This is a genomic window from Cyanobacterium sp., from assembly GCF_054166785.1.
The window spans coordinates 57672-99063 of sequence record NZ_JBSZCP010000031.1 but is presented as its reverse complement, the minus strand read 5'-3'; the positions used below and the strand labels follow the sequence as shown (position 1 = coordinate 99063).

General features: G+C 39.9%; 36 protein-coding genes (1 of these 36 running past the window's edge). 24 read left to right on the top strand and 12 right to left on the bottom strand.

What is annotated here, in order from left to right; genetic code table 11:
• A partial coding sequence (locus ACXITR_RS05695) for an RNA-guided endonuclease InsQ/TnpB family protein (protein WP_457996261.1) occupies positions 1–477 on the bottom strand: 477 nt, incomplete at its 3' end.
• Between the two features lie 283 nt (positions 478–760).
• Between ACXITR_RS05695 and hslO the strand changes: the two genes are divergently transcribed.
• A complete protein-coding gene (gene hslO / locus ACXITR_RS05690; protein ID WP_457996260.1) occupies positions 761–1654 on the top strand; it encodes an Hsp33 family molecular chaperone HslO in 894 nt (297 codons plus the stop codon).
• An 82-nt stretch (positions 1655–1736) separates the two neighbouring features.
• On the opposite strand, the gene ACXITR_RS05685 is transcribed toward hslO, so the two are convergent.
• Complete coding sequence (locus tag ACXITR_RS05685; protein WP_457996259.1) at positions 1737–2192, bottom strand: peroxiredoxin; 456 nt, start codon at positions 2190–2192, stop codon at positions 1737–1739.
• A gap of 205 nt (positions 2193–2397) precedes the next feature.
• On the opposite strand from ACXITR_RS05685, the gene ACXITR_RS05680 reads away from it, so the two are divergent.
• From ACXITR_RS05680 to ACXITR_RS05665, 4 genes are all read left to right on the top strand, one after another.
• The gene (locus ACXITR_RS05680; protein ID WP_457996258.1) at positions 2398–2910 is read left to right on the top strand and encodes a carboxypeptidase regulatory-like domain-containing protein; all 513 of its coding nucleotides are present in this window, start codon (positions 2398–2400) and stop codon (positions 2908–2910) included.
• 38 nt (positions 2911–2948) lie between these two features.
• The gene (gene cbiM, locus ACXITR_RS05675) at positions 2949–3587 is read left to right on the top strand and encodes a cobalt transporter CbiM (protein WP_457996257.1); all 639 of its coding nucleotides are present in this window, start codon (positions 2949–2951) and stop codon (positions 3585–3587) included.
• Between the two features lie 100 nt (positions 3588–3687).
• Positions 3688–4455, top strand: a complete 768-nt coding sequence (cbiQ, locus tag ACXITR_RS05670; protein WP_457996256.1) for a cobalt ECF transporter T component CbiQ — start codon at positions 3688–3690, stop codon at positions 4453–4455.
• A 69-nt stretch (positions 4456–4524) separates the two neighbouring features.
• On the top strand, positions 4525–5652 hold the full coding sequence (locus ACXITR_RS05665) for a PepSY-associated TM helix domain-containing protein (RefSeq protein ID WP_457996255.1): 1128 nt from the start codon (positions 4525–4527) through the stop codon (positions 5650–5652).
• A gap of 34 nt (positions 5653–5686) precedes the next feature.
• On the opposite strand, the gene ACXITR_RS05660 is transcribed toward ACXITR_RS05665, so the two are convergent.
• Together ACXITR_RS05660 and ACXITR_RS05655 are read right to left on the bottom strand one after the other, a co-directional pair.
• Positions 5687–6439 carry an SDR family NAD(P)-dependent oxidoreductase gene (locus ACXITR_RS05660; protein WP_457996254.1) on the bottom strand — a complete coding sequence of 251 codons (753 nt, stop codon included), beginning with the start codon at positions 6437–6439 and terminating at the stop codon, positions 5687–5689.
• Between the two features lie 198 nt (positions 6440–6637).
• Entirely contained in the window at positions 6638–7081 is a 444-nt protein-coding gene (locus tag ACXITR_RS05655; RefSeq protein ID WP_457996253.1) for an Hsp20/alpha crystallin family protein, read from the bottom strand.
• Between the two features lie 420 nt (positions 7082–7501).
• On the opposite strand from ACXITR_RS05655, the gene ctpC reads away from it, so the two are divergent.
• On the top strand, positions 7502–8776 hold the full coding sequence (gene ctpC, locus ACXITR_RS05650) for a carboxyl-terminal processing protease CtpC (protein WP_457996252.1): 1275 nt from the start codon (positions 7502–7504) through the stop codon (positions 8774–8776).
• Positions 8777–8880: 104 nt separating this feature from the next.
• Here ctpC and pstB read toward each other — a convergent pair whose 3' ends face one another.
• The 4 genes from pstB to pstS form a co-directional block, all read right to left on the bottom strand.
• The gene (gene pstB, locus ACXITR_RS05645) at positions 8881–9687 is read right to left on the bottom strand and encodes a phosphate ABC transporter ATP-binding protein PstB (RefSeq protein WP_457996266.1); all 807 of its coding nucleotides are present in this window, start codon (positions 9685–9687) and stop codon (positions 8881–8883) included.
• Between the two features lie 222 nt (positions 9688–9909).
• Positions 9910–10800, bottom strand: coding sequence for a phosphate ABC transporter permease PstA (pstA, locus tag ACXITR_RS05640; protein ID WP_457996251.1), 891 nt, complete (start codon positions 10798–10800; stop codon positions 9910–9912).
• A gap of 76 nt (positions 10801–10876) precedes the next feature.
• Complete coding sequence (gene pstC, locus ACXITR_RS05635) at positions 10877–11839, bottom strand: phosphate ABC transporter permease subunit PstC (RefSeq protein ID WP_457996250.1); 963 nt, start codon at positions 11837–11839, stop codon at positions 10877–10879.
• 95 nt (positions 11840–11934) lie between these two features.
• Entirely contained in the window at positions 11935–13089 is a 1155-nt protein-coding gene (gene pstS / locus ACXITR_RS05630; protein ID WP_457996249.1) for a phosphate ABC transporter substrate-binding protein PstS, read from the bottom strand.
• Between the two features lie 289 nt (positions 13090–13378).
• Here pstS and ACXITR_RS05625 point away from each other — a divergent pair, with 289 nt between their 5' ends.
• Both ACXITR_RS05625 and ccsB read left to right on the top strand, forming a co-directional pair.
• Complete coding sequence (locus tag ACXITR_RS05625) at positions 13379–14419, top strand: PstS family phosphate ABC transporter substrate-binding protein (RefSeq protein WP_457996248.1); 1041 nt, start codon at positions 13379–13381, stop codon at positions 14417–14419.
• A 113-nt stretch (positions 14420–14532) separates the two neighbouring features.
• Entirely contained in the window at positions 14533–15525 is a 993-nt protein-coding gene (gene ccsB / locus ACXITR_RS05620) for a c-type cytochrome biogenesis protein CcsB (protein WP_457996247.1), read from the top strand.
• A 158-nt stretch (positions 15526–15683) separates the two neighbouring features.
• On the opposite strand, the gene ACXITR_RS05615 is transcribed toward ccsB, so the two are convergent.
• A complete protein-coding gene (locus ACXITR_RS05615; protein ID WP_457996246.1) occupies positions 15684–16142 on the bottom strand; it encodes a GatB/YqeY domain-containing protein in 459 nt (152 codons plus the stop codon).
• A 116-nt stretch (positions 16143–16258) separates the two neighbouring features.
• On the opposite strand from ACXITR_RS05615, the gene ACXITR_RS05610 reads away from it, so the two are divergent.
• Positions 16259–17536, top strand: coding sequence for a dihydrolipoamide acetyltransferase family protein (locus ACXITR_RS05610; RefSeq protein ID WP_457996245.1), 1278 nt, complete (start codon positions 16259–16261; stop codon positions 17534–17536).
• 18 nt (positions 17537–17554) lie between these two features.
• Here the strand turns inward: ACXITR_RS05610 and queG are convergent, their stop codons facing one another.
• Entirely contained in the window at positions 17555–18499 is a 945-nt protein-coding gene (queG, locus tag ACXITR_RS05605; protein WP_457996244.1) for a tRNA epoxyqueuosine(34) reductase QueG, read from the bottom strand.
• 93 nt (positions 18500–18592) lie between these two features.
• On the opposite strand from queG, the gene ACXITR_RS05600 reads away from it, so the two are divergent.
• The 9 genes from ACXITR_RS05600 (at position 18593) to ACXITR_RS05560 (ending at position 32386) form a co-directional block, all read left to right on the top strand.
• Positions 18593–19579 (top strand): methyltransferase domain-containing protein, encoded by a 987-nt coding sequence (locus ACXITR_RS05600; protein ID WP_457996243.1) that lies wholly within the window; start codon positions 18593–18595, stop codon positions 19577–19579.
• Between the two features lie 139 nt (positions 19580–19718).
• Positions 19719–20918 (top strand): FAD-dependent monooxygenase, encoded by a 1200-nt coding sequence (locus tag ACXITR_RS05595; RefSeq protein WP_457996242.1) that lies wholly within the window; start codon positions 19719–19721, stop codon positions 20916–20918.
• A 35-nt stretch (positions 20919–20953) separates the two neighbouring features.
• Positions 20954–21841 (top strand): alpha/beta fold hydrolase, encoded by an 888-nt coding sequence (locus ACXITR_RS05590; RefSeq protein ID WP_446683430.1) that lies wholly within the window; start codon positions 20954–20956, stop codon positions 21839–21841.
• A gap of 174 nt (positions 21842–22015) precedes the next feature.
• Positions 22016–23713: a biosynthetic-type acetolactate synthase large subunit gene (gene ilvB / locus ACXITR_RS05585; protein WP_457996265.1), complete on the top strand. Its 1698-nt coding sequence runs from the start codon at positions 22016–22018 to the stop codon at positions 23711–23713.
• 1597 nt (positions 23714–25310) lie between these two features.
• Positions 25311–29666 (top strand): Hpt domain-containing protein, encoded by a 4356-nt coding sequence (locus ACXITR_RS05580; RefSeq protein WP_457996264.1) that lies wholly within the window; start codon positions 25311–25313, stop codon positions 29664–29666.
• Positions 29667–29777: 111 nt separating this feature from the next.
• On the top strand, positions 29778–30605 hold the full coding sequence (locus ACXITR_RS05575) for a HEAT repeat domain-containing protein (RefSeq protein WP_457996241.1): 828 nt from the start codon (positions 29778–29780) through the stop codon (positions 30603–30605).
• 147 nt (positions 30606–30752) lie between these two features.
• Positions 30753–31730: an ATP-binding cassette domain-containing protein gene (locus ACXITR_RS05570; protein ID WP_457996240.1), complete on the top strand. Its 978-nt coding sequence runs from the start codon at positions 30753–30755 to the stop codon at positions 31728–31730.
• Positions 31731–31777: 47 nt separating this feature from the next.
• A complete protein-coding gene (locus tag ACXITR_RS05565; protein WP_457996239.1) occupies positions 31778–32125 on the top strand; it encodes a DUF6883 domain-containing protein in 348 nt (115 codons plus the stop codon).
• A 12-nt stretch (positions 32126–32137) separates the two neighbouring features.
• Entirely contained in the window at positions 32138–32386 is a 249-nt protein-coding gene (locus ACXITR_RS05560) for a DUF4926 domain-containing protein (RefSeq protein ID WP_457996238.1), read from the top strand.
• A 76-nt stretch (positions 32387–32462) separates the two neighbouring features.
• Here the strand turns inward: ACXITR_RS05560 and pyk are convergent, their stop codons facing one another.
• Positions 32463–34244 (bottom strand): pyruvate kinase, encoded by a 1782-nt coding sequence (pyk, locus tag ACXITR_RS05555; protein WP_457996237.1) that lies wholly within the window; start codon positions 34242–34244, stop codon positions 32463–32465.
• A gap of 197 nt (positions 34245–34441) precedes the next feature.
• On the opposite strand from pyk, the gene ACXITR_RS05550 reads away from it, so the two are divergent.
• Entirely contained in the window at positions 34442–35146 is a 705-nt protein-coding gene (locus ACXITR_RS05550; protein WP_457996236.1) for a Mo-dependent nitrogenase C-terminal domain-containing protein, read from the top strand.
• A 12-nt stretch (positions 35147–35158) separates the two neighbouring features.
• Positions 35159–36382 (top strand): NAD(P)/FAD-dependent oxidoreductase, encoded by a 1224-nt coding sequence (locus ACXITR_RS05545; protein ID WP_457996235.1) that lies wholly within the window; start codon positions 35159–35161, stop codon positions 36380–36382.
• A 216-nt stretch (positions 36383–36598) separates the two neighbouring features.
• On the opposite strand, the gene uvrB is transcribed toward ACXITR_RS05545, so the two are convergent.
• On the bottom strand, positions 36599–38590 hold the full coding sequence (gene uvrB / locus ACXITR_RS05540) for an excinuclease ABC subunit UvrB (RefSeq protein ID WP_457996234.1): 1992 nt from the start codon (positions 38588–38590) through the stop codon (positions 36599–36601).
• A 641-nt stretch (positions 38591–39231) separates the two neighbouring features.
• Between uvrB and ACXITR_RS05535 the strand changes: the two genes are divergently transcribed.
• The 4 genes in view from ACXITR_RS05535 to ACXITR_RS05520 are tightly spaced (at most 53 nt apart) and all read left to right on the top strand, a layout consistent with a single transcriptional unit that may run on beyond the window.
• Positions 39232–40008 (top strand): RNA polymerase sigma factor SigF, encoded by a 777-nt coding sequence (locus ACXITR_RS05535; RefSeq protein WP_457996233.1) that lies wholly within the window; start codon positions 39232–39234, stop codon positions 40006–40008.
• 53 nt (positions 40009–40061) lie between these two features.
• On the top strand, positions 40062–40925 hold the full coding sequence (locus ACXITR_RS05530) for a hypothetical protein (RefSeq protein WP_457996232.1): 864 nt from the start codon (positions 40062–40064) through the stop codon (positions 40923–40925).
• Positions 40926–40967: 42 nt separating this feature from the next.
• Entirely contained in the window at positions 40968–41231 is a 264-nt protein-coding gene (locus ACXITR_RS05525; RefSeq protein WP_457996231.1) for a hypothetical protein, read from the top strand.
• A 3-nt stretch (positions 41232–41234) separates the two neighbouring features.
• A protein-coding gene (locus tag ACXITR_RS05520; protein ID WP_457996230.1) for an ABC transporter ATP-binding protein crosses the window boundary here: on the top strand, positions 41235–41392 show its start. The gene runs 577 nt beyond the window's last position; 158 of the gene's 735 nt are visible here — the first part of the coding sequence; the start codon lies at positions 41235–41237; its stop codon lies beyond the right edge, outside the window.

Sequence of the window (41392 nt, the reverse complement as noted above, 5' to 3'; positions counted from 1 at the left end):
TATTTTGTCACCTTCTACTTTCACTTGATTGGGTGGGTAGCTAAAGCTCTTAAACTGATGCCTTTTTTTAAACTTAGGATAGCCCCTGCCACCAAAAAAGTTTTGGAAAGCTCGGTCTAATCTTCTTAAATTTTGTTGTAGTACCGTGGAGTGAATGGACTTGTACCACGGACGAAGTTTCTTGAGTGAGGGTAATTCTGAGGATTGTTGCTCATAGGCGTTCCGTTTTTTGCCTGTCTTTTTGTAGGGTTCTCCTAAGCCAGATTGCTTGGAAACTGAGCAGGTGAGAGGGTAGCAGTGAGCTTTTGTTTTTACATCACAATACTCGCCCATCTTTGGGTATTTGACCTGCTCGTATGCCTCTATCCTGTCTCGGAGACAGAAGTTATAGTGACTCCTAAGCATATTTATCCAATCCTTAATCACTTGCTGTTGTGAACTGGAGGGCTTTATTTTATACTTGTACGTTACGATCATATTTAATTGTTGTTCTGGTTAACTAGAACATTTTTTGATATTTTTCATTGTAGTAGTGGTTTAACTCAAACCGCTATTATTTTTATAGATGCCCTATCGGGCGTTCCGTTAGTCTGGTCGCCATTCATCCCTTACCTTTAGAAGGAGGGGTATTCTGACGACTATTTAGATAAATCAAAAATTACCATCTTCCAACATATCTGCCCTCTGCCTAAGATTTTTTTGGCGATTTTCCCAGCAATAATCGATAATAAAATGAGTAAATGTTGAGAAATGTAAACAAATGGCAGACCAATTAATTCGAGCAACGGCCGCCGATGGTGGTATTCGTGCAGTGGGAGTAATCACCACCAAAAGTGTGCAAGTAGCCAAAGATAGACATAATTTATCCTATGTTGCCACCGCAGCACTGGGTAGGGCAATGTCTTCAGGGTTGTTACTCGCTTCTAATATGAAACAGGAAGGCTCAAGGGTAAATATTAAAATTAAAGGAAATGGCCCTCTGGGGGGAATTTTAGTAGATGCAGGATTAGATGGCACTGTGAGGGGTTATGTAGCTAATCCCTCCGTAGAGTTACCCCCTAATGCCATGGGAAAATTAGATGTGGGCAAGGCTGTGGGTAAGGACGGTTTTTTATATGTTATCAAGGATGTGGGCTATGGCTACCCTTACTCTAGTACCGTTGAATTAGTTTCTGGGGAAGTAGGGGAAGATATTGCTAATTATTTGGTAAATTCTGAGCAAACTGCATCGGCTTTATTGGTGGGGGTATTTGTAGGTAAGGATGGAGTAACAGCTTCTGGGGGAATGTTATTGCAGGTATTACCCAAGGCTTCCCATGATGAGGCTTTAATTGCGACTTTAGAGGAGAGGGTAGGGCAATTAAAAGGCTTTACTCCTTTGTTGCGGCAGGGTAAAAGTTTGACGGATATTTTTAACGATTTGTTGGGAGATTTTGGTTTACATATTTTCCCAGAGGTACAGATGGTTAGGTTTAATTGTAATTGTTCTTTTGACCGTATGTTAGGGGCTTTGAGAATGTTGGGGGTGGATGAATTGGAGGATATGATTGTTACTGATGGTGGTGCTGAAGCTACTTGTCATTTTTGTAATGAGGTTTATCATGCCAGCCCTGAACATTTACGGGAAGTAATTGAAAACATTAAGGCTCAGTAGATTAGGTGTTAGGTGGTAGAGAAGTACTGTATTAATAATTTATAAGGTTTTTTGGCAAGGGGTTTAAACCCCTTGTTTGCTGTTATATTGATTTGATGGTTTTGATGGCTTCGTCAACGTGGGCTTTGAAGTCTAGCATGGAGTCAAAAATATGTTTAACGATACCTTCTTTGTCGATGATGTAGGTTACTCTACCGGGGAGAATAAAAAGGGTGGAGGGTACACCGAATAATTTTCTAACTTTGTTTCCTTGATCGCTTAGTAAGATAAAGGGAAGATTATATTTTTGGGCAAACTGTTGATGGGATTGGGGGCTATCTCCACTAATGCCGATTACTTCTGCCCCTGCATCGGTAAATACTTCGTAGCTGTCTCTAAATGCACAGGATTCGGCGGTACATCCGGGGGTGTCGTCTTTGGGGTAAAAGTAGATAACGAGGGATTTTTGACCAATAAAGTCTTCTATTTTGATATTTTCTCCTGTAGCGGAGGGTAAGGTAAAGTTAGGAATGCGATCGCCTATTTTCAGTGCAGACATAATTAAGAATTTAATAAATCAGTATTGTACAATATTATCACCATTGCCTATTGCCTATTGCCCATTGCCTACTACCCACTTAAATGATAAATCATATCTAAAGTCAGTAACCTCAAAAATTGATGCCCTAGAGGGGTATTGAAAAAATAAAGAAAGTATTAAACCATATAAACAAGTATATTATTGCCCTACATTATAATTTTCTATGTTTAAAAAACTATTGTGGTTTAGCTCTACTATCATTCTCTCTGGAATGATTAACCCCCTTGAAACCTTTGCCCATGGAGTGGTTTTAGAATATGAAAAGGTAAGGGCGATCGCCATTGTCGCGCAATATGATACAGGAGAACCCATGAGCAACGCCCAAGTAATTGTACACGCCCCCAATAATCCCGATGAACCCTATTTACGGGGAGTAGCAGACGAAAACGGCAATTTTTCATTTACCCCAGACCAAAATATTGCGGGAAATTGGAGCGTAACAGTAAGAACTGCTGGTCATGGTAGTATTATTAACATTCCCGTGGAATCCACCACCGAAACAGTAGCATCCGACAATACCCAAACTAATGGCGATGAAAGTAGCAACTCCAACCAAAACCCCCGTCAAACCCATAGACAATCATCCCCTAATACAGCCCAAAGATTATTAATGGCAGTATCTGGAGTATGGGGATTTGTGGGTACTGCATTATTTTTCTCCCGCCCCAAAACATAAATATTTAATCCTATTTTAGATACAAATTATCAGTTACAATGCACATTCCCGACGGTTTATTACCCCCCGCTGTATCCATCTCTGGCTATGCCATCACAGGGGGATTAACATGGTTTTCACTCAGAGAAATTAATAAAATTAGTAACTATCAAGAGCAAATACCCAAAGCATCTCTATTAACGGCGGCTTTTTTTGTTTCATCCCTAATTCATATTCCTGTACCTCCTTTTAATATTCACTTGATTTTAAATGGATTGATGGGCATTGTTTTAGGTTATTTTTCATTTACTGGTATTTTAATTGGCTTATTTTTTCAAGCAGTTTTTTTTCAACATGGAGGATTATCTACCCTCGGAATAAATGCTGTAATTATGGGTTTACCTGCTTTAATTAGTTATTATTTATGGCATTTTAGAAAAATAAAAGTGTTTCAGGCAGGGGCGGGTAAAAATTTCTTAATTTTTCTTTGCGGTAGCTTAGGTGTTTTTATTTCTGCATTATTATTTGTTGCGGTAATTCTTAATACTATCTCCCCTGATTTAGATATTGACTTAGAAAGGGCTGCAATTTTGACTTCTTTAGTTACTTATGGTGTTCAGTCGATGCTTGAAGGAATAATTACCATAATGATTATTTCTTTTTTTGAAAAAGTTAAACCAGAAATAATAAATGGTTAGGTTTTAATGGAGTTGTAAAAGTAGTTAAAAGACTTTTTGAGTTTGTGTTTTCTAACCATGGGCTTAGGTTCATTATCTTAATATAGAATATCAATAATTAATGAGATTATTTTTAGATAAATATGCAACAGTAAACTCCCCCATTCATCGCTGGGAACAAAAGCCTAAATTTATTGCTCTTGTTAGCCTAATTTTTGCGTTTGCTTTTACTGAAAAACTATTTTTATTACCTATTTTAATTATTATTACTGCTGTTTTTTTCTTTTTATCTAACTTACCTCTTAATTTTTTAATCTCTAGGCTTCGTTATCCCGGAATATTTATCTTAGGAGTCGTAATTATTTTACCTTTTCTAGCAGGGGAAACCGTAATATTTAGTTGGGGATTTTTAAGTTTAAAACTAGAGGGAATTTTAACTGTAATTTTAATTGTAGTTCGCTTTTTATGTATCCTTACCATTAGTTTAATTCTTTTTGGCAGCGCACCTTTTACCACTACTTTAAAAACTTTTCAATCTTTTGGTATATCTCCCATCATTAACGATATGATGTTGTTAACTTATCGTTATTTAGAGCAAATGGGCGATCGCCTTTTAACCATGGAAAGGGCATTGCAACTAAAAGGATTTAACCCTAAAAAATTAAACCGCAGAAACTTAAAAATAATTGCCAATCTAATTGCTAACTTATTAATCAGAAGTTATGAGGACTCCAAATTAGTATATCAAGCAATGATTTTGAGAGGGTATGGAGCAAAAATTGACCATAAAAATTCTCTCACCAATAATATTAATTATCTTCATTGGTTAAGTTGTTGCGGAGTCGTCATTATTAGTCTTAGTTTAATGGTCATACAATATTTAGCATAAAAATACTAATCAATCTACTTAATCAGACTTTTGTAACCCCATAATTTGATATATAACTAACCATTGATTATGAAAAATTTTGTTTTAACGACCCATAAAATACTAGGTATTACCATTGCTTTTTTAATAATTATCATTGCCATAACAGGCAGTTATTTAGTATGGGAAAGGGAAATAAATCCTGCTATTCGCCAAAATATTCATCAAGTAGAATTTTCCACAAATCCTAATTTAATAGAAAATACCATTAATTTTGTCGCTACTAATTATCCCAATGATAGTTTAAATAAAATTGTTCTACCTTCTAATAATAATGATTCTTACCGTTTAATTTTATCATCTCCTAAAGACATTAGAACAGAAATTTATTTCGATCCTTATCAAAAAAAACTTTTAAAAGAGTATCAACGTAACAAAACCTTTGACCCTATTCTTAGTAAATTACATACCGAATTATTATCAGGAAATATTGGTAAAATTATTTTAGGTTTATCAGGAATAAGTCTATTTATTTTAGGAATTACGGGATTATATTTATGGAAAGGATGGAAAAAATTAAAATTAGGGTTTAAAGTGCGCTGGAAATCTAAGCCTAGAATTTTGAACTATGATTTACACCAATTCATAGGTATTTTTTCTTTCCTCTTAGTAATAAATATGGCTTTCACTGGTTCAGTTTTGGCATTAGATAAGCCTATCCGACAGTTTTTTATTCAACCGCAAGTTAACCAACCCAACTTATTAACTAATAACTTTCTAATCAAAACAAATAATCCTTTATTGGTAACTCCAGCATCTAATTCTATATCATTAGATTTACTACTAAACAAAGCAAAAAATATGGTTGCAGAGGCAAGATTTACAGAGATAAAATTTTTTCAAGGAAAAGACATAGTCGAATTAAGATTCAAATTCCCCCATGAAATTACTCCACGGGGAAAAAGTTATATTACCTTGAACAGTATTAATGGCGAAGTATTAAGTTTAAATAAAATATCAGAGCAATCAGTTTATAAAAGAGTAAAAACTTGGTCTGAAGCACTCCACTATGGTGCTTTTTGGGGTTTAAGTAGTATGGTGATTTATCTTATTTTTGGGGTTATTTTAGTGAGTTTATCTCTCAGTGGTTTCCTTATCTGGTGGCTAAAATACATTACCATCTCTAAGCCTAAACAAAAGTTAGTCAAAAGTGATTAAGTCTTATATCTTAATCCATTAACCATCTCATTTTCTACCATGGCAAAATAGAGCCATCCCACGAGAAAAATTTACCATGATCTTCTTTTGTTAAATCATTCATTATAGATAGTAGTTGAGAAGTACAACGCTCAATGGAAAATAACTTTTCCGGGGGTACATTTCCTTGAAATGGTTTAGATAATTTGGTGTCAGTGGTGCCGGGATGGAGGGCGACTACGATGGTTTTTTTGCTGACTCTATTGTATTCGATGGCAATATTTTTGAGGAACATATTGAGGGCAGATTTGGAAGCACGATAACCATACCAACCCCCTAAATTATTGTCTTCTATGCTACCTACTTTGGCTGATATGGTGGTAAAAATGCTAGTTTCTGAATGTTTTAATAAAGGAAGCAAATGTTTGGCTAATAAGACAGTGGGAATGGCATTTACCTGAAAATAATGCAGTAAATTATCATTGTTGATATGTTTTAAACTTTTTTCGGGTTCTATTTCCCCTTCGTGTAGAATGCCTACGCAGTTTATCACTAGGTGTAGTTTATTGGTTTCTAATTTTATTTTTTCTACTATATTAATAATATCTTGTTCTAGGGTAATATCTCCTTGTAGCGATGTAATATTATTCGGGTATTGGTTTTCTAAATTCAATAATTGTTCTGCTGTATTTATGTTTCTATATACTGTGTATATTTTTTGATATTTTTCTTCTTTTATTAATTGTTTTACAAACCCTAACCCTATACCTTGACTTGCTCCTAGTACCAAACAATATTTATTTAACATTAGATTGTTATTACATTTTTATAGCTATAATAACATTTTTAAGTTTTTTATTTATTATTTTTCACCATGGAAAAACGAAGTAAGGGACGAATCGGATCAAATAAATTGCTCAGATTGCCCCTCATAAGCTATTTAGAATAAATTTAACAGCATAGAAAAAATCTACCTATCACAAATTAAACTACTATTTATTTATCCTTACGATGCAGGATTCAAGCTAATTTTTACTACTTTATTTTTTACCTCTTCAACTTTTGGTAAAGTTAACATTAAAATACCATCATTATATTCAGCTACGACTTCGGTATTTTTAATAGCTACGGGTAAATTAATGGTTCTTTCAAACTTACCATAATTGAATTCAGAAATATAATAATTATTCTCTTTTTCTTTTAGGTTTTGACGATATTCTCCAGCAATTTTCAAGGTTTGACGACTTACGCTAATGTCCAAGTCATCTTTATTAATACCTGGGATAATAGCTTTCAAAACTAAGTTATCACCCTTATCAAATAATTCTAAGGGAATATTCCCAATGGTTGGTAGTTGCTCCCAACTATTACTTAACTCATCAAATAAACGATTCATTTGACGGTGTAAACCATTCACATCAGATAGGGGATAAAAACGAACTAAAGACATATATTTAACCCTCCATAAACTGTTATTGGTTAGCTGTTATTTACTTTATATGTTGCCAAAAAATATATTGTAATAGAGTAGGGAAAACCGATACCCTACAAGGAGAGTTCACCGAATATTTATGGTTAACTAAAGGAACGGAAGTAGTTGGGCAAAAAATTATAATCAATAAAGTTTTTCAGATAAAAATTCTATGGGCAGGAATATTGTTATGGACTTTTTAGGGGGCATGGTGTTATCGATACTCAAGAGTCGTAACTGTTATAAACCCCAGAGGATGTTAACGAGGAAAAAATAAATTATGCTAACATCATAGTATTAAAAACCTGTTTACTGAAGATAAAAAACCATTAAGTAACTTATCTTTAAAGAGAAAGGCTAAAAACAAAAAACTAATTTTCATAACACGAATTCGACACTATGAACATCACTAAAAACGGACTCATTTTAGGGGCAACGGCCTTAACTGCTGGTAGTGTAGCAATAACAGGCTTTGGTCTCCACTATTCGCAAACTCAGGCTTTTGTCCAACAAAGTCCTAAGGAAATAGTCGATGAGGTATGGCAAGTAATTAATAGCCGTTATGTCGATGCAACTTTTAACGGTCAAGATTGGCGCAGTATTAGAAATGAGTTCTTGGAAAGGGAATATGCTAGTGCTGAGGATGCTTATGAGGCTGTGAGGGAAATGTTGAAGACGTTGGATGATCCCTATACTCGCTTTATGAACCCTGAGGAGTTTAGAAGTATGCAGATAGATACTTCTGGGGAGTTGACTGGGGTGGGGATTCAGATTACGAAGGAGGAGGAGACAAATAACATTGTGGTGGTTGCACCCATCGAGGATACTCCAGCATCGGAGGCTGGGGTGATGGCAAAGGATATTATTACCAAAATTGATGGTCAAAGTACGGAGGGTATGGAGTTAAATGATGCGGTTAACCTGATTAGAGGTGTACCGGGTAGTAATGTTGTGTTGACCATTGAGAGAAATAATCGTGAAATAAATTTTGAGCTTACCCGTGCCAAGATTGAAATTAAGCCTGTTAGAAGTAGGATTGATGAAGATCCTAATATTGGTAGAGTGGCTTATATTCGGTTAGTTCAATTTAGTAGTAATGCTTCTGCTGATATGCGAGAGGCGATCGCACAGGCGGAATCAGAAAACGTTAATGGTTATATTTTAGACCTACGCTCTAATCCGGGGGGTTTGTTATACTCCAGTGTAGAAATTTCTCGGATGTTCATTAACAGGGGCGGGATTGTCACCACCGTGGACAGGGTAGGAGAAGTGGATAGTCACCAAGCCAATGGTCGGGCATTGACGGATAAACCCATGGTCGTTTTGGTGGACGGAGGCTCCGCTAGTGCCAGTGAAATTGTTTCGGGTGCATTGCAGGATAACGGTAGGGCAACCATTGTGGGTACTCAAACCTTTGGTAAGGGTTTGGTGCAGTCGGTGCGTGGTTTGAGTGATGGTTCTGGATTGGCGGTCACTATTTCTAAGTATCTTACCCCCGATGGTCGAGATATTAACAAAGAAGGTATTACCCCCGACATTGTTTATGAACTTAACGAGGAAGAAAGGGAACTTTTAGCGGGCGATCGCCAAAAAGTTGGAACCTTAGCAGATGGACAATTCAGAAAAGCCTTTGAAGTCCTCAGCAATAAAATTACTGACACCGCTCAAAATTAGGAAACACCAACAACAAGGGGTTTTAACCCCTTGCCAAACTTACTGGTATTAATCCAACCTCCTGCCAAATCTACTTCTGAAGAAAAAGAAATACAATATTTGGTCTAACCAAACTTACCCGTAACATAATCTCTAGTTAACTCCTCGGCTGGATCATTAAAAATCTTATCGGTATTATCAAACTCCACCAAATAGCCAACCTTATTACCCTTATTACCCACCGCCTCAGCATTAAAAAAAGCAGTCTTATCCGCTACCCTTGTGGCCTGTTGCATATTATGGGTAACAATCACAATGGTGTAATTTTGTTTTAACTCGTGCATCAACTCCTCAATTTTGAGGGTGGAAATAGGATCAAGGGCAGAACAAGGTTCATCCATTAACAACACCTCAGGTTGAGCCGCAATGGTACGGGCAATACATAACCTCTGTTGCTGTCCCCCAGACAAAGAAAAACCACTTTCTTGTAACTTATCCTTTACCTCATCCCATAGCACCGCACGGCGTAAACAGTTTTCCACCAATTCATCCAAATCTCCTTTATAACCATTGATTCTTGCCCCATAGGCAACATTATCATAAATAGTCTTGGGGAAAGGGTTAGGGCGTTGAAACACCATGCCGATATATTTACGCAGTTTTACAGGGTCAACATCCTTGGCGTATAAATTTTGTCCGTGGTAAGTAACCCTACCTGTTAAGCGGAAAATTTTGATCAAATCATTTAGTCGATTTAATGATCTTAGAATGGTACTTTTACCGCACCCAGAAGGACCGATAAAAGCGGTAATCTTGTTTTGCTCAATATCTAAATTTACTCCCCTAACGGCTTTGAAACCACCGTAATAAATATCAACGTTCTCTAATGCCATGACTCTTGAGCCACCGCTGTTGATGTTTGGAGAGTCCATGTAACTGTTGTCGGAGTACATTGTTTTATTTTAGTTAATGATAAATAATAAATAATAGATTTAGCTTTGAAATCGAAGTATTAGATCCTTTTCGACCTATTTAGGCACTTTATGGCAAATCTTGATCAACCCAAGGAGTAAAAAAACTGTTATACCTGTAACAATTTTAAGGTTAAAAGTATTAATTTATTCTTAAATTTTTCCTTGAGTAGATCATTCTTTTTAATAAACCTTTCTACGGGTAGCAAAACGAGTAAGAACACTGGTTAGTAGTACCAACGCTACTAAAATTAAAGCTCCAGCCCATGCCAATTCGTTTTGGGCAGGAAAAGGTACGATCGCAAAGTTATACACCAATACCGCAAGGGTTGCCACAGGTCGGAATAAACCTTGTACAGATACGTCTGGCCAGAAGTTGGAATATAAAGCTGTAAATAACAACGGTGCCGTTTCCCCCGCCGCCCGTGCGATCGCCAAAGTGACCCCCGTAACGATACCGGGTAAAGCCGCAGGTAAGACAATTTTTAATACCGTTTGATAGTTGTAAGCACCAACTCCCAGAGCCGCCCAGCGAACATCTTGGGGAATAATCTTAAGAGCCTCATCGGTAGTACGAATAATAGTAGGTAACATCAACACCGCCAAGGCAACACCCCCTGCGATGGAAGAAAAACCCACAATACCACTCGATACCAACAAACCATAGGCAAATACCCCCGCAATAATCGAAGGTACACCACTCAAAACGTTGGTAGCAAAACGAATAATTAAAGCCGTTTTACCATTTTTACTAAATTCCGAGAGATAAATGGCGGCCATAACCCCAAAAGGCACAGAAATCAGAGTGGCAATACCCACCACCACCAAAGTTCCGATAATAGCATTAGCCAAACCTCCATCGGTTAAGCCAGGAGGAGGAGGTAATTTAGTGAATAAATCCACATTCAAACGACCAAAACCCTGTACCACCACAAAAAATACTACTGCCACCAGAGGAATCATCGTGATAGCCACACATAGGACAGAAATTGCCGTCATGACATTTCCTAAAATAGTCCTTGGGCTGTTATTTTCTTTCTTTAAATTTAAACTCTTAACGGTTGGAGAAGTCATAATAAAACTAAGATAAAAATGTATTGAAATTAATGATTAAAGCGACCAAATCACAAGTAAAAAACAGACAACTAACTTAGTCATATTTTGCCTTAATCTTATTAACAATAATTTCTGCAAAAATGTTAACAATAAGAGTTAAAATCATTAACACCAAACCAGCATACATTAGGGCAGAAACCTGTAAACCACTGGCTTCAGCAAACTGATTTGCAATCAAAGACGCAATGGTATTAGCAGGAGCCAAGATAGAAATGTTGAGACGGTTAGAGTTACCAATGATCATTGTTGCCGCCATAGTTTCTCCCATGGCACGACCCAAAGCCAACATCACACCCCCCACAATCCCAGAAATAGCACCCGGAATTAAAACACGGAAAATAGTTTCCCAACGGGTAGCCCCCAAACCTAAAGAAGCCTGACGTAAATCAGGGGGTAAGGATGCCAAAGAATCACGAGAAATGGCAATGATAATGGGCAAAATCATGATCGCCAAAATAATCCCTGCAGGTAACATCCCAGGGCCAGATGGCTCAGTGCTAAAAATGGGAATCCAGCCAAAGTTAGCATTCAACCAAATACCAAGGGTTCTAGTCAAAGGAATCAATACAAAAATCCCCCACAGTCCGTAAACTACACTGGGGATAGCGGCCAAAATTTCTACCAGAAATACTAAGGTGGTGCGAATTTCTTCGGGAATAAAATCTTCACTCAAGAAAATAGCTGCCCCCACTCCTAAAGGAATGGCAATCAATAAAGCAATCAGGGAACTAACCAACGTTCCGTAAATTACCATCAAAGTTCCATAGTTATTGACCACAGGGTTCCAGTTACTACTGCCAAAGAAACTGAAATTAATTTCTACAATGGCAGGCCAAGCACCGATGATGATGATCAGAGCAATACTAATCAAGATTAAACCAATGCCAATGGCAAAGGCATAGGTAAGCCAGCGAAAGCCTGTATCAAGATTTTTTTCAACAACGGATCTAGAATCAGTTACGGCACCAGATCTGCCAGAATAGCCAGAAACACTCATTTTTAATACCAAATTAGATAAACTGCAAGTATAAACCAGTTTGTATCATTTTCCCGGGATGATTGTCGAGAAAATGATAACGCTTAAATCAATTATTAATCAACGGTGATGGTAAATTCATCCGTTAGTCGATCCGCAGCTTCAGCAACTCTGGCTACTACGTTAGGAGGTAGGGCAATATAGCCTAATTCTTCGGCTACGTTTTGACCTTCTGTTAAGGCATATTGAATCATAGCTTCAATGGCGATCGCAAGTTGAGGATCATCATACTGTTCATAAACCATAATCCAACTGTAAGTAACAATAGGATAAGAATTAGCACCCTCAGGATCGGTAATAAAAGCTCTGAGGTTATCTGGTAACTCTACGTTAGCTAAGGTAGCAGAAGTAGTTTCATTATTAGGGAAAACAAATTCTCCAGAAGCATTTTCCAAAGAAGCCATGGGAATATTGTTATTAGTTGCGTAACCATACTCTACATAACCAATCGCTCCTTCCGTTTGCATTACGGTAGCAGTAACCCCTTCATTACCTCTACTACCAATGAAACTACCTCCAGCAGTTCCCCATTCTACGGTAGTACCTTGACCCACTTCATTAGCCCACTCTTCACTAATGTCAGCTAAGTGCATAGTTAATACCCCAGTAGTACCACTACCGTCGGAACGGTGTACAAAGGTAATACCACGATCTGGTAAATCTACATCTGGATTATCCTCGGCAATACGAGGATCATTCCATCTAGTAATTCGACCCAAAGCAATGTCCACATAAACTTCTCTACTTAAGTTTAGTTCATCAACACCTGGTAGGTTGAAAGCGAACACGATACCCCCAGCGGTTACGGGTAGAAGTATTACTCCTCGGTCGATAGCCTCCATTTGTTCATCACTCATCGCCACATCACTGGCACCAAAATCTACGGTCTGGGCAGTAAACTGCTCAATCCCAGCACCACTACCCACAGACTGATAGTTAACCTGTAATTGAGGTACTTGTTGATTTAAGCTTACAAACCAGTTTTGAAAAATAGCAGCGGGAAAACTAGCCCCTGCTCCAGTGACATTAACACTATTATCAAAAGGAAGCTCAATACTTGCGGTTTGACCCGTAGTTTCTCCTCCTTCCCCTCCTCCTGTGGTTGTAGTGTCTCCTCCTCCACAAGCTGCTAAGACAAGAGCGAGAGTAAGGCTAGAAAATCCACCTAACACTTTGTTTTTTAAAGTTTTACTGTTTAATTTGGTCAACATATTATTGATAATAAAAGTTTAATTTGCTGTTCAGGTTCTAATGATAGAACAGTGATGGTTATTTGTTGGTAAAGGTTAGGTTAAGAAATTTATTTTTTATCTCAACTTTTTTTTAACCTGATTTTAAGCACTATTTTTATTGACAAAACGAACCAATTAGCCCTAGTTTTTTTACTTTTTTTACTTAATTTATCTTTTTTGTTACAAAACATACAAACCAAATTTTCTTGAAATAAAATCTAAAGTAATATGTCTCTATTCCTTTTCTCAGAAGGCTAATTGTATGAAGATGCAAGACAATCGTAAATTAATTCAAACTATTTTGTTATGTATAGGGTTGGGAATTTCAGCTCAGGCTTGTGGAAACTCCGTTGCCCAAGAAAGTCAATCAATATCCATTGATGGTTCTAGTACGGTATTTCCCATAACTGATTTGATTACCAGAAATTTTAATGCAGAAAATGAAAGCGAAATCAGTGTAAATGTCGGTTTTTCTGGATCTGTGGGGGGGTTTCGTAAGTTTTGTAATGGAGAAACGGATATAAATAACGCTTCTGTGCCCATTCCCAAACAAGCCATGGAAGAATGTAAAAAAAATGGAGTTGCTTACATTGAATTACCTGTTGCTTTTGATGCCCTCACAGTGGTAGTAAATCCTAACAACAATTGGCTGGAATCAATTACAGTAGAGGAGTTAAAAACCATGTGGCAGCCTAGGGCTGAAAATCAAGTTGTTCGCTGGAATCAAGTTAATTCGAGTTGGCCAGAGAATACACTAAATTTATTTGGTCCTGGGCGAGATTCTGGTACTTTTGAGTATTTTACAGGGGCTATCATGGGGGAAACCAAAGCTAGTCGTAATGATTATGTATTTAGTGAAGATGATGATGCCTTAGTCAATGGGGTGGCACAGGATGGTAATGCCCTTGGTTATTTTGGCTATGCTTATTACGAACAAAATCAGGATAAGTTAAAGGCTTTAGCCATCGATAGTGGAGAGGGGGCTGTTTTTCCTTCCGATGAAACTATTATCAATAATACCTATCGCCCTCTTACTCGTCCTCTATTTATCTACGTTAATGCCAAGAGCGCCCAAGATAATCCCGCTCTAAAAACTTTTGTAGAATATTATCTGGAATCTGCTTCTAGGATTGTCAGGGAAGTAGGTTATCTGCCTTTACCTGATTCTGCCTATGATGTGGGGTTAATTCATTTCAATACCCATCAGGTGGGTACTGTTTTTAATGGCGAGGCGGTGTTTAATGTGAGTATCAACGAGTTGTTAACGAAAACCTATGCCCAAGATGGGGAGGATGGTTACGTTTTTTAAATAAGGTCGTCAAATGACGGTTGGTCTTTTTATCTAGGGTCGATGGGGGTTTAGAATAGAGATAGATAAATTTTTTGTTTATGACTTTATTTTAATTTAAATAAATTTAACCTATGGATTTAGTTGCTTTACAAAGTACCTTAGATAATGTTTCTTTTGCTGTATTGTTCATCACAATGCTTTTATATTGGATCGGTACAGCTTTTCCTTCTTTTACTTGGTTGCCCAAATTAGGTACCACGGGTATGATTATCGCTAACTTGGCGATCGCCACTTTATTGGGTGCAAGGTGGATTGAGGGAGGTTATTTCCCCCTTAGTAACCTTTACGAGTCTTTATTTTTCCTCACGTGGGGCATTACCGTGGTTCATCTCATCGCCGAGAATATGAGTGATAGTCGCTTGGTAGGGGTTTTCACCGCTCCTGTCGCCATGGGCATTACCGCCTTTGCTGCCCTTTCTCTCCCTGCAGAGATGCAACATAGTGAACCCTTAGTACCTGCTCTCAAATCTAATTGGTTGATGATGCACGTTAGCGTAATGATGTTTAGTTACTCTGCCCTGATGGTAGGCTCTCTCATTGCGATCGCCTTTTTGATTTTTACCCGAGGAAAAGAAATCCAATTAAGGGGAAGTTCCGTTGGCACAGGCGCTTATCGTAACGTCAAGAAATTTAACCTAAAATATAATACCGAGTCAGTACAACCCGACTTAACCCAGAATCAAGGTGGTACAGCAGTATTAACAAAACCCGTAGAAACGGCAATTACCCTTTCCCCCGAACGTTTGAGCCTAATAGATACCCTCGATAATATTAGTTATCGCATTATTGGTTTAGGATTTCCCCTCCTCACCATCGGCATTATATCAGGTGGTGTGTGGGCAAACGAAGCATGGGGATCTTACTGGAGTTGGGATCCCAAAGAAACATGGGCATTAATTACTTGGCTTGTATTTGCCGCCTATCTTCACGCCCGCATTACCAAAGGTTGGCAAGGTAGAAAACCCGCTATTTTGGCCGCTGGTGGCTTTTTTGTAGTGTGGATTTGCTACCTCGGAGTAAATATTTTAGGTAAAGGATTACATTCTTACGGTTGGTTTTTTTAGATATATCATTAAATCCCTCGCATTGACCAGGGGTGATTCATTCTCCCCTCGCCTTTTGGGAGAGGGGTTGGGGGTGAGGGGAAATCAATTTTGATACCTACTTTGAATCACCCCTGCCTTAATAAGGGGGGAATGAATATATTTAATAAAAATAAATACTATCCTGCCAATTTAGCTTTAACTAACTCCTGAATTTTTTTCCCATCAGCCTTACCCTTCAAATCCTTCATCGCTACACCCATCACTTTACCCATATCCTTGGCACTAGAAGCCCCTACCGTCGCAATAATTTGATCCACAATCTCCCCTAACTCCTCATCGGAAATTTGTTCAGGTAAATAAGTCTCTATGATTGCTAACTCTGCTTGTTCTTTTTCAGCTAAATCAGGACGATTTGCACCGATATATTGCTCGATGGAATCCCGTCTTTGCTTTGCCTGTTGTACTAAAATTTGCACCTCATCATCAGGGCTAAGACTATCTTTGCCCTTACCTCTCAACTCCACTTCTTTCTCTAATAATACTTTTTTAATGCTTCTAACGGTTTCTAGGCGAATCTTATCCTTTGCCCTCATGGCTGTTTTAATATCTTCGCCAATTTTATCTTTTAAACTCATTTTTTAATAACACTCAAAATAAACACAACTTTTATTGTAACCTGTGGGGTTTTGTGGTAGTCAAATTCCTATATAATAAAGAGTTTGAGAACTAAATAAGATAAATTGTAAACTAAATGATTCACGATATATTTATGCCCGCCCTCAGCTCTACTATGACTGAAGGAAAAATAGTTTCATGGGAAAAAGCACCGGGAGATAAGGTTGAGAAAGGAGAAACCGTCGTTGTAGTCGAATCAGACAAGGCGGATATGGATGTAGAATCTTTTTATTCTGGTTATTTAGCCACTATTTTAGTGGATGCTGGAGAAGAAGCCCCCGTGGGTGCTGCCATTGCATACATTGCCGAAACTGAAGCAGAAATCGAAGAAGCCAAGAAAAAAGCGACCAGTGCGGCTAGTGCATCCAATGGTGCATCGGCTCCTAAAGTGGAGAAAAAAGTAGAAACTCCTACCCCTGAGCCTGTGGCTACCACCCCCATTAATGTGCCTAGTGGTAGGTTAATCGCTTCTCCCCGTGCCAAAAAATTAGCCAAAGAATTAAAAGTTGATTTGACCACCCTTACTGGTACTGGTTTAAATGGACGCATCACCGCCGAGGATGTGGAAAAAGTTGCAGGAAAAGCTCCTACCGTTCCCACTGTTACCCCTGTTTCTGCGGTTACCACTCCCCCCGTTGCTCAGGCGATCGCCCCTGCTCCTGCTCCTGTAAACCACCATGCTGGGGAAACTGTTCCCCTCAATACTCTACAACAGGCGGTAGTCAGAAACATGATGGCGAGTTTACAAGTGCCTACCTTCCATGTGAGTTACGACATTACCACCGATGCCCTCGATGCCCTTTACCGTCAAATCAAGCCCAAGGGTGTCACCATGACTGCTTTACTCGCTAAGGCGGTGGCTGTCACTTTACAAAAACACCCCATCGTTAATTCTAGTTACACCGATGCTGGTATCAAATACAATGAAGGAATCAACATTGCGATCGCCGTTGCCATGCCCGATGGCGGTTTGATTACCCCCGTGTTAAAAAATGCTGACCAAGTAGATATTTATTCCCTTGCCCGTAGCTGGAAAGACCTCGTAGCAAGAGCCAGAGCAAAACAACTACAACCCGATGAGTATAGCACGGGTACTTTTACCATTTCTAACCTTGGAATGTTTGGTGTCAGTAGCTTTGACGCTATTTTGCCTCCCGGACAAGGTTCTATCCTTGCGGTAGGGGGCGCTCGTCCTACGGTGGTATCCGATGGACAGGGTTTCTTTGGGGTTAAAAATCAGATGACTGTTAATATTACCTGTGATCATCGTAATATTTATGGAGCGGATGCGGCTTCTTTCCTCAAGGATTTAGCCCAGTTGATTGAGTCTGAAACCCATTCTTTGACTCTTTAATTTTTTAGGTGGTAGGGTTTAGGTGTTAGGTATTAGGTTATTAATTTGTGCTTGGGCATTACGGCGCCACATGGCAGGTTTTATCCTTCTGAGGGCGGAGGCGGTAAATCTTTTATCCCATTCTTCGTCCGATAGTTGGGCTAACTCGGTTAGTTTTGGGTTAAGGTTTTCGGGGTAAGGATTAAAGTCTTCGATGTCGGTGGGTTGAGCAAATCTTTGATTCCATGGACACACATCTTGGCATATATCACACCCTGCTACCCAATTATTTAGGTTAGGGGCGATCGCACTGGGCAAACTTTCCGCACGATTTTCGATGGTATGATAAGCTATGCACCGATTCGCATCCACCACAAAAGGCTCGGTAATGGCGTCGGTGGGACAAGCAGAAATACAACGGGTACAAGTACCACAATGATTAGTGTGGGGTTTATCCACATCCAAAGGAATATTAACCAAAATTTCCCCCAAAAAAACCCAACTTCCATAATTTCGGGTAATCACATTACCATTTTTGGCAATCCAACCAATACCAGCTTTTTGCGCCCATACCTTATCCTGAATCGGGCCCGTATCCACATAATATCTCGCCTCAATGCCCATATCATTAAACCATTGAGCAAAAACTTTTAACCTCTTTTGAATAATGCGATGATAATCCCTACCCCAACCATAACGGGAAATTTTAGCATCCTCTGGATTCCCCGAACGCTCATGGGGAGTATAATAATTTAAAGCCACAGAAATAACCGATTGCACCCCCTCCATACACTCATTTATATTCTGCCTTTTGGGGTTACCCATCCACTTCATGTCTGCCTGATAACCCTTATCTAACCATTTTTGTAAATTGTTAACTGCTCGTTGATGATAATCCCCGATTTCCTCCACCGAAGCAATGCCCACTTCATGGAAACCAATTTCCTTCGCCTTTTGTTTAACTTCTTGTGCTGTTAGCTTCATCATCAGTGGGTAGTAGTAAACTGCTGAATTCTTACAAAAAATGATATTATAAGACAATTGTAAACAAATATTAAGGTAAAAAGGTTTATATTAATGTCTCTATATTACATTTTAGGTGCGATCGCCCTGCTAACAGTAGTAGGAATCGTTATTTATTTAGTAACCCCCCGCAGTTTTGAATCCCCCGACACCGTAGCCAACTCCTATGATGAATGGACCGATGACGGTATCCTAGAATTTTATTGGGGAGAACATATCCACCTAGGACATTATGGCTCACCACCAAGAAAAAAAGACTTCCTAGAAGCCAAAGCCGACTTTGTCCATGAAATGGTGAAATGGGGCGGTTTAGACAAACTACCCGAAGGCACCAAAGTTTTAGACGTAGGTTGCGGTATTGGTGGTAGCACCCGTATTTTAGCCAAGAGTTATGGTTTTGATGCCACAGGTATCACCATCAGCCCCAAACAGGTACAACGCGCCACCGAATTAACCCCCGAAGGCGTGAGTGCCAAATTTCAGGTAGATAATGCCCTTAACTTATCCTTTCCTGACAATAGCTTTGACGTAGTATGGTCCATCGAAGCAGGCCCCCACATGCCCGATAAAGCAAAATATGCCCAAGAAATGATGCGGGTGCTTAAGCCAGGGGGTACATTAGTAGTAGCCGACTGGAACCAAAGAGACGATCGCCAAATCCCCCTCAACGGATGGGAAAAAGTAGTAATGCGTCAATTATTAGATCAATGGTCCCATCCTTCCTTCTCCAGCATTGAAGGCTTTTCCGAGCAAATCGCCGAAACAGGCATGGTAGAAGGGGAAGTAGTTAACGCTGATTGGACACAGGAAACCCTACCCTCTTGGTTAGAGTCCATCTGGCAGGGGATTGTAAGACCTGAAGGTATCATCCGTTTTGGTGTTTCTGGTTTTATTAAATCCTTGCGCGAAGTACCTACCATGTTACTAATGCGCGTCGGTTTTGGTGCTGGTTTATGTCGTTTTGGGATGTTCAAAGCCACAAAAGCTCAAACTGCCACCACCGCCCAAGCTGGTACTACTTCCGAAACCGTCAACGCTTAGATAAAATTCTCTTTTCCTCCCCTTTCCTTTTCACAGGGGATACCCTAGACAAAGGGTTTGAAGACTAGAAAAACGAAATAAAACAAAGACGGCAAGGGGCTAAAGCCCCTTGTTATTCCTTACCTACATCAATTTAATTATGCCTACTTACTCAAAAAAAATAGCCATCATTGGTGCTGGAATCGGAGGTTTAACCCTTGCCCTCGCTTTAGAAAAAAAAGGAATCGACTTTCATCTACACGAACAGGCAAATTCCTTTGAGGCTTTGGGTTATGGTTTGCAATTAAGCCCGAATGTGGTGAGGGTATTACAAGATTTAGGCATTGGTGAAGAATTAGAAGCTATATCCCATCGTTGTTTGGGTTTTGAATTAAAATCATTTAAAAGTAATGATACCTTAGCCCAGTGGAAGCTAAAAAGTGACACTCCCTACTATCAATGTCGCCGTGCAGACTTACATCAGTTATTATACAATTCCCTCAAAAATAAAGATAAAATCAGTTTCGCCCAGAAATTACAATCCTATGAAGTAGAAGGAGAGCAGATTGTTCTAAACTTTGAAAATAAAAATTCCATTACTACCCATGCCCTTGTGGGAGCCGATGGAGTGCGATCGCCCATTAGACAAAGCCTTTTCCCCACAGAGAAACCCCAATATGCAGGATATGCAGCCTATCGAGCCATATTACCCTTCACACCAGAATATAATTCCTTAATAGATAAAGCTACCGTGTGGATGGGGGAAAATCATCACGTAGTCGCCTACCCCAACGGTAATCAGAATAAAACTCAACCATGGTTAAATCTGGTTTTAGTAGTCAAAGATGCCCAATGGCATGAGCAAGGGTGGACAATTCTCGCTGATAAACAAGAAATTGCCGAAAACTTCCAAAATCAATCCTCCCTCCTCAACACCATTTTAAAAGACTTGGTATCCAACCCCGAACCTTGTTTCAAATGGGGACTATTTGACCATAAACCCCTTCCTTTTTGGACTCAGGGCAAAATTACCCTTTTAGGAGACTCCGCCCACCCTCTGTTACCCTTCCAAGCCCAGGGGGCAGCCATGGCCATCGAAGATGCCTACATTTTAGCCCGATGTATTGACCAAGAAACCACCATCGAACAAGCATTTAAGAAGTATCAAAACTTAAGGCTACAACGCACCGCCCAAGTGCAACAAACCTCCCGCAACAACGCCGATATTTTCCACGCTACGGGCATTAAAGCCATGGTAAGAGATACGGGCTTAAAACTAATATCCTCCGTCCATGGAGAATTACTCAATCAAAAAACCGCTTGGATTTACAATTACGATCCCCTGACCCTTCCTTTATAATTATTAATATAACTTAACAAAACTAAATATAAAAAATGGAAGTTTTAAGCAAATCAATCCATGATGTACCCTCATTGCCCGGGGAATATTGGCAGTGGCGAGGAGAGCAGGTTTATTATGTCAAAGCAGGGGTAGAAAACCCGACTAAACCTCCCCTATTATTAGTCCATGGTTTTGGAGCATCCACCGATCATTGGCGTAAAAATATCCATATACTAAAAGAAAACTACCAAGTATGGGCGATCGATCTCATGGGTTTTGGACGCTCAGGAAAACCCCCATGGGAATATAACGGTATCCTTTGGCGACAACAGTTAAACGACTTCATCCAAGAAAAAATAGGAAAACCCACCATCCTAGCAGGAAACTCCCTCGGTGGTTATGCCTCCCTTTGCACCGCTGCCGAGTATCTGGATAATGTTGCAGGATTAATCCTAATCAACAGTGCTGGCCCATTTTCCGATACCAAGAAAAAAAACCCTACCATCGCTCAAAAAATAACAGGGCTAGTGTTGCGTCAATCATGGGTGACATATATCCTGTTTCAACGTCTCAGAAATAAAAAAAATATTCGCAAAACCCTCGAAAAAGTTTATTTAGATAATACCGCCATCAACGATCAACTAATCGAAGATATTTATCGTCCCTCCTGTGATGAGGGTGCATTGCAAGTATTTGCATCGGTGTTCAAAAATCCCGAAGGAGACAAAATTGATCAACTCCTAGAGCAACTAGAATGCCCTCTGATGACCATTTGGGGAGAAGCAGACCCCTGGATGAGAACCAAGGAAAGGGGAGCTAAATTTAAAGAATTTTGCCCAAGTCTAACGGAACACTACCTCAATGCAGGACATTGTCCCCATGACGAAGCCCCCGAACAGGTTAGTCAGATTATCAGTGATTGGATGGAAAAATGTCTGTAAAATGTAACAAATAAACAAAAACTAATTACAAGATACCCACAGGGGCTTTACAATAGAAAGGATAGAGATCATTGCCGATGAAATAAAAAAACTTATATGGTAGCTTCTAACTTTTCCCCTGTAAAACTGTCCCCCGATGTAGCTTCAGTAAAACAAACTGGAGCTTTCGCACTCATGGATAGCCTTTGCCGTCATGGTGTGGAACATATTTTCGGTTATCCGGGGGGAGCTATTTTACCTATCTATGATGAATTATATCGCTTTGAAGCCAGAGGAGAATTAAAACATATCCTCGTGCGCCACGAACAAGGGGCATCCCACGCTGCCGATGGTTATGCAAGGGCCACAGGAAAAGTGGGGGTATGTTTTGGTACTTCAGGGCCTGGGGCAACGAACCTTGTAACGGGCATCGCTACGGCCCACATGGACTCTATTCCCATGGTCATTATTACAGGTCAAGTACCCCGTGCGGCTATTGGTTCTGATGCTTTCCAAGAAACTGATATTTTTGGCATCACTTTACCCATCGTTAAACATTCCTATGTAGCTCGTCATGCCCGTGATATTGCGTGGATTATCGCTGAGGCTTTCCACATTGCTAGTACGGGGCGCCCTGGTCCTGTGTTGGTGGATATTCCCAAGGATGTAGGATTGGAGGAGTGTGATTATGTGCCAGTTAATCCGGGGGATGTGAAGTTAGCTAGTTATCGTCCTACGGTGAAGGGAAATCCTCGCCAGATTAATGCGGCTATTGAGTTGATGGCTGAGGCGAAAAAACCTTTGTTATATGTGGGTGGTGGAGCAATTTTGGCTAATGCCCACGAAGAAGTTAAGGCTTTGGCTCATCGTTTCCAAATTCCTGTGACTACAACTTTGATGGGGTTAGGGGCCTTTGATGAACATGATCCTCTTTCGGTGAGTATGTTGGGGATGCACGGCACGGCCTATGCTAACTTTGCGGTTACGGGCTGTGATTTGTTGATTGCGGTGGGTGCTAGATTTGATGATCGGGTAACGGGTAAATTAGATGAGTTTGCTTCCCGGGCGAAGGTTATTCATATTGATATTGATCCTGCGGAAGTAGGCAAAAATCGCCGTCCTGATGTGCCTATTGTGGGGGATGTGCGTCAAGTTTTAACTCAAATTTTAGATCGTTTAGATGAATTAAGTTTACCTGAGCAAACGATTACCCAAGATTGGTTGGCACAAATCGAAGATTGGAAAAAAGATTATCCTTTGGAAGTGCCTCAGCCAGAAGGCTCTTTGTCTCCCCAAGAAGTAATTGTAGAAATTAATCGTCAAGCTCCCAAGGCTTACTATACTACGGATGTAGGACAACATCAGATGTGGTCTGCTCAGTTTCTAAAAACTGGTCCTCGCCGTTGGATTTCTAGTGCTGGTTTGGGTACCATGGGCTATGGGCTTCCTGCGGCTATGGGAGTAAAGGTTGCGTTACCTGAGGAGGAAGTGATTTGTATTAGTGGGGATGCTAGTTTTCAGATGAATCTCCAAGAGTTGGCGACTTTGGCTCAATACAATATTAAGGCGAAAATTGTCATTATCAATAACGGTTGGCAAGGCATGGTGCGTCAGTGGCAAGAGACTTTCTACGGAGAGCGTTATTCTTCTTCTAATATGTCCACGGGCATGCCTAATTTTGAGTTATTAGCTCAGGCTTTTGGGGTGAAGGGTATGGTGGTTAGTAGTCGTGATGAGTTACAAGGTGCGATCGCCCAGATGCTTGATCATGATGGCCCTGTGTTAATGGATGTTCAGGTAACATCTAATGAAAACTGTTATCCCATGGTAGCCCCCGGTAAGTGCAACTCAGAAATGTTGGGTTTACCAAAAGAGCCTCCTAGTTTTGAATAATTAATTTTTCTCTACCATAATTTTTAGTCTCCCTTCGATGGGGGACTTTTTTATATCCGATTTATAAATCGTACTTTTATTGATTGTTTATTGGCAACGGGCTTAAGCCCATTTTCCATTGCCTATTCCGATTGAGTATGGGGTGTATTTAACAAAATGTTCAAATTAAGAGGATCATTGTTAAACTAAACAGTAGGGCTAAAAGCGAATACATCTCCTCGTCCGTTGTGCAAAAACAGTAACAATCATGAATCTACTTAACCAAGCATCTCAATTTTTTATGGATGAAGTTCCTCAATTATTACAAGAGATAAAAGAAGGCTTAGATAATCTGGAGCAAACCTATCATAACGAAGCTCAAATCGATCAAATTATTAGGGCTATCAACTCTCTGGAAACGGGGGCAACGGAGGCTGGTTTTCAGGGCATTGGGGATGTTGCTCAAAAATTAAAACACTACACCAGAAGTTTATATCATCAAAACTTGACCATTGATCAAGACTTAGAAACACTATTTTTAAAAGGTTATGATTGTTTAGCAAAACCCCTCCATCAGCAGATAGAAAAGGGAGATTTTGAAGATATTCAAGAAGATAGCCATGGGGTATGGCAACAATTAGAGCAAAAATTAGGGCCTTATCTTGAGGAGTTAGAAATTTCTAATCCTTCTCCACAGGGCTTGGATGATGATATGGTTGCCACTATGTTTGAGTCAGATGTAAAAGAAGCCATCGAATCCTTAAGACAAAATGTGGATAGTCTTTCCCCAGAAAGTCTCACGGAAGAAGTTTTACTACAAGCGGAGATTTTTCTTGATTTTAGTGAAATGTTTCAGCTTTCTGGATTTCGTCAAATTGCAGAAGCTACGGCTATGGCGATCGCCAATTATCCTGAAAAAATTCGAGAAATTACCCATTTACTCATAGAAGATGTAACCCATGCGCGGGAAAAAGTGTTACAGGGCGATCGCACCTATGGAGGAAATGTTTCTGTGGCATTGAAAAAACTATCAGGACAACTAGATATTAACAATCCAGAGTCTAATTTAGAAGAATCCGTTTCTAAGGGTGAAGATAATGGAGATGGTTTAATCCCAGATGAAGTAGATTTAATTGGGGGGATAGCAGAGGAAGTGGAAAATCAAGAACAAGAAATTGACTTCGCTTCCTTGATAGAAGAAGAAACCCCAGATTTTGCTAGTCTTGCAGAAGAAGTAGTCCATGAGGAGGAAGAAGCCCTTGATTTTGCATCCCTAGAAGAAGAAAACGACACCGAAGAAGAAATTATTGATTTTGCCAATCTTGCGGAAGAAGTAGTAAATGAGGAAGAAGAAGCCCTCGATTTTGCATCCTTTGCACAGGAAGAAAATAATGAAGAAGGGGAAATCATTGATTTTGGAAATTTTGAAGAAGAAACCATAGATTTTGGTCAACTAATGGAAAATTTTGACACATCAGAAGAAGAAAGCCCATCTTCTCAAGAAAATACCTCCGATGAATTTGATAGTTTAGAAGATGCCTTTGCCCAGTATGCCGAAGAAAATGATGAAGAATCAGCACAACAGAGGGAATTACAACAACAATCCTATCAATTTTTTATGGAAGAAGTGCCAGAATTGGTTGGGCTTATCGATACTGGATTTGAAAAAGTAATCCTTGAACCTGATAATATCAACGAAATTAACGAAATAGCAAGGGCTGCCCATTCCCTTAAAGGGGGTGCAAGGAGTGCAGGTTTAGACGATATTGGTAACATTGCCCTACGGGTAGAAAAAAGTTTTAAAGCCCTCTTCAATGAAAATATTAACCTTGATGAACAATTAACCGCCTATATGCGGGATATATATCAACTTTTGCGACAACCCCTCATGGCAAGATTGGAAAATCAAGATTTTGATGAAAAATTTAACCTCGATTTAGCCAATGAAATGTGGGCGGAGTTTGAGGAAAAATATGGAGAAGAGTTAGCCAAGGCCGAGGAATTTTTACCATCTTCCAGTGACTTGGGTATTGACATTGCCACTTCTATTTTTGAGGTGGATGTGGCGCAAGGGATTAGTGCCGTAGAAAGTGCCATGGATGCTGATGATAATACCCTTCAAGAAACCCTTAGCTTACAAACAGAAATATTTACAGGGTTTGGGGAGATGTTGAATTTACCCGGATTTGTGGAAATTTGTCAGATTACAGGGGATATACTACAACAAAAACCAGAAGAATTAAGGGCGATCGCCCCTGTATTTTTAGATAACATAAAACAAGCCCATGAATTAGTCATGGCAGGGGATAGGGAAACGGGAGGAAGCCCCAGCGAAGCCCTACTCACCTTGGCAGGAATAAACCAAGAAGAAACTACCCCCCTAGAAGAATATCAAGAAGCCCCCATTGACATTAATGAGCCTAGTTATGGATTCTTCATCGAAGAAGCCCCAGAATTACTCGCTATGATGGAGCAAGGTTTACTAACCCTCAAACAAGAGCGCACCACAGGGAAAATTCACGAAATCATGCGTGCCGCCCACTCCATCAAAGGGGGTGCTGCCAGTGTTGGTTTAGAAGCCGTAAAAACCATTTCCCACCGTCTTGAAGACATCATTAAGGTATTTTATAATGACACCATCATCATTGACGACGAATTAGAAACCCTCCTTCTCAGTGGTTTTGACTGCCTCAAAGAAGCCTTAACCGAGCAACTAGAAACCGGCACCTATCAACCCGCCGTAGCCCTTGCCAACGCCCAAGAGGTATGGAAAGCCCTCGAAAATAGGTTAGGGGATGCCCTTAATCGCCCCGATGACTTTATTCCCTCCTCGGAAGATTTAGGGGTGGACATCGTCGAATCCATGTTTGAAATAGATGTAGCCCAAGAATTAGAACGGTTACAGGCAGTTTTATCAACCCCCACATCCCAACCCCTCGCAGGGGAATTACGGGCTACATTGGAGGTATTTGCAGGGTTTGGGGAAATGTTGAACCTTAGCGGTTTTGCATCCATTGCCCACTTAGGTTTAACCGCCCTCGAAAATAACCCAAATCAAGTGGTAGCCATTATCGAAACGGTTATAGAAGATGCCGATAAAGCCCGGGATTTAGTGCTAGCAGGCGATCGCACCACGGGAGGCTCTCCGAGTCAAAAATTGATTGATTTAGCCCATAATAGCCCTGTAAGCTCCCCAGAAATAGAAAAAGATACCGACCATGGAGAAGAAATTTTCTATCTTGAAGAAGACAACGAACAATCCAACATCGAAGAAGTATTAAGCGATGTAGTTACCGATGCCGATGAATTAATTAACTTTGCCCTCGAAGACAAAGAAACCCATACCAACTCCCCTTCCCTTGATGAAGTTTTTGGCAACCAACAAGATGAATTTGCCATGATAGAATCCTTGGATGAAACCGAAGAAAATGAAGAAGAATCAGAAATTCCTTCCCTCGAAGACATCTTCACCAGCGAAATAAGCCCCGAAGAAATAAACCTTCTATCCAAAGCCTCCGACATGGCCCTAGAAGAAGATAAAAATACCACCCTCCCCTCCCTCGAAGATGTATTTACTACCCCCGACTTGAGTAGTATTGATATATCTGCGGAAGAAGATAAAGAAGAGGAATCTCCTAGCCTAGAGGATGTTTTTGGGGAAAAAATTACCTTCACCACCATCGAAAATGATAACTCTCAAGAAAACGAAGACTCTTCCCCCATTCCCTCCATCGAAGAATTAATCGGCGGGGTGTCAGGGGTGTTAAAAGACTCGCAACAAACCATTACCCCAGAATCTTTTATTCCTGTAGAAGAGGAGGAAAAAGCCCCCGAAGAAAACTCTGTTATGGGGGGTAATATTGAACAACAAATAGAGTCCTTACAAAACGTCTTTGATAGACTACCGGGGTTAAAAGACGAAGGAGAAATTAATCTTCTACCCCGTCGCCAAAAATCTCAACCTACCCAGAAAAAACAAACGGTAACTCCTCAAGTTACCCCCTCCGCACCTAAACAAAAAAGTAATCTGACAGTTAGGGTAGATTTAGAGCGCCTTGAAAGAATGAATAACCTTATCGGGGAGTTATCCATTAACCGTAATGGTTTGTCTCTACAAAATGATAAGTTACAAACCTCCGTAAAAGATCTTTTAGAACGTTTTAGTCGTTTCCAATCCACCGCCAACGCCCTCAGGGAATTATCCGATAAGATGCTTACCTCCCCTGAAAAATTCAACGTGTCTCAGGGTAACTCTTCTTTTCCCCTAAGTATTTCCGAAGATGGAGGAGTGGATTTAACCTCTGCCTTTGATTCCTTGGAAATGGATCGTTATGATAACCTTTACTATGTGGTACAGGGGTTGATTGAACAGATGATTCAACTAGAGGAGTCGGTGGATGATATTGCCCTTTATGCCGCCCAGTCGGGGCAAACCATGGAAAATCAACGACAAATGCTCAATCGGATGCGAGATGAGTTGATGTGGGCAAGGATGTTACCGTTAGGGGAGGTGTTAAACCGTTTCCCCAGAGTGTTACGGGATTTATCGGTGAAATACAGTAAAAAAGTTAACCTAAAATTAAGCGGTACTAATGTTTTAGTAGATAAAGCAGCTTTGGAGAAATTATATGATCCTCTGGTACACTTAATCCGTAATGGTTTTGACCATGGTATTGAAACTCCTTCTATTCGTCGTCAGAAGGGTAAATCAGAAACAGGTATCATTGAGGTAAAAGCCTATCATCAGGGTAACCAAACCATTATTGAAGTGAAGGATGATGGGGGTGGTTTAAATCTTGAAAAAATAGGAAATAAGGCCGTTGAGCGTGGTATTCTTACCCCAGAGCAATTGACGGTGGCTTCTAAGGATAATTTACTCGATTTGATTTTCCAACCCGGTTTTTCTACCGCTGCCTCGGTGACGGAAATTTCTGGCCGTGGGGTTGGCTTGGATATAGTGCGATCGCAACTTAGGGCTTTAAAAGGATCTATTTCTGTGGATTCTAACCCCAATCAGGGAACAACTTTCACCCTCAAACTACCCCTCACCCTCACCATCGACAAACTATTGGTATTATCAGCCGAATCCCAATTTTATGCCCTACCTTCGGATAACATCGAAGAAATTGTCGTACCAGATGCAGGACAAATCAAAACCTCTGGCAATAAACGTTTCCTCCATTTTGAAAATCGTATCATTCCCATTTATGGCTTAGATAATTTACTCCATTATCGTTGTCATATGCCCGATATAAGTAACATCACCCAAGCCCTAGAAGTGTTACCCACCCCCAAAGATTGGGGCAAACCTTTATTACTCATTCGTCAAGGGCAAGAGTTATTCGCCATTGAAGTTGACCATTTGGTAAGTGAGCAAGAATTGGTAATTAAGCCCTTTGGTAGTGCCTTAAGCGCCCCTAGCTATACCTATGGTTGTACGATTTTAGGGGATGGTACTTTAATTCCTGTGGTTAATAGTGCCATTCTTTTAGAAAACTATTTCCAAGCTACCCAACCCGGTAGCAGTTTGAATACGCCCCTATCTAATAATGGAGAATCTGCCCGTAAACCTTCGGCTGGGGTATTTAAAGTTACTTCTGTTTTGGTGGTGGATGATAGTGCTGCCATGAGACGCACCCTCGCCTTATCCCTCGAAAAATCTGGTTATCGGGTATTACAGGCAAAAGACGGTAAGGAAGCGCTTGATCAACTACAACAAACCTCTAATATTAGTTTAGTAATCTGTGATATTGAAATGCCTAATATGAATGGATTTGAGTTTTTGGGGCAACGTCGCCGTTTTCCTGAGTTAACTAAAATTCCTGTGGCGATGCTTACTTCTCGCAGTAATGAGAAACACCAGAAGTTAGCTACCCATCTTGGGGCAGATGCTTATTTTACTAAGCCCTATATTGAGCAAAAATTCCTACAAGCTATTAAAAATTTGATGGGGGAAAATGCTTTGGTTAATTGACAATTGATAATTGAGAATGGATAATTGATCAGAAACGCAATATTATCACTATTCCCCATTCCCTGCTCAAGCCAGAAATCTTTTCTAAAACCACCCATACGCTTAATTTTCATGACACAAGCCCCTGATTTAACCGTTGAAAGTGCGGTCGCCAATTTAACCCAAACAGAAGATTTAGGACTCCGTTACTATGCGGCTTGGTGGTTGGGAAAGTTTCGAGTAAATGATGAACTTGCCCTAGAAGCCCTCATTAACGCCCTAGAAGATACCAAGGATGTTGCCCCCGATGGGGGTTTTCCCCTCCGTCGTAATGCGGCTAAAGCCCTCGGTAAACTGGGGGATAAAACTGCTGTTATGCCTTTGATAAAGTGCCTCGAATGTGAGGATTATTATGTCAGGGAATCCGCTGCCCAATCTTTGGAAATGTTGGCGGATAAAAGGGCGATCGCACCTTTACAAAATCTCCTAAAAAAAGCAGTGTCTGAGGGTAAATTAAGCGCATATGCCATAGATACAGTCCCCGATAAACCTCATCTATATCAACCCTATGAAGCCATATTAGAGGCTTTAGGTGCTTTGGATGCCAAAAATGATCTAACCTTGGTTGAACCCTTCTTAAATCATCCTTTCCCCAAGGTAAAATATGCCGCCCAAAGAGCCATGTATCAGTTAACGGGGGATAATAGTTATGGAGATATGTTAGTAAACGCTTTACAGGGCAAAGAATTGCAGTTAAGACGCTCCGCTTTAATGGATTTGGGGGCGATTGGTTATGTGGAGTCCGCCAGTGCGATCGCCTCTGCCTATGCAGAAAATAGCCTGAAACTCATTGCCATGAAAGGATTACTAGAACATCAAGTAAAAATAGATCAACAAAATCAGCAGGAATTATCTGATAATACTATGATGGTCATGGAACTTATGGATTCACTTTTGTAAATTGACAATGGACAATCAAAGTTATATTAACCTTTTCTTGCTTATTCTTGATTAACGGAGTAAATGTCCTATTATTTCTTCCCCATTGGTGATTCCCCATTCTCCAACCTAACCAACAATATAGGCATCTAATTGAAGTCGAAAATAATGATAGAAGTCGAAAATCTCAGCAAAACCTACGGGGCAACCCAAGCTATTAATAACGTTTCCTTTAATGTGGAAAAGGGAACTATTTTGGGCTTTTTAGGACCTAATGGGGCTGGAAAAACTACCACCATGCGCATTTTAACAGGTTATATTCCCGCTACCCAAGGTAGTGCCAAAATTGCGGGGTATGAAGTCCATGAAAATCCCATGGCAGTGAGGGAAAATATTGGTTATCTTCCAGAAACTCCCCCCCTTTATCCTGATATGAGTGTGGAAGATTTTTTATCATTTGTTGCTAAGATTAAAGGAGTTTCATCGGGCGATCGCACTGACAAAGTCAAAAAAGCAATGGAGTCTTGTCAACTAGAAGATAAAAGCAAGATTTTAATTAGAAAACTATCCAAAGGCTATCGTCAGAGGGTAGGCATAGCCCAAGCCATAGTCCATGAGCCTCCTGTCATTATACTAGACGAGCCCACCGTTGGTTTAGATCCTCGCCAAATTATTGAAGTGCGCAACCTCATCAAAAGTTTAGCAGGGGAGAGAACGATTATTTTATCTACTCATATTTTGCCAGAAGTGAGCATGACTTGCGATCTTGTCACCATCATTAATAAAGGAAATATCGTTGCGACGGATACCCCCAATCAATTGTTAGAGCGTTTAAGTAGTAACTCAGGCTATGAAATAGAAGTAGAAGGCAACACAGAAACAATTTTATCCTCCTTACAAAATATTGACGGTGTCAAGTCCGTTAACACTCAAATCCTCACAGATAAAGACAATCGTCACCTACTCAAAATTGAGTTAAATAATAATGATGAGAGTGGCAAAGAAATTGCTTCATTAATTGTTAATCAAGGGTTAGGTATTTATGAGATGAAGAGAATTAAACCCTCCTTAGAAGATGTTTTCCTAGAATTGACTACCACCGAATCCAAAGAGTTGAAAAATAGCGCACAAGAGACTCCAGAATAAAGGGGAATAACAAAATTATTTATTAAGAGCAGGTATTAGCTATTAACATGATAATAAAACTACCTAACGGTAATCAAGTAAAGCAAACCCAAATAGAAAAAAAATTAACAACTTATATCTTGAAAGAAGACCATAGAGATGGACAACATAAAGCAAGATTATTTAACTCTATCTTAGGAATTAACTTAGATAATAAAAATCTATTAGTTGAGGCTTTAATAAAAATAGCTAAAGATAAAAATATTTGTCACAGTGAAAGTAGTAACTATGGAAATAAATATGTTATTGACTTTTTTTTAGAAACTCCCTATGGTTGTTCTTCGGTAAGGAGTGTGTGGATTATCCTTGATAATGAAAATTATCCACGTTTAATAACAGTTTACCCTCTCAAATAGAAAAGTAAGTACATGAATCAGATCAAATTACATGATACGGTAGCCTTAACAGAAGCTATAACTGCGAACCAGTTCATGACCGAAAAAAAAGTAATTATTCCTCGAGGACAAGTCGGCACTGTTGTTGAAATTTATCCAGAAGTAAAAGCTTTTGAAGTCGAATTTTCAGACTTTAATGGACAAACTTATGCTCTATTATCTTTAAGCGAAAAACAGTTGATGTTGCTATACTACGATGTTTCAAATTTGAGCTTAGCATAGTATCTTTTCACCAAGAATAGATGATGAACTGATTGATTTTTTTGTTCATTATCCATTCTCAATTATCAACTATCAATTAATCTACCCCGTCTTGACTGCCATCAGTACCAAGATAAACTAATCCCTGTTCAATTTTCATGGTGACAAAACTAGCGTCACGAATGACAGTAGTAGCGTCTTTTACCCCTACAATTACAGGAATACCTAATCGCATACCGATTTGAGCAGCGTGCGATCGCACTCCACCTTCTTCAGTAATAATACCACTAGCCAAACGCATTGCATCCACATAATTATTATCAGTGCTTCTTGCCACTAAAATGTCACCCTGATTAAAATTAGTAAGATTATTAACATCATGGACAACCTTTGTACGTCCAGTAATTATTCCCTGTCCAATACCAAGCCCTTCACTGAGTAAACCCTTCACAATTTCAACCTTAATCAAATCCGTTGAACCTGCTACCCCTTGCAAAGTTCCCGCTGTCATTACTACCAAATTACCATCTTCCAACAAACCCTCTTCCCTCGCCAACTCAATCGCCGAACTAAAAACCTGCTTCAATCCTGGCATATCCAATAACAATAGAGGTTTAACCCCCCATACCAGCTGTAATTGACGGGAAATACTCACATGGGGTGTAATGGCCAAAATGGGTGTTTTAGGGCGAAACTTGGACACATTACGAGCCGTTGCTCCCGTTTTTGTTAGGGTCATGATGGCACTAGCATTAAGCTGTTTGGCAATTTGTCCCACCGCCCCAGAAATAGCATTGGGAATATTCTGACTATCCATTTGAGTGAGCATATGGGGGGCAATGGAATCCCTTTCTTCCTCCGTACGTCTGGCAATTTTTGCCATGGTAGCCACCGCTTGAACAGGATATTTACCCACCGCCGTTTCATTGGAAAGCATCACCGCATCGGTACCATCCAAGATTGCATTGGCAACGTCAGAAACCTCTGCACGGGTAGGGCTAGGACTATTTGCCATACTGTCTAACATTTGGGTAGCGGTAATGATAGGAATGCCCAGACGGTTAGCGGTGCGAATCAGACGTTTTTGTAAAATGGGAACATCCTCAGCGGGTAACTCAACCCCCAAATCTCCCCTTGCTACCATCACCCCATCACAGAGGGAAAGAATTTCCTCCATTTGTTCGATGGCTTCGTGTTTCTCAATCTTGGCAATGACGGGGGTAGATTTTCCTGCACTGGCAATCAAATCTTTAATTTCTAATACATCTTGGGGATTTCTCACGAAACTGAGGGCTACCCAGTCCACCCTTTGGTCTAAACCAAACATCAAATCTTTTTTGTCTTTTTCCGTCAGGGCTTTAACGGATAAATAAACATTGGGAAAATTCACCCCCTTATTACTAGAAAGTACGCCTCCCACTACCACCTGACAATGGAGGTCTTTATTTTCTTTATCAATTTCCTTTACCACCATTTCCACCCGACCATCATCCAAAAGGATTCGAGCATTGATGGGTACTTCTTCTGCCAAATTTTCGTAGCTAATACAGGCGATTTTATCATCACATTTTACATCCCGACTGGTGAGGATGTAGCGATCGCCCTCATGTAACTCGATAGAACCACATTCATATTTACCTAACCGAATTTTGGGGCCTTGTAAATCTTGTAAAATACCGATGGGGCGATTAAGCTCATTTTCCACCTGACGAATCATGCGAATACTACTTTGATGGACTTCGTGGGTGCCATGGGAAAAGTTGAGACGAAAAGTATTTGCTCCTGCAAGAATCATCTTGCGCAATGTTTCGGGATTCGCACAGCCAGGGCCGACGGTTGCTACAATTTTGGTACGGCGGGAAAATTTCTCAGACATCACCTAATATTTACAGATCGAATGTGATTGAATATTATACCCTAGGGGCGTTCAAAATTCACAGTTAAGGTGTTAAGTCTTCGGTATTACCTGTTGTAAGAAATAGAAACCCACTACTAATTGTCAATGGATATTTCCCGTCTTCAAATTTGGATGGATTGTATAGAATTAGAGTTAGTGTAAATTTTCTACATGTCATCATGAACAAAAATAATAATACGGCCGTTGCGATTAACGAAGTACAAAGATTAGACGATCGCACCATAGTAGCTTGGCTAAGGGGACTGTTAACGGTAGCCTATGCCGATGGTCATTTCGACCCCGAAGAGCAGGATTTAATCGCTAGGTTAACCCAGGATGAACTAATGCCCAATACCAACCTCGGTGATTTAGAACCCATTTCTCCCCAAGATTTAGCCACCGAATTAGGGGATGATACAGAAGTTCGGGAAAACTTTTTGCGTACAGCGGTGATGATGGCGATCGCCAATGGAGTATATTCCCAAGCCGAAGCCGATGCCGTCCACAGTTTTCAACAGGCTTTAAACTTAGACATAGAAGCCCTCAAATCCTTAGAAGCCACTCTTTGGAATCCTGACCAAGAAAAAGGTGATAATACCATTTCCCAAGGAAAAGAGCAAGGGGCGATAGACGTTTTAAACCCTATGAAAAAATGGCTCGATGGTATGGACATCAACGATCCTAGGGTTGCCCGTTTCCTGTGCAAAATGATCCCACCCCAATGCCCCTTTGAAAGAGACATCAAGCTATTTGGTAAAAAGATTGTTCATATTCCCCCCATGTGTAAACTAAACCCCCTCTACGAACAATTAGTGGGCTTAAGATTTCGTTCCCTTTCTTATCTAGCAGATGAATGTGAAGAAGACATTTCTGCCTACATTTAAACCTTGAACTGTATGGATAAATTTGATGTCGTAGTGGTTGGGGCAGGTCCGGGAGGTGGACAATGTGCTAGATTACTAGGGAAAAAAGGTTATCGAGTCCTATTATTAGAACGATACAAAGACTTTCACCGCAATAGTTTTTCTAGTGCAGGCACCCCCCTTAAAACCTTAACTAAATTTGATTTACCCCCCACCGTTGTCGGTAGTTGGTGGAATAAATTTGCCGTTGTCACCACTAACCATAAAAGAGTATGGGAATCAACAAAAAATCAAGGTTGCGTCTTAGACTTTGCCAAAACTTGTCAGTTTTTAGCCGATGAAGTCACCAGCCACGGAGGGCAAGTATGGTTAGGATGTCGTTACATGGAGCATATCGAAAGGGAAAATGATCTTTTAATCACCATCAAAAATAATCTCATCAATCAAACCATTCAAGTAACCTCTAAAGTTTTGGTGGATGCTAGTGGCCCAAGTCGGGCGGTGATGTGTCGCAAAGGCAAGAAAAAACCTCCATTTATTTCAGCCACAGGGGTAGAATATCTAATTGAGGTGGATGAGCGGATATATGATGACAATGCAGCAACCCTAACTTTTTTATTAGGACATCAATGGATGCCGAGGGGATATTCATGGGTATTTCCCATGGAGCAAAATCTCCTTAAAGTTGGGGCAGGAATTTATAATCAAGAACATGAATTAATTAAAGAAGTTCAACCCTTGAGCTACTATATCAAGTTATTGATTAAGGAATATTTACAAGCAGATAATTATAAAATTCTCGATATACATGGAGGAACATTAAAGTATAGCTCTGGTCTTCAAGACACTTATACTGAAGGCAGGGTAATTGCCATCGGTGATGCTGTGTCCACCGTAAACTGGTTAGGGGGTGAGGGTATCCGCCATGCCATGGAAAGTGCTGAAATTGCCCATAAATTTATTTATCAGTTTCTTCGGGGCAAAAAAAAAGATTTCAATGGCTACCAAAAAAAAATGCACTCCGTTTTTCTTAAAAAATGGAATATCTCAGAAAAATTAGCCCATCAAAAATATAGTAAAGATGCGGATTTTGTTATAGAAAAAGCCTTTTCTTATCTTGATGGTATGAAATTAGAAGATGTGGTCGATATTTTGTTTTACTACAAATTTGAAAAAGTATTTAGGGGTTTAGGGACTTTTACCCTTAAAAAGTTACGACAACTTTTCGCTTCAATCAAATTAAAAACTAAAACCTAAGTATGCTACAATAAAAGCATACCGTCGGGCGGACGGGAATTTAACGCTTGAGGAGTAGGTCGCAAAGCCTAGCCATGAACATGTAAGTCTCGTGAGTAGCGTAAGTGAAAGGAGCTAGTTCAGCCCAAGAATCCTTCATTTTAATGATTGGAGCGTCACTCAATTTTTATCAAACGAAGGGATCAGTTTTCTGGTCCCTTTTAAAATGGGTTTATCCTAATTAGTTCTTAATTTAGCTCTCAAATTTTTTATTTTATCCCTCATTTCGGCGGCCTTTTCAAACTCTAATTCTTTGGCATAGGTTTTCATTTGCTCTTCAAATTGTTTAATTAACTCGGGAATTTTATCTAAACTCACTTCTTCAATGTGATCATAAACCTTTTCTAATTGTTCACTATTTAAACGGCGAGTAATATCTAAAAACTCTAGGATAGAACTACTAGATTTTTTGTTGATGGAGGTAGGAATAATATTATTTTTTGTATTATATTCTAGCTGTAGTTTTCTTCTTCTTTCGGTTTCATGTAAGGCCTTTTCCATACTATCGGTTAGGTTATCTGCATATAAAATCGCTTCTCCATTCACATGACGGGCTGCCCTTCCAATGGTTTGAATTAAAGATTTTTCCGAGCGCAAAAAACCTTCCTTATCAGCATCCATAATCACAACTAAGGAAACCTCTGGTAAATCTAAACCTTCTCGCAATAAATTCACCCCAATGAGAATATCAAACTCTCCTGCCCTTAAACCCTGTATTATTTCTATTCTTTCGATGGATTGTATTTCTGAGTGTAAATATCTTACTTTTATATCCCTTTCTTGTAGATAATCGGTCAAATCTTCTGCCATCCTTTTGGTTAAAGTGGTAATTAAAACCCGTTCTTTTTTGAGGATTCTTTTTTTAACTTCCCCTAGTAAGTCATCGATTTGATTTTCGGTAGGTCTAATAAATATTTCTGGATCTAAAATACCCGTAGGGCGAATAATTTGCTGGGAAATTTTATGCTCTGATTGTTCTATTTCCCATAGGCTAGGGGTGGCAGATACAAAAATACATTGATTTACTTTTTGCCAAAATTCTTCGGCTTTGAGGGGGCGATTATCGGCGGCACTGGGTAAGCGAAAACCATGGTCAATTAATACTTTTTTTCTGGCTTGATCTCCGTTATACATTCCCCTAATTTGTGGTACTGTAACGTGGGATTCATCTACGATTAATAACCATTCTGGGGGAAAATAATCCACCAAACACTCTGGAGATTCTCCGGGTTGTCTTTGGGCTAGATGACGGGAATAGTTTTCTACGCCGTTACAGTAGCCTACTTCTTGCAACATTTCTAAGTCGTAGCGGGTTTTTTGTTTTAGTCTTTGGGCTTCTACTAATTTTCCTTGTTTTTCTAGTTCTATTAGTCTGATTTCTAATTCTGCTTTGATAGAGGCGATCGCACTTTCTAACTTTTCTTGGGGGGTGACAAAGTGTCGAGCAGGGTAAATGTTAATACGCTCTAATTGCTGGATAAATGAGCCATCTACGGGGTCTAAAAGAGAAATGGAGTCAATTTCATCTCCAAAAAAATCAAGGCGAATTACCCTATCCTCGTAAGCGGGTACAATTTCTAAAATATCTCCTTTCAGGCGAAAACATCCCCGCCCTAGTTCAATGTCATTGCGGGTATATTGAATGGTGACTAAATCTCGCAACAGTTTACGGGTGTCATATTCTTCTCCCACCGCTAATTTAATGGATGCTTTGAGATATTCTGAGGGGATGCCCAAGCCATAAATACAACTAATAGAAGCCACTACAATTACGTCTTGACGCTCAAATAATGAACGGGTGGCAGAGTGACGTAACATATCGATTTCGTCGTTAATAGATGAGGTTTTCTCGATGTAGGTATCGGTAACGGGAATATAGGCTTCTGGTTGATAATAGTCGTAATAACTAACAAAATATTCCACGGCATTATGGGGGAAAAATTGCCTTAATTCTTCACACAGTTGGGCGGCGAGGGTTTTGTTATGGGCTAATACAAGGGTTGGTTTTTGGTGATGGGCGATGGCATTTGCTACGGTATAGGTTTTACCCGTGCCTGTGGCGCCTAAAAGGGTATGGAAGCGATCGCCATTTTCCAGTGCTTTAACGATGGACTTGATGGCGGTGGGTTGGTCTCCTGTGGGTTTAAAGGGCGCTCGTAGTTGAAACATCAAATGGCAGCAATGGTAGGGCAATTACTTATTTTACATTGTGAGCCGTTGATTGACATTCTCAACCCCCCGTTAAACGATCAAAGAAAATCCATTTAATACCTTTTTAATTCTCAAAAATAAATAAAATAATCGATAGTGATGGGGGAGTAAATGACCATTAATAATTTGAGCATCTCCCCTTCAATGGTTGACAATATACCATGGATAATTAACCATTAAAATCATACTATAACTTTAAATAATCTATTAAAAAAGCATTCGTGATAGTCTGTCATTATATCAATCCATAGCTTTTTTCCGTAAATATGGATACTTTTATTATTCAACATACATAAAATAACAATTACATATTTAATCTGATATACTAAAATAGTATTAAAAGTGACAAAATAAACCACCTTTCCACTACAAGTTATAAAACTTAATAAACATTTGTAAAGCCTCCGTAAAAATAGCTAAGTATAATTTTTTAAAACAAAATTTCGGTTAGAAAAAACAGTAAAAATACGGTTGTGTAAAGATAGTAGATTGGCATAAGATATAAATGTGTCTTAAAAGATTCGTTAGCCTAACTGAATTATCACGGAGACAGTCATCGGATAATTTAGATAAGAATTTCATAAGCAAGAGAGAAGAAAATGCCCATAAAATCTGCCACCCAGTACAAAACAGCCAACGAAGAATTGTTCACTCTCTATGGTCAAACTAGAGAGCAAAGAGTTCGTAACCGTATTGTGGAACTGAATTTAGGTTTGGTAAAAAAAGAGGCATCCCATTGGACTAACCAATGTCAAGAAAATTTTGACGATTTATTACAAGTTGGTAGTCTTGGTTTATTAAGGGCGATCGAAAGATTTGACATCGAAAAAGGTTTTGCTTTTAGTTCTTTTGCCCTCCCCTACATTCGAGGCGAAATTCAACACTATCTTAGAGATAAAGGTCATTCTATCAGGATTCCCCGCCGTTGTTTAGAACTAAAAAATAAAGCTAATCGTATAGTAAGAGAATTAAGAGAAGAATTAAAACGTCAACCTAACGATCATGAAGTAGCTAGAAGGTTGGGGGTATCGTTGGGAGAATGGCAAGAAGTAAAACTAGCTTATAAAAATAGAGAACCTTTGAGTCTTGATGCGAAAAGCACCAGTGATGGGGATAAATCTACCCTTGGGGAAATGCTCCCTGATGCTCAGTACTATAGTTTTCAGTTGGTAGAAGAGGATAAAATCAGGATTCAAGGGGCTTTGTCTCAATTGGAAGACACGACCCGCAAAGTATTGGAATTTGTCTTTTTACAAGATTTAACCCAAAAAGAAACCGCCGAGCGTTTGGGCGTAAGTGTTATTACCGTTTCCCGTCGCATTAAAAAAGGTATCAGCAGCATGAGGGGAATGATTCAGGAAGATGAATTTGAATAAAATATTATTTGGGATTATTGTTAAAATAGTTTATTAAAATTCACTTTTTTTCTATGAATAGAATATCTATTTTATTACTCTCCAGTTTCTTGCTTTTGGGGGGGTGTACCATTGGTGGTGAAGAGGATGATTTTTCCCAAAATATTCCTCCCCGTCCCCCAGCCCAGCAACCTGATGATGATTTAGGCGATTTTGATGTACCCGTTGCGGTAGGTACTGTGGGTGGTATTATCCCCTCGACAAATCCTGACACAAGGTTAGGACAAATTGAAGACGGTAGAAGCGATCCTTTTGCTTTGCCCACTGGCCCCCGTGTGACTATTCAAATGCTTCCCCCAACAACGGAAAACGGAGTTAATGGAACCGTCACTACCCCTGGCACTGCTGGTACTCCTGGTACCCCTGGCACTCCTGGTACCCCTGGTACCCCTGGTGCTACCGTAGGACCCGATGGAAGACCTTTACCCCCTGGCGCCCCTGGTGCCACCATAGGACCCGATGGAAGACCTTTACCTCCCGGCGCCCCTGGTGCTACCATAGGACCTGATGGAAGACCTATTCCTCCCGGTGAAATGCTACCCCCTCCACCGCCACCACCAACTTTTGCGGAGAGGATTTTGATTTCGGGAATCATGGATCTAAATGGTCAGAGTGTAGCTATTATTTCTACTCCTGAGGGGGGTTCTACTCGCTCGGTGAGGGTTGGGGAGTCGATCATGGGTACGGATGGGATGGTAATGGTTAGAGCCATTAATACCAATGTTCCTCAAGGTCAATCGGCCCGGCTGAAAGAAGGTTTATATTTTGTGGAGAGAAACTTGGGTGCTTTAGAGGGTACCGTGGTTTTTGAGGAAAAGGGTAAAAGGATAAGTCGTCAGGTGGGGCAACCTGCTCCTGCGGTTGATGCTGAATCTTAATACTAGGTTTTTATTATTATTTATTGTGTGTAGGAGTAAAACATGGAAAGGGTACAAAGAAAAATAGGGTGCGATCGCCTTCCGTTGGCTATATATAGGGAAGTGGCGGCTCATCTGAGACAGATAAAAGGCGTTGAAGTAAGTTTGTTAGAACAAACCTCCCAAGAATTTCACCATCTACAAAGTCAGGTGGGGGGGTTATTAATAGAGCATGATGGGGATCTCCCTACCAAGGAAAACGAGCAACTAGAATCGATTTTAGCTTACTATGCAAGTAAGTATAACTCATGGTCGAACCTTACTTAGAGAATGGACAACAAAGATTCTAGTTTAGAAAATAGTTTAATTAAGTTAGAAAACATTTATAAAATCTATGGCAGTGGCAATACGGAAGTGGTTGCCCTGTCTGATGTAAATTTAACCATTGAGCCGGGGGAATATTGTTCTATTATGGGAACTTCTGGCTC

Excerpts from the sequence above, each read along its gene's own strand:
- hslO (WP_457996260.1), top strand. The coding sequence starts at position 761 with ATGGCAGACCAATTAATTCGAGCAACGGCCGCCGATGGTGGTATTCGT.
- ACXITR_RS05685 (WP_457996259.1), bottom strand. The coding sequence starts at position 2,192 with ATGTCTGCACTGAAAATAGGCGATCGCATTCCTAACTTTACCTTACCC.
- ACXITR_RS05680 (WP_457996258.1), top strand. The coding sequence starts at position 2,398 with ATGTTTAAAAAACTATTGTGGTTTAGCTCTACTATCATTCTCTCTGGA.
- cbiM (WP_457996257.1), top strand. The coding sequence starts at position 2,949 with ATGCACATTCCCGACGGTTTATTACCCCCCGCTGTATCCATCTCTGGC.
- cbiQ (WP_457996256.1), top strand. The coding sequence starts at position 3,688 with ATGAGATTATTTTTAGATAAATATGCAACAGTAAACTCCCCCATTCAT.
- ACXITR_RS05665 (WP_457996255.1), top strand. The coding sequence starts at position 4,525 with ATGAAAAATTTTGTTTTAACGACCCATAAAATACTAGGTATTACCATT.
- ACXITR_RS05660 (WP_457996254.1), bottom strand. The coding sequence starts at position 6,439 with ATGTTAAATAAATATTGTTTGGTACTAGGAGCAAGTCAAGGTATAGGG.
- ACXITR_RS05655 (WP_457996253.1), bottom strand. The coding sequence starts at position 7,081 with ATGTCTTTAGTTCGTTTTTATCCCCTATCTGATGTGAATGGTTTACAC.
- ctpC (WP_457996252.1), top strand. The coding sequence starts at position 7,502 with ATGAACATCACTAAAAACGGACTCATTTTAGGGGCAACGGCCTTAACT.
- pstB (WP_457996266.1), bottom strand. The coding sequence starts at position 9,687 with ATGGACTCTCCAAACATCAACAGCGGTGGCTCAAGAGTCATGGCATTA.
- pstA (WP_457996251.1), bottom strand. The coding sequence starts at position 10,800 with ATGACTTCTCCAACCGTTAAGAGTTTAAATTTAAAGAAAGAAAATAAC.
- pstC (WP_457996250.1), bottom strand. The coding sequence starts at position 11,839 with ATGAGTGTTTCTGGCTATTCTGGCAGATCTGGTGCCGTAACTGATTCT.
- pstS (WP_457996249.1), bottom strand. The coding sequence starts at position 13,089 with ATGTTGACCAAATTAAACAGTAAAACTTTAAAAAACAAAGTGTTAGGT.
- ACXITR_RS05625 (WP_457996248.1), top strand. The coding sequence starts at position 13,379 with ATGCAAGACAATCGTAAATTAATTCAAACTATTTTGTTATGTATAGGG.
- ccsB (WP_457996247.1), top strand. The coding sequence starts at position 14,533 with ATGGATTTAGTTGCTTTACAAAGTACCTTAGATAATGTTTCTTTTGCT.
- ACXITR_RS05615 (WP_457996246.1), bottom strand. The coding sequence starts at position 16,142 with ATGAGTTTAAAAGATAAAATTGGCGAAGATATTAAAACAGCCATGAGG.
- ACXITR_RS05610 (WP_457996245.1), top strand. The coding sequence starts at position 16,259 with ATGATTCACGATATATTTATGCCCGCCCTCAGCTCTACTATGACTGAA.
- queG (WP_457996244.1), bottom strand. The coding sequence starts at position 18,499 with ATGAAGCTAACAGCACAAGAAGTTAAACAAAAGGCGAAGGAAATTGGT.
- ACXITR_RS05600 (WP_457996243.1), top strand. The coding sequence starts at position 18,593 with ATGTCTCTATATTACATTTTAGGTGCGATCGCCCTGCTAACAGTAGTA.
- ACXITR_RS05595 (WP_457996242.1), top strand. The coding sequence starts at position 19,719 with ATGCCTACTTACTCAAAAAAAATAGCCATCATTGGTGCTGGAATCGGA.
- ACXITR_RS05590 (WP_446683430.1), top strand. The coding sequence starts at position 20,954 with ATGGAAGTTTTAAGCAAATCAATCCATGATGTACCCTCATTGCCCGGG.
- ilvB (WP_457996265.1), top strand. The coding sequence starts at position 22,016 with ATGGATAGCCTTTGCCGTCATGGTGTGGAACATATTTTCGGTTATCCG.
- ACXITR_RS05580 (WP_457996264.1), top strand. The coding sequence starts at position 25,311 with ATGGAAGAAGTGCCAGAATTGGTTGGGCTTATCGATACTGGATTTGAA.
- ACXITR_RS05575 (WP_457996241.1), top strand. The coding sequence starts at position 29,778 with ATGACACAAGCCCCTGATTTAACCGTTGAAAGTGCGGTCGCCAATTTA.
- ACXITR_RS05570 (WP_457996240.1), top strand. The coding sequence starts at position 30,753 with ATGATAGAAGTCGAAAATCTCAGCAAAACCTACGGGGCAACCCAAGCT.
- ACXITR_RS05565 (WP_457996239.1), top strand. The coding sequence starts at position 31,778 with ATGATAATAAAACTACCTAACGGTAATCAAGTAAAGCAAACCCAAATA.
- ACXITR_RS05560 (WP_457996238.1), top strand. The coding sequence starts at position 32,138 with ATGAATCAGATCAAATTACATGATACGGTAGCCTTAACAGAAGCTATA.
- ACXITR_RS05550 (WP_457996236.1), top strand. The coding sequence starts at position 34,442 with ATGAACAAAAATAATAATACGGCCGTTGCGATTAACGAAGTACAAAGA.
- ACXITR_RS05545 (WP_457996235.1), top strand. The coding sequence starts at position 35,159 with ATGGATAAATTTGATGTCGTAGTGGTTGGGGCAGGTCCGGGAGGTGGA.
- uvrB (WP_457996234.1), bottom strand. The coding sequence starts at position 38,590 with ATGTTTCAACTACGAGCGCCCTTTAAACCCACAGGAGACCAACCCACC.
- ACXITR_RS05535 (WP_457996233.1), top strand. The coding sequence starts at position 39,232 with ATGCCCATAAAATCTGCCACCCAGTACAAAACAGCCAACGAAGAATTG.
- ACXITR_RS05530 (WP_457996232.1), top strand. The coding sequence starts at position 40,062 with ATGAATAGAATATCTATTTTATTACTCTCCAGTTTCTTGCTTTTGGGG.
- ACXITR_RS05525 (WP_457996231.1), top strand. The coding sequence starts at position 40,968 with ATGGAAAGGGTACAAAGAAAAATAGGGTGCGATCGCCTTCCGTTGGCT.